At 72.1% G+C, this 49,485-nt stretch carries 50 protein-coding genes, 1 pseudogene and 1 riboswitch (1 of these 52 only partly in view); of the genes and pseudogenes, 28 read left to right on the top strand and 23 right to left on the bottom strand.

Features of this window, described 5'->3' with window-relative positions; genetic code table 11:
- Positions 1 to 141: 141 nt before the first annotated feature.
- The gene (locus tag ACIBO1_RS25990) at positions 142 to 1,701 is read right to left on the bottom strand and encodes a chitinase (protein WP_396750923.1); all 1,560 of its coding nucleotides are present in this window, start codon (positions 1,699 to 1,701) and stop codon (positions 142 to 144) included.
- 154 nt (positions 1,702 to 1,855) lie between these two features.
- Here ACIBO1_RS25990 and ACIBO1_RS25985 point away from each other — a divergent pair, with 154 nt between their 5' ends.
- Complete coding sequence (locus ACIBO1_RS25985; protein WP_396750921.1) at positions 1,856 to 2,269, top strand: type II toxin-antitoxin system Phd/YefM family antitoxin; 414 nt, start codon at positions 1,856 to 1,858, stop codon at positions 2,267 to 2,269.
- Here the strand turns inward: ACIBO1_RS25985 and smpB are convergent, their stop codons facing one another.
- Positions 2,270 to 2,785 carry an SsrA-binding protein SmpB gene (gene smpB, locus ACIBO1_RS25980; RefSeq protein WP_350694774.1) on the bottom strand — a complete coding sequence of 172 codons (516 nt, stop codon included), beginning with the start codon at positions 2,783 to 2,785 and terminating at the stop codon, positions 2,270 to 2,272.
- A 40-nt stretch (positions 2,786 to 2,825) separates the two neighbouring features.
- Positions 2,826 to 5,207, bottom strand: a complete 2,382-nt coding sequence (locus ACIBO1_RS25975; protein ID WP_396750919.1) for a hypothetical protein — start codon at positions 5,205 to 5,207, stop codon at positions 2,826 to 2,828.
- A gap of 205 nt (positions 5,208 to 5,412) precedes the next feature.
- Here ACIBO1_RS25975 and ACIBO1_RS25970 point away from each other — a divergent pair, with 205 nt between their 5' ends.
- From ACIBO1_RS25970 to ACIBO1_RS25960, 3 genes are all read left to right on the top strand, one after another.
- Positions 5,413 to 6,057 (top strand): maleylpyruvate isomerase family mycothiol-dependent enzyme, encoded by a 645-nt coding sequence (locus tag ACIBO1_RS25970; RefSeq protein ID WP_396750917.1) that lies wholly within the window; start codon positions 5,413 to 5,415, stop codon positions 6,055 to 6,057.
- Positions 6,058 to 6,351: 294 nt separating this feature from the next.
- Positions 6,352 to 6,495, top strand: coding sequence for a hypothetical protein (locus ACIBO1_RS25965; RefSeq protein ID WP_350694771.1), 144 nt, complete (start codon positions 6,352 to 6,354; stop codon positions 6,493 to 6,495).
- The gene (locus ACIBO1_RS25960) at positions 6,495 to 7,778 is read left to right on the top strand and encodes a YeiH family protein (protein ID WP_396750915.1); all 1,284 of its coding nucleotides are present in this window, start codon (positions 6,495 to 6,497) and stop codon (positions 7,776 to 7,778) included. The genes ACIBO1_RS25965 and ACIBO1_RS25960 overlap by 1 nt, the downstream gene beginning before the upstream one ends.
- 49 nt (positions 7,779 to 7,827) lie before the next feature.
- Here the strand turns inward: ACIBO1_RS25960 and ACIBO1_RS25955 are convergent, their stop codons facing one another.
- The 3 genes and pseudogenes from ACIBO1_RS25955 to ACIBO1_RS25945 all read right to left on the bottom strand — a co-directional run bounded on the left by ACIBO1_RS25955 (position 7,828) and on the right by ACIBO1_RS25945 (position 8,992).
- A complete protein-coding gene (locus tag ACIBO1_RS25955; RefSeq protein WP_396750913.1) occupies positions 7,828 to 8,403 on the bottom strand; it encodes a hypothetical protein in 576 nt (191 codons plus the stop codon).
- A 100-nt stretch (positions 8,404 to 8,503) separates the two neighbouring features.
- Positions 8,504 to 8,771 (bottom strand): annotated as a pseudogene (locus ACIBO1_RS25950) (hypothetical protein).
- Between the two features lie 2 nt (positions 8,772 to 8,773).
- The gene (locus ACIBO1_RS25945) at positions 8,774 to 8,992 is read right to left on the bottom strand and encodes a hypothetical protein (protein ID WP_396750911.1); all 219 of its coding nucleotides are present in this window, start codon (positions 8,990 to 8,992) and stop codon (positions 8,774 to 8,776) included.
- Between the two features lie 411 nt (positions 8,993 to 9,403).
- On the opposite strand from ACIBO1_RS25945, the gene ACIBO1_RS25940 reads away from it, so the two are divergent.
- Both ACIBO1_RS25940 and ACIBO1_RS25935 read left to right on the top strand, forming a co-directional pair.
- A complete protein-coding gene (locus ACIBO1_RS25940) occupies positions 9,404 to 10,258 on the top strand; it encodes a helix-turn-helix domain-containing protein (RefSeq protein ID WP_396750909.1) in 855 nt (284 codons plus the stop codon).
- A complete protein-coding gene (locus ACIBO1_RS25935; protein WP_396750907.1) occupies positions 10,255 to 10,443 on the top strand; it encodes a DUF397 domain-containing protein in 189 nt (62 codons plus the stop codon). Before ACIBO1_RS25940 ends, ACIBO1_RS25935 begins: the two co-directional genes overlap by 4 nt.
- An 18-nt stretch (positions 10,444 to 10,461) precedes the next feature.
- Here the strand turns inward: ACIBO1_RS25935 and ACIBO1_RS25930 are convergent, their stop codons facing one another.
- From ACIBO1_RS25930 to ACIBO1_RS25920, 3 genes are read right to left on the bottom strand one after another with little or no spacing between them, the layout of a single operon-like run.
- Positions 10,462 to 11,190: an ABC transporter ATP-binding protein gene (locus ACIBO1_RS25930; protein ID WP_396750905.1), complete on the bottom strand. Its 729-nt coding sequence runs from the start codon at positions 11,188 to 11,190 to the stop codon at positions 10,462 to 10,464.
- Positions 11,163 to 12,053, bottom strand: a complete 891-nt coding sequence (locus ACIBO1_RS25925) for an ABC transporter permease (RefSeq protein ID WP_396750903.1) — start codon at positions 12,051 to 12,053, stop codon at positions 11,163 to 11,165. Before ACIBO1_RS25925 ends, ACIBO1_RS25930 begins: the two co-directional genes overlap by 28 nt.
- A complete protein-coding gene (locus ACIBO1_RS25920) occupies positions 12,050 to 13,012 on the bottom strand; it encodes an aliphatic sulfonate ABC transporter substrate-binding protein (protein ID WP_396750901.1) in 963 nt (320 codons plus the stop codon). Before ACIBO1_RS25920 ends, ACIBO1_RS25925 begins: the two co-directional genes overlap by 4 nt.
- 167 nt (positions 13,013 to 13,179) lie before the next feature.
- Here ACIBO1_RS25920 and ACIBO1_RS25915 point away from each other — a divergent pair, with 167 nt between their 5' ends.
- Positions 13,180 to 14,349 (top strand): LLM class flavin-dependent oxidoreductase, encoded by a 1,170-nt coding sequence (locus tag ACIBO1_RS25915; RefSeq protein WP_396750899.1) that lies wholly within the window; start codon positions 13,180 to 13,182, stop codon positions 14,347 to 14,349.
- A 52-nt stretch (positions 14,350 to 14,401) separates the two neighbouring features.
- Here the strand turns inward: ACIBO1_RS25915 and ACIBO1_RS25910 are convergent, their stop codons facing one another.
- From ACIBO1_RS25910 to ACIBO1_RS25900, 3 genes are all read right to left on the bottom strand, one after another.
- Positions 14,402 to 14,911, bottom strand: coding sequence for an NUDIX domain-containing protein (locus ACIBO1_RS25910; protein WP_396750897.1), 510 nt, complete (start codon positions 14,909 to 14,911; stop codon positions 14,402 to 14,404).
- A 72-nt stretch (positions 14,912 to 14,983) separates the two neighbouring features.
- A complete protein-coding gene (locus tag ACIBO1_RS25905) occupies positions 14,984 to 17,029 on the bottom strand; it encodes a glycogen debranching N-terminal domain-containing protein (protein ID WP_396750895.1) in 2,046 nt (681 codons plus the stop codon).
- A gap of 1 nt (position 17,030) precedes the next feature.
- The gene (locus ACIBO1_RS25900) at positions 17,031 to 17,423 is read right to left on the bottom strand and encodes an SCP2 sterol-binding domain-containing protein (RefSeq protein ID WP_396750893.1); all 393 of its coding nucleotides are present in this window, start codon (positions 17,421 to 17,423) and stop codon (positions 17,031 to 17,033) included.
- A 417-nt stretch (positions 17,424 to 17,840) separates the two neighbouring features.
- On the opposite strand from ACIBO1_RS25900, the gene ACIBO1_RS25895 reads away from it, so the two are divergent.
- On the top strand, positions 17,841 to 18,155 hold the full coding sequence (locus ACIBO1_RS25895; RefSeq protein ID WP_396750891.1) for a TraR/DksA family transcriptional regulator: 315 nt from the start codon (positions 17,841 to 17,843) through the stop codon (positions 18,153 to 18,155).
- A 21-nt stretch (positions 18,156 to 18,176) separates the two neighbouring features.
- On the opposite strand, the gene ACIBO1_RS25890 is transcribed toward ACIBO1_RS25895, so the two are convergent.
- Positions 18,177 to 18,704 carry an ATP-binding protein gene (locus tag ACIBO1_RS25890; protein ID WP_396750889.1) on the bottom strand — a complete coding sequence of 176 codons (528 nt, stop codon included), beginning with the start codon at positions 18,702 to 18,704 and terminating at the stop codon, positions 18,177 to 18,179.
- A gap of 96 nt (positions 18,705 to 18,800) precedes the next feature.
- Here ACIBO1_RS25890 and ACIBO1_RS25885 point away from each other — a divergent pair, with 96 nt between their 5' ends.
- The gene (locus tag ACIBO1_RS25885) at positions 18,801 to 19,160 is read left to right on the top strand and encodes a VOC family protein (RefSeq protein ID WP_396750888.1); all 360 of its coding nucleotides are present in this window, start codon (positions 18,801 to 18,803) and stop codon (positions 19,158 to 19,160) included.
- Between the two features lie 32 nt (positions 19,161 to 19,192).
- Here ACIBO1_RS25885 and ACIBO1_RS25880 read toward each other — a convergent pair whose 3' ends face one another.
- Together ACIBO1_RS25880 and ACIBO1_RS25875 are read right to left on the bottom strand one after the other, a co-directional pair.
- The gene (locus tag ACIBO1_RS25880) at positions 19,193 to 20,017 is read right to left on the bottom strand and encodes an alpha/beta fold hydrolase (RefSeq protein ID WP_396750886.1); all 825 of its coding nucleotides are present in this window, start codon (positions 20,015 to 20,017) and stop codon (positions 19,193 to 19,195) included.
- Positions 20,014 to 20,889, bottom strand: a complete 876-nt coding sequence (locus ACIBO1_RS25875) for an SDR family oxidoreductase (RefSeq protein WP_396750884.1) — start codon at positions 20,887 to 20,889, stop codon at positions 20,014 to 20,016. The genes ACIBO1_RS25880 and ACIBO1_RS25875 overlap by 4 nt, the downstream gene beginning before the upstream one ends.
- Before the next feature lie 212 nt (positions 20,890 to 21,101).
- Between ACIBO1_RS25875 and glpK the strand changes: the two genes are divergently transcribed.
- The gene (gene glpK / locus ACIBO1_RS25870) at positions 21,102 to 22,619 is read left to right on the top strand and encodes a glycerol kinase GlpK (RefSeq protein ID WP_396750882.1); all 1,518 of its coding nucleotides are present in this window, start codon (positions 21,102 to 21,104) and stop codon (positions 22,617 to 22,619) included.
- A 151-nt stretch (positions 22,620 to 22,770) separates the two neighbouring features.
- The gene (locus tag ACIBO1_RS25865; protein ID WP_396750880.1) at positions 22,771 to 24,102 is read left to right on the top strand and encodes a carbohydrate-binding domain-containing protein; all 1,332 of its coding nucleotides are present in this window, start codon (positions 22,771 to 22,773) and stop codon (positions 24,100 to 24,102) included.
- A 225-nt stretch (positions 24,103 to 24,327) separates the two neighbouring features.
- On the opposite strand, the gene ACIBO1_RS25860 is transcribed toward ACIBO1_RS25865, so the two are convergent.
- Positions 24,328 to 25,227, bottom strand: a complete 900-nt coding sequence (locus ACIBO1_RS25860) for a TetR family transcriptional regulator (RefSeq protein ID WP_396750878.1) — start codon at positions 25,225 to 25,227, stop codon at positions 24,328 to 24,330.
- A 108-nt stretch (positions 25,228 to 25,335) separates the two neighbouring features.
- On the opposite strand from ACIBO1_RS25860, the gene ACIBO1_RS25855 reads away from it, so the two are divergent.
- Together ACIBO1_RS25855 and ACIBO1_RS25850 are read left to right on the top strand one after the other, a co-directional pair.
- Positions 25,336 to 26,277, top strand: a complete 942-nt coding sequence (locus ACIBO1_RS25855; RefSeq protein ID WP_396750876.1) for an ATP-binding cassette domain-containing protein — start codon at positions 25,336 to 25,338, stop codon at positions 26,275 to 26,277.
- Positions 26,274 to 27,899 carry an ABC transporter permease gene (locus ACIBO1_RS25850; protein ID WP_396750874.1) on the top strand — a complete coding sequence of 542 codons (1,626 nt, stop codon included), beginning with the start codon at positions 26,274 to 26,276 and terminating at the stop codon, positions 27,897 to 27,899. The genes ACIBO1_RS25855 and ACIBO1_RS25850 overlap by 4 nt, the downstream gene beginning before the upstream one ends.
- Positions 27,900 to 27,959: 60 nt before the next feature.
- On the opposite strand, the gene ACIBO1_RS25845 is transcribed toward ACIBO1_RS25850, so the two are convergent.
- Genes ACIBO1_RS25845 through ACIBO1_RS25835 form a run of 3 tightly spaced genes read right to left on the bottom strand, consistent with a single transcriptional unit; the run spans position 27,960 to position 30,348 of the window.
- Entirely contained in the window at positions 27,960 to 28,691 is a 732-nt protein-coding gene (locus ACIBO1_RS25845; RefSeq protein ID WP_396750872.1) for an amino acid ABC transporter ATP-binding protein, read from the bottom strand.
- Entirely contained in the window at positions 28,688 to 29,470 is a 783-nt protein-coding gene (locus tag ACIBO1_RS25840) for an amino acid ABC transporter permease (protein ID WP_396693602.1), read from the bottom strand. The genes ACIBO1_RS25845 and ACIBO1_RS25840 overlap by 4 nt, the downstream gene beginning before the upstream one ends.
- A 35-nt stretch (positions 29,471 to 29,505) precedes the next feature.
- The gene (locus ACIBO1_RS25835) at positions 29,506 to 30,348 is read right to left on the bottom strand and encodes an ABC transporter substrate-binding protein (RefSeq protein WP_396750870.1); all 843 of its coding nucleotides are present in this window, start codon (positions 30,346 to 30,348) and stop codon (positions 29,506 to 29,508) included.
- Between the two features lie 264 nt (positions 30,349 to 30,612).
- A riboswitch (SAM riboswitch) is annotated at positions 30,613 to 30,725 on the bottom strand.
- A gap of 295 nt (positions 30,726 to 31,020) precedes the next feature.
- On the opposite strand from ACIBO1_RS25835, the gene ACIBO1_RS25830 reads away from it, so the two are divergent.
- From ACIBO1_RS25830 to ACIBO1_RS25800, 7 genes are all read left to right on the top strand, one after another.
- Positions 31,021 to 31,323, top strand: a complete 303-nt coding sequence (locus ACIBO1_RS25830) for an urease subunit gamma (protein WP_350694727.1) — start codon at positions 31,021 to 31,023, stop codon at positions 31,321 to 31,323.
- Positions 31,320 to 31,685: an urease subunit beta gene (locus ACIBO1_RS25825; protein ID WP_396750867.1), complete on the top strand. Its 366-nt coding sequence runs from the start codon at positions 31,320 to 31,322 to the stop codon at positions 31,683 to 31,685. The genes ACIBO1_RS25830 and ACIBO1_RS25825 overlap by 4 nt, the downstream gene beginning before the upstream one ends.
- Positions 31,682 to 33,385 (top strand): urease subunit alpha, encoded by a 1,704-nt coding sequence (locus tag ACIBO1_RS25820; protein ID WP_396750865.1) that lies wholly within the window; start codon positions 31,682 to 31,684, stop codon positions 33,383 to 33,385. The genes ACIBO1_RS25825 and ACIBO1_RS25820 overlap by 4 nt, the downstream gene beginning before the upstream one ends.
- A complete protein-coding gene (locus ACIBO1_RS25815) occupies positions 33,385 to 34,068 on the top strand; it encodes an urease accessory protein UreF (RefSeq protein WP_396750863.1) in 684 nt (227 codons plus the stop codon). The genes ACIBO1_RS25820 and ACIBO1_RS25815 overlap by 1 nt, the downstream gene beginning before the upstream one ends.
- The gene (ureG, locus tag ACIBO1_RS25810) at positions 34,058 to 34,819 is read left to right on the top strand and encodes an urease accessory protein UreG (protein ID WP_396750861.1); all 762 of its coding nucleotides are present in this window, start codon (positions 34,058 to 34,060) and stop codon (positions 34,817 to 34,819) included. The genes ACIBO1_RS25815 and ureG overlap by 11 nt, the downstream gene beginning before the upstream one ends.
- On the top strand, positions 34,819 to 35,580 hold the full coding sequence (locus tag ACIBO1_RS25805; RefSeq protein WP_396750859.1) for an urease accessory protein UreD: 762 nt from the start codon (positions 34,819 to 34,821) through the stop codon (positions 35,578 to 35,580). The genes ureG and ACIBO1_RS25805 overlap by 1 nt, the downstream gene beginning before the upstream one ends.
- Before the next feature lie 123 nt (positions 35,581 to 35,703).
- Positions 35,704 to 36,729 carry a serine hydrolase gene (locus tag ACIBO1_RS25800; RefSeq protein ID WP_396750857.1) on the top strand — a complete coding sequence of 342 codons (1,026 nt, stop codon included), beginning with the start codon at positions 35,704 to 35,706 and terminating at the stop codon, positions 36,727 to 36,729.
- Positions 36,730 to 36,796: 67 nt separating this feature from the next.
- On the opposite strand, the gene ACIBO1_RS25795 is transcribed toward ACIBO1_RS25800, so the two are convergent.
- Entirely contained in the window at positions 36,797 to 37,246 is a 450-nt protein-coding gene (locus ACIBO1_RS25795) for a MarR family winged helix-turn-helix transcriptional regulator (RefSeq protein WP_396750855.1), read from the bottom strand.
- 97 nt (positions 37,247 to 37,343) lie between these two features.
- On the opposite strand from ACIBO1_RS25795, the gene ACIBO1_RS25790 reads away from it, so the two are divergent.
- From ACIBO1_RS25790 to urtE, 6 genes are all read left to right on the top strand, one after another.
- Entirely contained in the window at positions 37,344 to 38,471 is a 1,128-nt protein-coding gene (locus ACIBO1_RS25790) for a substrate-binding domain-containing protein (RefSeq protein ID WP_396750853.1), read from the top strand.
- A 527-nt stretch (positions 38,472 to 38,998) separates the two neighbouring features.
- Positions 38,999 to 40,243, top strand: a complete 1,245-nt coding sequence (gene urtA / locus ACIBO1_RS25785) for an urea ABC transporter substrate-binding protein (protein ID WP_396750851.1) — start codon at positions 38,999 to 39,001, stop codon at positions 40,241 to 40,243.
- 74 nt (positions 40,244 to 40,317) lie between these two features.
- On the top strand, positions 40,318 to 41,205 hold the full coding sequence (urtB, locus tag ACIBO1_RS25780; RefSeq protein WP_396750849.1) for an urea ABC transporter permease subunit UrtB: 888 nt from the start codon (positions 40,318 to 40,320) through the stop codon (positions 41,203 to 41,205).
- Entirely contained in the window at positions 41,202 to 42,368 is a 1,167-nt protein-coding gene (gene urtC / locus ACIBO1_RS25775) for an urea ABC transporter permease subunit UrtC (protein ID WP_396750847.1), read from the top strand. The genes urtB and urtC overlap by 4 nt, the downstream gene beginning before the upstream one ends.
- On the top strand, positions 42,365 to 43,138 hold the full coding sequence (urtD, locus tag ACIBO1_RS25770) for an urea ABC transporter ATP-binding protein UrtD (protein WP_396750846.1): 774 nt from the start codon (positions 42,365 to 42,367) through the stop codon (positions 43,136 to 43,138). Before urtC ends, urtD begins: the two co-directional genes overlap by 4 nt.
- Positions 43,135 to 43,830, top strand: coding sequence for an urea ABC transporter ATP-binding subunit UrtE (urtE, locus tag ACIBO1_RS25765; protein ID WP_396750845.1), 696 nt, complete (start codon positions 43,135 to 43,137; stop codon positions 43,828 to 43,830). The genes urtD and urtE overlap by 4 nt, the downstream gene beginning before the upstream one ends.
- A gap of 136 nt (positions 43,831 to 43,966) precedes the next feature.
- Here the strand turns inward: urtE and ACIBO1_RS25760 are convergent, their stop codons facing one another.
- From ACIBO1_RS25760 to ACIBO1_RS25750, 3 genes are all read right to left on the bottom strand, one after another.
- Positions 43,967 to 44,449, bottom strand: a complete 483-nt coding sequence (locus tag ACIBO1_RS25760) for a Rieske 2Fe-2S domain-containing protein (RefSeq protein ID WP_396750843.1) — start codon at positions 44,447 to 44,449, stop codon at positions 43,967 to 43,969.
- Between the two features lie 16 nt (positions 44,450 to 44,465).
- Positions 44,466 to 45,029, bottom strand: a complete 564-nt coding sequence (locus ACIBO1_RS25755; RefSeq protein WP_396750933.1) for a DUF6529 family protein — start codon at positions 45,027 to 45,029, stop codon at positions 44,466 to 44,468.
- Positions 45,030 to 45,097: 68 nt separating this feature from the next.
- Entirely contained in the window at positions 45,098 to 45,901 is an 804-nt protein-coding gene (locus tag ACIBO1_RS25750) for a hypothetical protein (RefSeq protein WP_396750841.1), read from the bottom strand.
- A gap of 262 nt (positions 45,902 to 46,163) precedes the next feature.
- Here ACIBO1_RS25750 and ACIBO1_RS25745 point away from each other — a divergent pair, with 262 nt between their 5' ends.
- Together ACIBO1_RS25745 and ACIBO1_RS25740 are read left to right on the top strand one after the other, a co-directional pair.
- Entirely contained in the window at positions 46,164 to 47,960 is a 1,797-nt protein-coding gene (locus ACIBO1_RS25745; protein ID WP_396750839.1) for an ABC transporter ATP-binding protein, read from the top strand.
- Positions 47,957 to 49,485, top strand: partial view of an ABC transporter ATP-binding protein gene (locus tag ACIBO1_RS25740; protein ID WP_396750837.1) — the 5' portion only. Its footprint extends 295 nt past the window's final position; the window shows 1,529 of its 1,824 coding nt (coding positions 1-1,529); its start codon is at positions 47,957 to 47,959; its stop codon lies off the right edge, out of view. The genes ACIBO1_RS25745 and ACIBO1_RS25740 overlap by 4 nt, the downstream gene beginning before the upstream one ends.

Below are 49,485 nucleotides of genomic sequence, written 5' to 3'. Positions count from 1 at the left end.
GCCGGGCGGCGCGGGCCGGGGCCGGGGCCCAGGGGCCCCCCCCCCGCCGCCCCCCCCCCCCGGGGGGGGGGGGCCCGCCCGGGGGGGGGGGGGGGGCCCCCCGCCCGGGGGGGGGGCCCCACCACCGTGTGTGGCCACGGGTCAGGGCAGGGCCTTGAGGAACGGGCCGTGGTTGCGGCCGAACTCCCACTGGTAGAAGCGGTCCCAGTTGATCGACCACGTCATCAGGCCGCGGAAGTTCGGGTTGGTGCCGCTGCGGGGCGTGTAACCGCCGCAGTTCTGTCCCCGGACCAGGCAGGTGACGGCCGCCTGGACGCCGGCCGGGGCGACGTAGCCGTTGCCCGCGCTGACCGACGACGGCGCGCCGAAGGCGACCTGGTCCTCCCGCAGCGCGGGGAAGACGCGGTCCGGGTTGCCGGCCACCGGGAAGCCGGCGAGCAGCATGTCGGTCATCGCGATGTGGAAGTCGGCCCCGCCCATGGTGTGGTACTGGCCGTCCAGCCCGACGATCGGGCCCGAGTTGTAGTTCTGCACGTGCAACACGGTCAGGTGGTCCCGCAGCGCGTGGATCACCGGCAGGTACGACCCGGCGCGCGCGTCCTGTCCGCCCCACGGTCCCGGCCCGTAGAACTGATGGCCGAGCTGGACGAAGAACGTCTCCGGCGCCATGGTGAGCAGGAAGCCGGACCCGTAGCGCTGCGTGAGCGTCCGGATCGCCGAGATCAGGTTGACCACGACCGGGGTGGTCGGGTTGCGGAAGTCGGTGTCGCCGGGGTTCAGGTACAGGGAGTGGCCCTCGAAGTCGATGTCGAGCCCGTCGAGGCCGTACCGGTCGACGATCGCCGACACCGAGCGGACGAAGGTGTCCCGGGCGGCGGTCGTGGTGAGCTGGACCTGCCCGTTCTGCCCGCCGATGGAGAGCAGCACCTTCTTGCCCTGCTGCTGCTTGGCCCTGATCGCGGCGGTGAACTCGGCCTCGCTCTCCACGCCCGGACACTCGCTGGCCGGGCAGAGCTGGAACCGGATGTCGCCGGAGGTGACCGTGGTGGGCTCGCCGAAGGCGAGGTTGATGACGTCCCAGTCGGCCGGTACGTCGGCCATCCGCAGGTAGCCGGAGCCGTTGGCGAAGCTGGCGTGCAGGTAGCCGATCAGAGCACGTCGGGGCAGCGCACCGGTCGGTGGCGTGGTCGGCGGTGGCGTGGTGGGTGGCACGGTGGTCGGCGGCGGGGTGCTGGGCGGTGTCGTGGTGGGCGGCGGTGTGGTGGGTGGCGTCGTGGTCGGCGGGGTGGTCGGGGTGCCGCCGCCACAGGACACGCCGTTGACCAGGCAGTCGGTGGGTGATCCGGGCCCGGTGGCCAGGAAGCCGAAGGAGGCCGAGGCGCCGGGGGCGAGGGTGCCGTTCCAGGACCGGTTGGTGAACGTGTGCCGCTGACCGACGCTGCTGACGGTGGCGTCCCAGAAGGAGCCCAGGGTGGTCCCGGCGGGCAGGGTGAAGGCGACCTGCCAGGAGGTGATCGTGCTGCTGCCGCCGTTGGTGACGATGTACCTGCCCTCCCAGCCGGTGCCCCAGTCGGCGGTCTTGACGAAGCTGGCCGTGGGACCGGCGGCCTGTGCCGGGGTGGCCGCCACCAGCGTGGTGGCGGCGACGGTGGCCAGGGCGGCGACGGCGGTGAGCAGTAGATGTCGGGTGGGGCGACGCATCCGGACCTCCCGGGGGACGAGGGCCGTCGATCGACGGATGCACAATTATTAAGATTGTTTACTGTAGATGTCCAGGGTTCGGCGGCCGTCCGGTCGACACGCTCCCTGATGGACGGTTGCCGAAAGTGTCGTACCCCGCACCCACCATGTATTCATGGCTGTCCCCGCCCTCACCCCAGGCACCGTCCCGCCGCGCTCGCTGCCGTTGCGCGAGGCGCGCACCCGACTGAGTCAGCTCGTCGCCATGGCGGAGCTGACCGACACCGTCACCGTGATCACCCGCGACGGCGATCCCCGGCCGGTCGCCGCGATCGTGCCGCCGGGCGCGGTGCGCACCGCCACCCAGGCCCGCGCCGACGCCGACCGGCTCGCCGAGGTCACCGCCGGCTGGGCCCGCCGGCTGGAGGCCCAACGGGAGCAGAGCGGCCGTCGGCACGCCGCCGAGCTGCGCGCGGTGACGACCGCGCTCGCCGAGGTCTGGGCGGAGCTGGAGCGACGCGCTCCGGCCGGCGGTGACCCGGCGCTCGACCGGCTGCGCGCGGCACACGAACACCTGCTCGCCGGCTGATCACCGACCGGTCCCGCGCCCCTCGGCGTACCGGCCGGTCCGCCCCTTCAGGCGACGGCCCATCTCCCGGGCGATCTCCCGGTCGGCGTCTCGGGCGGCCAACGCCTGCCGCTTGTCGTACGCCTTGCGGCCCTTGGCCAGCGCCAGCTCGACCTTGGCCCAGCCGCCCGAGAAGTACATCGACAGCGGCACCAACGTGATCCCGCCCTCGCGGGTCTGCGCCAGGATGCGCTCGATCTCCACCCGGCGTAGCAGCAGCTTCCGGGTCCGCCGGGGCGCATGGTTCGTCCAGGTGCCGTAGCCGTACTCCGCGATGTGCAGGCCGTACAACATGATCTCGCCGTCGAGTTCCTGGGCGAAGGCGTCGACGAGCGAGACCCGCTTCTCCCGCAGCGACTTGACCTCGGTGCCGGCCAGCACGATCCCCGCCTCGTACGTCTTGAGGATCGTGTAGTCGTGCCGGGCCTTGCGGTTCGACGCGACAACCGTCCGCTCGCTGCCACCGGAGGTGCCCACCCGGCGAAGGATAGTGCCTGGCGGCCCCGGTCGCGCAGGCTCACCCGGCTCCGTCGACCGGCCGCCGTCCGGCGGGCTTCTCCGGCGCGGTGGCGGCCGTGGCCGCGTGGCGGGCCCGCGCCCGCAGCCGGGCGGCCAGCTCGGCCACGGCCGCGCTGAACCGGGGATCGGACTCGCCCGGCCAGTGGCCGACGATCGGCGGCGGCACGCTGTCGCCCGGTGGCGGCACCACGTCCACCGGGTCCCGCAGTCGACGGTCGACGTCACCGGCCGGACCGGGCACCGTCGGCCGCCGGTCCGGCCGGTGCGGCGAGAAGACCCAGCCGCCGATCGGGTCGGTGTCCCGCCACAGGTTGGCCCACCGCCAGTTGACCCGGCGACCCACCTCGCACAGCACGTCCTCGTCGACGTAGGCCGGGAACAACCGCGCGTAGAGCCGACGCAGCGGCGACCCGTACGTCAGCAGGGCCAGCCGTCCGCACACCTGTGGCGGCAACTGGAGGATCGTGGCGGCCAGCAGCACCGCGCCGTGACTGTGCCCGGCCAGCAGCACGCCGTGCCCCTGCTCGGTGAGGTACGTGATGCGCCGACTCAGCTCCGGCACGGCGCGTTCGGCGTAGCAGGGCGGGGCGAACGGGTGCGCCGCGCGGGGCCAGAACGTGCCCAGGTCCCACAGCACGCCGACGTACCGCCGGAATCCCGCCGTGCGATAGGCGAAGATGCCACCGACCAGCAGGGCGAGCACCACCGCCGCGATCAGGAAGCTGCCCACCTGGATGCCGAACTCGGTGGCGGCGGCCGGGATCCCGGTGAGGCGCTGCACGACGGTGCCCGGTGCCAGGTCGAGCATGCCGAGCAGGCTGGTCGGCATGCCCGCGCCGACGACGCAGGCGTACACCACGGCGAGGATCTCCAGGCGTTCGGTGAACCGGGCCCGGGCGATGGTCCGTTCGACCTGGCGCAGACGGTAGCCCGCCGCCGGTGGCGCGTCGGGGTAGTCGCGCGCCACGGTGGCCCGGGCGGTGCGCCGCCGCGCGAGGCGACTGATCAGCGTGATCACGACCGCCCCCACCAGCACGGTCGCCGCCGCCACGAGGAACACGAAGATGGCCCACTTGTAGCCCAGCGGCGGCCCGATCGCCCGTTCGTTGTCGGCTGCGGCGCGCCGGTTGAGCAGGTCGGCGATCCGGTAGACGAGGTCGGCGGTGATCGCCACGGCGAGCCCGGTGGCGGCGGCCGCGATCACCGGAGCGCCCAGTCCCTGCAACGGCCCGGCGCCGAGTCCGTCGCGGCCGGGCCCGCGACGGATCTCGTCCCCGTCGAGTCCGTCGCCCGTCTCGCCGTCGTCGAGGTCGTCCGACGTCGGCACGGCGCCGCGAACCCGACGGCGCAGGGCCAGCGACACCGTGCCGAGTACGAACAGCAGCGCGGCCTGGGAGAGGATCAGGACGCCGACCATGCTGGCGTAGCCGGGCAGGCCGGTGCGCGTTTGCCAGGGTGCGGGATCGAGCGCCACCGTGACCAGCACCAACGGGGTCAGGGCACACGCCACGGTACGCAGCCCGCCGGTCAGCCGGTCCACCCGGCGGTCCGCGACCGGGGCGTCGATCAGCGGGTGGGCGCAGAGCAGCACGACGCAGCCCACCAGGACCACACCGGTGACCACGGCCAACGCGACCACGACGGCCGAGGCACCCGAGTCGATCCGGGCGACGAGCACGCTGAGGGCGAGGGTGCCGAAGCCTGCGGCCACGTGCAGCGACCGCAGCCGGCCGACCGTCGGCGCGCTGTCCCACTGGCCGACCGCGCTGAGATGGTGCGGGCCGGAGGCGGTGGTGGGGGTCTGGAAGGCGTCGAAGTTGCGCCCCGGGCGCGCCGCGAGCCGCCAGACGAGGCCGAGCGCGGCGGCGGGAATCAGCCCGAAGACCGCCAACGTCACGCCGGTCGGTCGGCCGCCGAGCCAGGACAGCCAGGGACGATCCTGGAGGCAGTACGGGTTCGGCAGGCAACGCCAGGCGAGCAGGTCGACCGACATGCCGACGGCGCCGAGCACGTACAGCATGGTCAGGGTGAGCGCGAGCAGCCGGCACACCGCCTTGAGCCCCGCGCCGGAGGTGCCCCGATGTGCCGGGCGCATCCAGATCGCGACGTTGCACAGCATGAAGGGCAGCAGGAACATCAGCGACAACGTCCGGACCAGGGTGCCCGACGGCAGGTCGCTCCACCGGTACGCCTCCAGCGTGACCCCGGCCGGCCCCCTGGTGTCCGGGTAACCGGGGCGCGGGCGGTAGAAGCCGCCGCTGCCGTCCCCGGCGACCTGGTGGCTGTGCGGGCGGTCCAGGATCTGTTCGGCGCCCGCGCCGGACACCCCGTGCACCCGCAGTTCCACGACGTCGTCCGAACTCCTCGGCCAGTCGGTCATCGGCCCCCCGGAAGATCACGCTGTCCCGGCAACCGACGGGCCGGCCGCCGGCCGGCGCGGCACGGCGTCGCCCCGTCTACCCGTCCAGGGCCCGGCCACGCCTCGGCCGTCGGTCGCCCGGTCACCTCGGCCCACCAGGTACGAGGTCGTTGCGGACCCGCCTCGCCTCCATCGCCTCGTGCCGGTCGCTCTAAGCTGCTCGGCGATGAACTCCGCAGATCCCAGCGATCCCGCTCGCATCGCCGCCCAGATCGTCGCCGCCCGTGGCGACCTGGCCGACGATCTCGCTGATCTGACCGACGCGCAGTGGGCCACCCGCTCGCTCTGCGGCTCCTGGAGCGTCGAGGAGACGCTGGCCCACCTGACCTCGGCCGCGCGCATGACTCCGTTCCGCTGGATCCGCAGCATGGCCGCAGCCGGGTTCCGCCCGGACGTGCACAACCGGCGTCGCCTGCGCGAGCAGCTCGGTGCCACGCCCGCCGACACGCTGGCGACGTTCCGGGCCGCCGTGCCCGCCACGACCGCCCCGTCGGGGCACACCGCCGCGTGGCTGGGCGAGGTCGTCGTGCACGGCCAGGACATCCGCCGCCCGCTCGGACTGCCCGGCGGGCCGACGGTCGAGGCGGCTACCACGGTCGCCGAGTTCTTCGTGTCCAGGAACTTCGCCGTCAACAGCCGCACCGTGGCGAAGGACCTGCGGTGGGAGGCGACCGACGGGCCGTTCCGCAGCGGCGACGGCCCGGTCGTTCGAGGAACGACGGAAGCGCTGGTGATGGTTCTCGCGGGCCGACGTGCCTACCTCGCGGACCTCACCGGTGACGGTGTCGAGACGGCGCGCGCCCGCCTCTAGGCGCCGCGCAGACCCGTTGCCGGTCCCGGTTGCCGCCCGAAACGTGGACAGCTCTTGTATTCCTACTTTGCCGGTAGGAATATAGTTCGGTGGTCACCGATCCTCGACTCACCTCCCGCCGGGTCGTCGACCTGATGCGGGTCGCCTCGGAGCTCTGTACCGGCTCGGGCCGCGCCTGACCGGCCCGAGCCCGACGTCGCGTCCGTACGCCGGTGTCACCCGGCGGATTCGCTCACTCCACGCGTCCGTACGCCCTCGGCGTCGCCGTGCCCTCACACCCCCGGAGGAACCCCCATGAGTGCCCCCGAACCACCGCCCACCCCCACCACGCCGGAGAGCCGGTTCGCCATCAACGAGGACTGGGCCGCCACCCTGCTCGGCCTGGCCCTGCTCGGGCTGGTCCTGATCGGCGTCATCCCCGCCGGGCTGGTGCCCTGATGACCACCGACGCCAGCCGACCCGCGACCGGCACCGCCGCACCCGCCGAGTCGGCCTCCACCGCCCCGGCCGACCCCGGGACCACCACCGGCTCGACGGCCACCACGGACGGCTCCGCAGCGGGCGCGACCGGTGCGCCCGTACACACCGAATCGGCACCCGCCGGACCGGCGGCCCTGCCGCCCGCCGCGACACCGCCGCCCGGCGGCTCCTTCTGGGCCTGGACCGCCGTCGGCCTGCTGGTCGTCCTCGTCCTCGCCGTCCTGACCCGCTATCTGGAACAGAACGTGCCCACGTGGGCCGAGGGCACGGCGGTCGAGGACGTCGCGGGGGCGATCGAATACCCGGTGTACGCCATCCTGCTGGGCCTGCTCGGCAACGTGGCGGTGACGCTGACCGAGCTGCGGGACCGCATCGCCGCCGCGTTCCGCACCGAGTTCTTCATCAAGACCGGTCTGGTGCTGCTCGGTGCGTCGATCAATCTCGCGGTCATCGCCAGCGCCGCCGGTCCCGCCATCGCCCAGGCGTTGCTGCTGATCAGTGGCGTGTTCCTGTTCACCTGGTGGCTCGCCGGGCGGCTCGGTCTGGACGACAAGCTGCGCGCTCTGCTCGCCTCCGCCGTCTCCATCTGCGGAGTCAGCGCCGCCATCGCCGCCGCCGGTGCGGTCCGCGCCCGTCGGGAACAACTGGCGTACACGGCCAGCCTGGTGATCGTCTTCGCGTTGCCGTCGATCTTCCTGCTGCCCTGGCTGGCCGACGTGCTCGGGTTGGAGTCGGCGGTGGCCGGCGCCTGGATCGGCGGCAACATCGACACCACCGCCGCGGTCACCGCCGCCGGTGCGCTGGCCGGTGACGAGGCGTTGCAGATCGCCAGCATCGTCAAGGTCACCCAGAACGCGCTGATGGGCGTGGTCGCGGTGGCGCTGACCGCGTACTTCGCGCTGCACGTCGAGCGCCGGGCCGGCGCGGCCCGTCCGGGGCTCGGCGAGCTGTGGCGCCGGTTCCCGAAGTTCGTCCTGGGCTTCGTCGCCGCGTCGGTGATCGCCACCTGGTACCTCGACGCCGCCGGTGCGGACGGCAAGGCCACCATCGCGATCGTCAACGACCTGCGGACCTGGTTCTTCATCCTGGCCTTCGTCAGCATCGGCTTGGAAGTGCGGGTGGCGGCGCTGCGGCAGGCCGGGTGGCGACCGGTGGCGGTCTTCGGCGCCGCCACCGTGTTCAACCTGGTCCTCGCCCTGGGACTCGCCTCGGTGCTGTTCGCCGGCTTTTCGACGAGCTGAGGCGCGATCGGCCGGGAACCGGTCCTCCCCCCGGTTCCCGGCCGTCGGTCTAGGCAGGCCCGGTGGCCGACAGGTAGGCGTGGCCGCGAGCGGAAAGCTCATACCCGGAGGGCAGGCTGCGGGTCAGGGCATGTGCTTTGAGGGTTCGGAGGCGTCGTTTCAGGGAGTCCTTGTCGATCGACAGCTCGTCGGCGAGCCGCGCGGCGGTGATGCCCGGATGGCGGCCGATCCGGTCCAGCGCGGCGCGGGCCCACGGTGTTCGGGCGTCGAGCCGGTCCAGCACGGCGTCGAGGTCGGCGATGTCGGATGGCGAGAGCACCGGGTTCTCGGCGAGCGCGGTGCGGGGATCGGGCCCGGCCCACGACAGGGTGATCCGCCAGAGTGAATCGGCTTCGCCACCGCGCAGGGTCGAGAGCAGAGCGTCCCGTGTGGCGTAGCCGGCGTCCCGCGCGGCGGTCGTGTCGAGCTGTTCGGCCTCGACGCGGTCGACGGCCTCGACGCGTACGATTCCGGCCACCGTGTGGAACGTCGAGCCGGGTCGCACCCGTGGCCGGATCCAGCGCCGGTAGGCGACCGTGACCTGACCGGCGGCGACGCCGTGCGCGATCTCGTGGGTGAGTATCACCGGCGACCTTCGACGAACTGGGGCAGAGGTCGCTTCCGGGGCCGAGCCTGACGCAGCGCCAGAGTCGAACCCCGATGGCCCGGCACGAGTCCCCACCCGCTCATGTCCACACCGTACCGGGCATCCTCCTTCTTCCCGGTCCTTGAATCGGCAGGCGCGTCGGTGCGGTACGCAGCCCGGCCGTCTGCACGAAGACCGCCCGCCGGGTGACGGCTTCTCCCCGCTTGTTCACCTGATATCCCTCCAACCAGATCCACCCGTCGTACGGTCCAGGTCAACACCCGGATCACGCGGAACAGGATCGGCCGACGAAACTGCACGCTGGCCTGCGGCCCGATCAGGAGCAGGTCACCGGCGCGCGGCGCGATGGTCACGGCAACCACCCGAGGAACCGCCGATGCAGCAGCCCGGCCGGAGCCCACCCCATGTCCTGACTGGCCGCCACCAGGCACGCACCCAGGTAGAGCGCCAACGACATCGGAGCCTGGTCGTACTCGGCCCGCAATTCCTGGCGACGTGTCCGGCAGGGCCAGGGTGCACCACATCCCGCACAGGTCCAGATCGGCACCACCGGCCCGTGCGCTGTCATGACGCCTCTCCCGGCCAGTGGCCCCGATTGATCGGCACCCGGTACCGCACTCGACACGGCAGATCCCGGCCGCACCGACACGTCACCCGCCTCAGCATGTGGTTCCACCTCGGCCGGTGTCGACGCGCGAACGTGAGAGCCGCAGCGAGCAGGAACTCGTTGTAGGTCATCTGCCGGACCATCTGCCCCTCCTCCGACGAGGGGCGTGGCGGCCGGGCCACGTCCGGTCATCCGACCACCACACCCGGGCACATCGTTTACTGCGCCCGACCTTCTGTGCAATATTTCATTTCGAATGAAACGCATGAGAAGATCTCAATCAGTTGGACTGCATTGCGGAGCGTGTCCGGCAGGTGTTACATATCGAGCGCAGGTATCGCCCGGTATGTAGTCAAGGGAGAGGAGTGGTCAGTGACTGCTGACACCGGTTCAACAGTCCCGAGACGGCAACTCGGGCGGCACCTGCGGCGCCTTCGCGAGGAGGCGCGCATGACAATCAAAGCGGCAGCAGACGCCCTTGAATGGTCAACTCCGAAGATCTGGCGTATCGAATCCGGTGCCACGTCGATGCGATCGCTAGACGCGGAGGCGATGTGCAGAGTGTACGGAGCGTCACCGGAAATTACCGAGGCGCTGATGGGGCTCGCCAAGGAGACGAAGGGGCGAGGTTGGTGGCATTCCTACGGTGATGCCATACCGGAGTGGTTTGAGCTGTACGTAGGACTGGAAGCGGCTGCTGCTCGTCTAAGGAAATACGAGGCGCAGTTGATCCCTGGTCTACTCCAGACGAAGGCTTACGCCACCAACGTCTATCAGGTCGCACGGCCCGACATGGCCACCGAGGAGATCAATCGAAGCGTCGCGTTGCGACTCGGCCGACAGGCGCTGTTGACCCGCACCGCACCCCGCGCGCCGCAGGTCGACATCCTGCTTGACGAGGCTGCCCTCCGGCGGGGCGTGGACGCTGAACAACTTGGACATCTGGTGACGGTCAGCCGCCAGCCCAACGTGACCCTTCGGGTGCTGCCGTTCGGCGCTGATCTGTACCGCGCCAACCTGACTAACGGTGCCTTCACGATCCTCGACTTCGAGCACGGCAGTGAGCCATCCATCATCTACTCGGACGGTCTCACGGGTGCGCTGTACCTCGAGAAGCCTGCAGAGGTCGAGGCGTACGAAGCTGTGTGGTCCACCACCGAGAACAAGGCCCTCAGTGAGGCGCAGTCTCGCAAGCTCATCGCATCTATCGCGGAGGAGAAGACATGATCCCCCTCAACTGGAAGAAGAGCACGTGGAGCAACGCGGGCGGAGACTGCATCGAGATGGCCACGCCGCCGGAGGCCGTGCTGGTGCGGGACAGCAAGGACCGGCAGGGGCCGGTGCTGTCGTTCAGCACCGGCCAGTGGGCCGGCTTCGTCCGGGGCGTCAAGGGCGGCAGACTCACCGCCTGAGCGGCGAAACTCGTGTCCTCAGGTGGGTACGCCGAGTCGTTCGAGCAGGCGGCGGCGTAGTGCGCCGAAGGCCGGGTCGTCGGGAGTCCGGGTCGGGCCGAGGGGTACGTCCAGTTCCTCGGCGATGACGCCGGACTCCAGCAGGAGCAGTCGGTCGGCGAGCAGTAGTGCCTCCTCGACGTCGTGGGTGACCAGCAGCGCGGCGAAGCCGTGTTCGGTGCGTAGCCGACGCAGCAGCGCCTGCATCCGGAGCCGGGTGAGCGCGTCGAGCGCGCCGAACGGTTCGTCGAGCAGCAGCACGTCGGGTTCGCGTACCAAGGCTCGGGCGACTGCGACCCGCTGTGCCTGGCCGCCGGAGAGTTCGGCGGGCCAGGCGCGGTGCCGGTCGGCGAGACCGACCTCGGCCAGCGCCCGGTCGACGCGGCCTGCCACGTCCGGGCCGGAGAGCCCGAGCGCGACGTTGTCGGCGACCCGTTTCCAGGGCAGCAGGCGGTGCTCCTGGAAGACGACTGCGGCGGTGCCATGCAGGACGGTCTCGCCGGTGGCCTCCTCGTCGAGGCCGGCGAGTACGCGCAGCAGGGTGCTCTTGCCGGAGCCGCTGCCGCCGAGCAGGGCGACGACCTCGCCGGGCGCGATGCTCAGCGAGGTGCCGGCCAGCACGGTGGTGGTGCCGAAGGCACGGCGTACGCCGGTCGCGGTCAGCACCGGCGTCCCGGCGGTCAGGTTGCCCGAAGTCCGCGTCGCCATGACAGCGTCCTCCTTTCCAGGGTGCGGATGGCCACGTCGGAGAGCAGCCCGAGCAGGGCGTAGACGAGCAGGCCGAGGACCACCACGTCGGTCTGGCTGAACTCGCGGGCCTCCATCATCAGGAAGCCGATGCCGGTCTGCGCGTTGACCTGTTCCCCGACCACCAGGCTGAGCCAGGCGGCGCCGATGGCCAGCCGTAGCCCCAGGAACAGGGCGGGCAGCGCGCCGGGCAGCACCACGTGCCGCAGCCGGGCGAGCGATCCCAGTCCGCAGGTACGGGCCGCCTCGACCAGTCGTTCGTCGATGTCCCGGATGCCGGCGTAGGTGTTGAAGTAGAGCGGGAAGAACGCGCCGAGGGCGACCAGACTGATCTTCAGCGACTCACCGATGCCGACCCAGATGATCAGCAGCGGTACCAGTCCGAGGTGCGGCAGCATCCGGGCCATCTGCACCGGTGGGTCGATCAGGTCGTCACCGAGGCGCAGCAGCCCGGCGACGGCGCCGAGGAGCAGGGCGAGCCCGCCGCCGATGAGCAGCCCGGCACCGGCCCGGCTGAGTGAGTCGAGCAGGTGGGTCAGCAGGGTGCCGTCGCTGGCCAGACGCCAACCGGTGGCCAGCACGGTGCTCGGTGCGGGCAACTTCTCCGGGGCGAGCAGTCCGGTCCGGGCGGCCAGTTCCCAGCCGGCCACCAGCAGCACCGGACTGGCCAGCCGCCACCAGGCGATCCCCGAGATCTTGGTACGTCGACGCCCCTCGCGGGGCTGCCCCTCGCGGGGCCGTGGCGTACCGAGATCTGCCGCGCCCGACGCGGGCGGGGCGCCCGACGTGGGTGGGGAGGTGTGCGGGGCGGTCGAACTTGTCACTGGTACACCTCGTTGAAGCGGTCGTCGATCCGGGACCGGATGTCGACCGGGCCGGGGATGAGTTCCAGCGTGGCGAAGCCGTCCGCGATGGCCTGCAACTCGTCGCCGACGGCGGGGGTGACCGGGGCCAGGGAGCGGGCGCTGCGGTCCAGGGCCCGGCTGGTGACGTCCTCGGCGATCTTCAGCTCGGGGGCGAGTACTGCGGCGCGTTCGGCGGGGTTGGCGATGCCCCAGTCGGTGACCGTCCGGTAGGTACGCAGGAACGACTCGATCTGCGGGGACTTGTCCGCCAGCGCGTCCGGGTGGGCCAGCACGTACTCGCGGTTGCTGGCCAGGCCGGTGGCGTCGGCCAGGATCCGGACCCCGGGGCGCTCGGCGAGGGCGAAGTACGGGTCCCAGATCACCCAGGCGTCGACCTGCCCGTTGTCGAAGGCGGGCCGCCCCTCGGCGGGCTTGAGGTACTTGACGTTGATGTCCTGCAACGTCAGGTTGTTCGCCTCCAACAACCGCACCAGCAGCCAGTGCACGTTGGAGCCCTTGTTCAGGGCGACCGTGCGTCCCTTCAGGTCGGCGAAGGTGCGGATCCCGGAGTCCTCCTTGACCAGCACCGCCTCGCCCTGCGGGATCGGCTCGGACGTCCCGATGACGGAGAACGGGATCTTGCCGGCGGCGGCGAAGATCGGGGGTGCCTCACCGGTCTGTCCGATGTCGATCGATCCGGCCTTGAGCGCCTCGGTCAGCGCCGGGCCGCTCTCGAACAGCGACCACTCGGCGTCCGTGGCCTCGCCGCGCGCCTTGACCAGGCTCAGGCCGCCGAACCGCTGGTAGCCGATGCGCAGTCGGGGAGTGTCGTCGTCACCGCTGGCCGACCCGCCGCACGCGGTGAGGCCGACCGCGGCGACCAGGGCGAGCGCCGTGAGCAGCGCGGTGCGGGCACGACGTGGGGAAGGGGTACGCATGAGGTCTCCTGGACACAGCGAAGGGGGATCGCCGGACATCGACACGAGTCCGTGACGGCAGCAGCCTACTAAACCGATAGGTTTTATCGGTAGTCTGTCCGCATGGTCGTCTCATCTCTCAGGAGTGGACGGCCGGACCCACCCCTGCGCGCCCGAAGGATCGAGTCATGTCGTTGACGTTCCACTGGTTCCTGCCCACGTACGGCGACAGCCGGGACATCGTCGGCGGCGGGCACGGCATGTCGGCGGGAAGGGCCGGCGGCTCCCGTCCGCCCACCATCGGCTACCTCGGCCAGATCGCCCGCACGGCGGAGCAACTCGGCTTCGTCGGCGCGCTCACCCCGACCGGGGCCTGGTGCGAGGACGCCTGGCTGACCACCGCCATGCTCACCGAGGTCACCGAGCGGCTGAAGTTCCTGGTCGCCTTCCGGCCCGGCCTGCTCTCGCCGACTCTCGCCGCGCAGATGGGCGCCACCTTCCAGCGCCTCTCCGAGGGACGGCTGCTGGTCAACGTGGTCACCGGCGGCGAGTCGCACGAGCAGCGGGCGTACGGCGACTTCCTGGACAAGGACGCCCGGTACGCGCGTACCGACGAGTTCCTGCACGTGGTGCGGGCGCTCTGGCGCGGTGAGACGGTCGACCACGCCGGTGCTCACGTACGCGTCGAGCAGGCCCGCCTGGCCCGGCTGCCCGAGCCGGCCCCGCCGGTCTACTTCGGCGGCTCGTCGGCGGCGGCCGGCCCGGTCGCCGCCCGGCACAGCGACGTCTATCTGACCTGGGGCGAGCCGCCGGCGCAGGTCGCCGCCAAGCTGGACTGGATCCGCAAGCTGGCCGCCGAGGCCGGCCGGACCGTCCGGTTCGGCATCCGGCTGCACGTCATCTCGCGGGACACCAGCGACGAGGCGTGGGCGCAGGCCCGCCGGCTGCTCGACGGCATCGCCGACGCCGACATCGCCGCCGCCCAGGAGGGGCTGCGCCGCAGCGAGTCCGAGGGGCAGCGCCGGATGCTCGACCTGCACGGCGGCTCCCGGGACGGCCTGGAGATCTCGCCCAACCTCTGGGCCGGCGTCGGGCTGGTCCGGGGCGGCGCGGGTACCGCCCTGGTGGGCAGTCACACCGAGGTCGCCGACCGGATCGCCGAGTACCACGCGCTCGGCCTGGACGAGTTCGTGCTCTCCGGGCACCCGCACGTGGAGGAGGCCTACTGGTTCGGCGAGGGGGTGCTGCCGATCCTGCGCGCACGGGGGCTGTGGCACCACCCGGCGGGCGCGCCGACGGTGTCGCAACCCGCCGGCATCCCGTTCGCCACCCCGCCGGTGCCGACCGCTCGGCGCTGATCCGCGCGGTGCTGACCTGCCCGGCGCTGACCCCGCGCGGCGGTGGGTGGCGTCAGCGCCGGTCGGCGAAGAAGTCGGCCAGGACCCGGGTGTGGGTGGAGAACGCCAGCTCGGTCGGCTCGGTCAGCACCCGCCATTCGGTGGCCTCCGCCGTCGGCGTCGAAGGGGGAAGCTCCTCGGCCCGGCGGGGCGGCAACTCACCGAAGATCATCATGGTGCCGCCGGCCGGGGCGCTGTGCACCGCGACCAGTCGGGCGTCGGCCGCGTCCGCGCGCAGCCAGGTCTCCTCCCACAACTCCCGGACCAACGCCTCGCGCCAGTCCTCGCCGTACTCGACGAAGCCGCCGGGCAGCGCGAGCAGGCCGCGCGCCGGCTCGATGTCCCGCCGCACGACGACCAGGCCGAGGCCGTCGGCGGTCCGCACCGGCAGCAACGCCACGGCCACTGGCAGCGGGTTGCGCCAGACCGTCTGACCGCAGGCCGCGCAGACCCGGGGCCACCCGGCGTCCGCCGGATAGGCGGCACCACAGTACGAGCAGTGCGAGTACGGCAGGCCGGTCATGTCGCTGCACGTTACCCGCCGGAGGGCCGCGTACCTGCCCCGCCGCCGATCCCCGCCGAGGAGCCCGACGGCTCAGGGCGCGCCCGTGCGGGCGTTGCCGATCGCGTCCTTGTGACCCCAGCGACCCGGGATGTCGAGCAGCTCGATCCGGCCGAACCGCTCCGGGATCGCCGGATGGACCACCAGGTGCTCGCCGTACGGTTCCAGGCCGAGCAGGGTACGCAGCAGCAGGAAGATCGCGCCGGTGGCGGAGGCCTGCGGGCTGTTCGCCGCCGGGTACGGCACCGGGAACCGGGTCAGCGCCCGGTCGTAGCCGGCGAACGACTCCGGTACCCGCCCGGCGAAGTGCTGCGCCGCGTCGATGATGCTCTCCGCGATGACACCCGCCTCGGCCAGGAAGCCGTACCGGCGCAGCCCCATCGCGATCAACGAGTTGTCGAACGGCCACACGGTGCCGACGTGGTAGCCGAGCGGGTTGTAGCTGACCTGTTCGGTGGCGAGCGTGCGTACGCCCCAGCCGGAGAAGAGGCGGGGCCCGAGCAGGTGGTCGGCGACGGCGGCGGCCTTGTCGTCGTCGGCGATGCCGCTCCACAGCAGGTGCCCCATGTTCGACGCCAACGCGTCCACCCGGTCGCCGTCGGGGCCCAGCGCCAGCGCGAAGTACCCGCCGTCGTCGATCCAGAAGTCCCGGTTGAACCGCTGCTTGAGCTCCGCCGCCTGCTGCTCCAGGCGGTCGGCGTACGCCGGGTCGTCCCAGAACTCGCGGGCCAGCCGGGCACCACGCCGTTTCGCGTCGTACGCGTACCCCTGCAACTCGCAGGTGGCGCGGGGCAGCCCGGGCAGCCGGCCGTCGCGGTAGCAGATCGCCTCCGGGGAGTCCTTCCAACAGTGGTTCTTCGCCCCGCTGCGGTCGTTGCGCGGCTGGTACCAGATGTACCCGTCGCCGCGTACGTCGCCGTACTCGTCGATCCAGCGCAACGCGGCCCGGGCGGCGTCCTCCAGCTCGCGGACCAGCGCACCGTCACCGGTCCAGCGTTCGTACTCGTCGAGCAGGACGAGGAAGAGCGGCGTGACGTCCGCCCCGCCGAAGTACGGCGACTGCGGGCGTTCCTCGAAGGCCGCCATCTCGCCGTACCGGAACTCGTTGAGGATCTTCCCGGGCTCCTCGTCCCGGAAGTCGTCGAGCACCGTGCCCTGGTTCAGGGCGAGCAGGCGCAGCGTGGTGGTGGCCAGGCGGGGCACGAAGGGCAGCGTCTGGAAGCAGGTGAAGATGCTGTCGCGGCCGATGATCGTCGCCGACCAGGGCAGTCCGGCCGCCGGCATGGACTCGCGCGGCGCGGCCAGCGGCGTGTAGCGCAGACCGGCCAGGTCCACCAGACCACGCCGGTAGGTGGCGGCCATCGGTTCCCAGTCGCAGGTGAGCTGGGGTGCGTCGGCCAGCCACTCGCTCAGGTCGTGGCGCAGCCGCGCCCCCTTCTGGTGCCCGTGGTGGCCGAGCCGGGTCCGGATGTCCTCGCCGTTCGGGCTGGGGGCCAGGCCGGTCACCTGGAGTCTCGTGCTCCACTTGCCCTGCCTCTCGACCCGGATCCGGAAGGTCAGCCCGCGCTCGTCGACCTCGGCGGGTTCGCTGGACGAGACGTCGGTGAGGCGATGGAACTTCTCCCGCCGGTAACCCAGCCGCAGGCAGCCGTCGGACACCTCGCGGTAGCCGCGCACCGCCGAGGCGCGCGGCCAGACCACGTTGTAGATCGGGGCGAAGTCGCTGTCCACCTCGACGCGCAGGACGTGGTCGACCGCCTCGCCGGTGTGGTTGAGCACGGTCAACTGCTCGACGAACCCGCAGCCCGAGATCCACCGGTCCCGGATCACCGACACCTTGGCGTCCACGTAGTGGGTCGGATGGCCGGGCACCAGGAAGAACCTGATCTCGTAGTAGCTGGGGTCGTGCACGGCCAGCGGGTTGAGCTGCTCCCCGTCCAGGCTCAGCCGCCAGGTGGACAGGAACCGGGTGTCGAAGGCGAAGAAGCCGCTGGGGTTGCTGAGGCTGAACGCCATGTCGCCGTTGTCCTCGCTGAGCGCGAAGACGTTGCCGTCGAGGATGCGGACCAGCTTCTTCACGTCAGGTCCGCTCCGGGGCCGAGGCCGGGGCTCCGCCACCGGCTACCTCCCGGGGGTGGCGGGCGCCCGGTGGCGGAGCGAAGATCCGCTCCAGCATGATCACGAAACGGAACTCGCCGTCCGCGGTGAAGTCGTTGCGCAGCCAGGCGGGTAGCGGCTTGACCTCGCCGTGCGCCATCCGCAGGAACAGCGCCTCGTCGGTGCCGATCACGGTGTCGGCGGGGGCCGCGTCGCCCCGGGAGACCGTCACCCGCCCGTGGTCGATGGTGACCAGCCAGTGGTCGACGTGGTCGGGGTACCGCAGGTCGAAGCGGACCGTGCCGCAGACCTGGCGCAGCATGCGACCGCCGTTGCGGGCGAGCCCGTCGAAGAAGTGGTGCACCGCCTCGGACATCCCACCACCTCCTGCGGACCGGCGGCAGCGGACGGCGACCGCCCCAGGGCGCGGCGGACGTGCCGGTCAAGCTGCGGTATCTATCACTTTAGCGGCTTTGGTCCGCATACGGGCGGGTCTGCTGCGGCGACCGCCGGGATTTGCCATTGGATTCCCGTGCCGCCCCGCCTATGGTGGTCCGATGCATCCCGCCGCACCGCTGGACCGCGCCGCCGTCGCCACGGCGGTGTCGCAGGCGGCTGCGCTGGGGCGGTGTGCCGCGACCCGGCCGGCGTGGGTGTCCGCGCGGGCCGGACACGGCCAGCCGCGTCCCACCGGTCGGGGCCCCCCGGCATTCCGTCGCACACACACGACGGCCAGGGGCGAAGCGGACAGCTTCGGCCCTTTTCTATTTTCCGAGAAGGGACAAGAGAGCAGATGAGTACGAATATGTACGATCAGCAGTGGCGCAGCGAACTCCAGGCGACGTTGACCCACGAGTTCGAGGCGCAGACGGCCCGGCTGACTGAGCTGACGGCCGACACCGGCGACCCGTCGGAGGCGCACACCAACGCCGCGCTGATCGCCGCCACCCGGCAGAGCCTGGAGCAGATCACCGGTGCCCTGCGCCGTCTCGCTGGCGGCAGCTACGGCAGCTGCGAGAAGTGCGGCACCACGATCCCTCGGGAGCGCCTCGAGATCCTGCCGCACGCCCGGTTCTGCGTGCCCTGTCAGCAGAAGCACAACGGCTGACGCGGGTATCGGCTGTCGCGCCTACCGGCGCGGCAGCCCCTCGTCGCCGCCACGCCGGTCGGGGGGCAACCCGCCGGGAGACAGTCCCGGCAGCGCGGCCGGCGGGTCGATCAGGCTGGCGGTGACGGTGGCGGTCATGCCGTCGGGGCGGCGGGTGAGGGTCAGCGCCCCGGTGAGCTGATGGGCCAGCCAGAGGCCGCGTCCACCGGCGGTGGTGCTGGGTGGCAGGTGCACCGTCAGGTCGGCGTCGGGTTGGTCCCCGTGGTCGGAGACCTCGCAGACGAGCAGGTCGGCGCGGCGGATCAGGTCCAGACGCCCCTGGCCGCCGCCGTGCAGCACGGCGTTGGTGACCAGTTCGTGTACGGCCAGGACGAGATCCTCGGCCAGATCGCCGGTGAGACCGGCGGCGGCGATCTGCGCGGCGAGCAGATGCCGCAACGGTGTCACCGTCTGTGCGGTAAACGCCTCGGACAGTAGGCAGATCTCCTCGCCGACCCCCGACATCGGGCCGCCGGTGCCGCCGGCGTCCGGTTGGGCGAGGTTGCTCATGCAGGCAGATTACGTCGTCCACCGACATCTGCGACCCTTGCCGAACAGCAAGCATCGCCCTTCGAGTGCTGCTCGGGCTCTGGTTAGCATGATCGAGTGCCGCAGCTCGCCGCGATCGTCATCCATTGCCGTGATCCGTACCTGATGGCCCCGTTCTGGAGCCAGGTCACCGGTCTGCCGGTGGCGCCCGAGGATCGGGTCAAAATCGCCGAACGCACTCTCGGGCCCACCGAGTCGGTGCTGCTGAGCGACCCGGCCGGGACCGGACCGAACATCTGGATCGCCCCCGCCGGGGACCTGCCGCCGGTCGGCCGGATCCACCTGGACCTGGCCGCCGAGGACGAGGAACTGGCGGCGGTGGTGGCCGCTGGGGCCACCGTGCGGCGTACGCTGCCGCGCTGGACCGTGCTCAGCGACCCGGAGGGCAACGAGTTCTGCCTGTTCCGCAGGCACTGAACGGGTAACGACGGCGGTGAGCCGGGGGCCGATCAGCCTGCTGTGGCCGGGCGGTCCGCCGGGCGGGGCAGCGCGCCGGTGGTCTCCAGGATCAGCGTGGCGACCGCCTCGGGATCGTCGCTCATCGGCACGTGCCCGCATCCGGACAGGGTCTGCACACGGGCACCCGGCAGGTCGGCGCGGGCCCGCTCGGCCTGGTGGACGCCGAAGATGCGATCTCGGTCACCCCAGCCGATGGTGACCGGTGTCGCGCACGCGCCCAGTGCGGCGCAGTCGACCCGGTAGCCCCGGGCGGCGCGGGCGACGGTGCCGAAACCGGAGCATCGGCGCAGGGCGAGGGCGTCGGCCAGGGCCCGCTCGGCGTCCAGCGCCGCCGGACGGGCCACCAGCGGGCCGAAGCACCACGCGCGCAGCCCCGGCGATCGCAGCGCGGCCCGGATCAGCGGCGTGGGCAGGTGGCTGGTGACCCGCATCCAGCTCAGGGCGCGCAGCGCCCGGCGGCGTTCGGCGTCGGTGAAGAACCCGGCGGGGGAGAGCGCGGTGACCGAAGCGGCCAGTCCGGAGGCGGCCAGCTCCAGGCCGATCGCCCCGCCGAGGCTGTAGCCGGCCACGTGCGGCCGGTCCAGCCCCCAGTCGGCGAGTACCGGCCGGAGCGTCGCGACGATGGCCGCCATGTCGGTGGGCATCCCGGTCGGCGGCACCGGTGACTCGCCGAAGCCGGGCAGGTCGATCGCGATCACGTCGTGATGCGCGGCGAGCCGGTCGAAGACCGGGTCCCACGCCTGGTGCCGGTGCCCGATGCCGTGCACGAGCAGCAGCGGCTGCCCGGTCCCGGCCCGCCGGAAACGCAGCGTCACGAGCCGCCCCCCTCCACCGAGGTACGCCCGAAGGAGCGACCGAGCAGACGCACCTCGTCCTCCATCTGCGCGACCATGGTCGTACCGCCGAAGCGGCTGATCACCGCGTCGGCCAGCCGGCTCTGCGCGATCGGTCGCAACGCCTGGACCAGGCCGATCGAGCGCGGCACGTACACCTTGCGGAGGCGGCGCTCGATGCCGCGCAGCAGCTCCTCGGCGCACCGTTCGACGCCGACGACGGTGTTCAGCGGCCAGGGCAGCCTGCGTTGGGCCTGCCGGAACGAGGCCAGGTCGTCGCGCAGGTCCCGGACCAGATCGGTGTCGATCCAGATCGGATGCGCGGTGCCCACGGTGAGGCCGTGCCGGCGGTTCTCCAGGCGCAGGACGTTGCCGAACTGCTCCGCCCCCGCCTTCGACGCGCAGTACGCGGCCATCCCGGGCATCGCGCCGAAGGCCGCCGCCGAGGAGACGATCAGCACGTGACCCCGGGCGGCGAGCACCTGCGGCAGGGCGGCGCTGACGGTACGCACCACGCCGGTGAGGTTGACCTCGATGGTGCGTGCGAGCGCGTCGACCGGCCCGAGCGCGACCGTCCCCAGGTTCGCGATGCCGGCGTTGGCCACCACCACGTCGATGCCGCCGTACCGCTCGACGGTCGAGGTGACGGCGTCGTCCAGCGCGGACTGATCGGTCACGTCCGCCTCGTACCAGTGCCCGTCCAGCTCGGCGGCGAGCTGCCGCAGCAGCGCAGGCTCCAGGCCGACCAGCGCGACGCGGGCGCCTCGGGCGGCGGCGCCCCGGGCCAGCGCGGCGCCGATGCCCCGGGCCGCTCCGGTGATCAGGATCGTCCGGTCGCGAAGGTCGTACCGCATCGGCGTGCTCCCTGTCCCGGTCGGCGCCGCCGGTGGTGGTGGCGCGGTGGGCGACGGGACGGAACCAGACCGTACCGCGACCGTCGGGCGGCAGCTCGTCGGAGGCACCGACCGGGCGTCGGCGGCCCGTCCCGGCGTCGTCCTGCTGCGGACATCGGGGCGGACATCGGGAAGGATCGGCCCGACGACCACGACGAGAAGGAGACCCCCGCATGGCTGACTTCGTCGGCGCCGTGGACCAGGGCACCACCAGCACCCGCTTCATGATCTTCGACCACGGCGGCCACGAGATCGGTCGTCACCAGCTCGAACACCAGCAGATCCTGCCGCGCGCCGGGTGGGTGGAGCACAACCCGCTGGAGATCTGGGAGCGGACCCGGACCGTCGTGCGTACGGCCCTGAACACGCACGGCATCGCCGCCTCCGATCTCGCGGCGCTGGGCGTCACCAACCAGCGGGAGACGACGGTGGTGTGGAACCCGCGCACCGGTCAGCCGTACTACAACGCCATCGTCTGGCAGGACACCCGTACCGACCGGATCGCCACGGCGCTGGAGCGCGACGGCCGGGGCGACGTGATCCGCCGCCGGGCCGGCCTACCCCCGGCGACCTACTTCTCCGCCGGCAAGATCCAGTGGATCCTGGAGAACGTCGACGGTGTACGGGCCGCAGCCGGTCGCGGCGAGGCGGTCTTCGGCACCACCGACACCTGGCTGCTCTGGCACCTCACCGGCGGCCCGGACGGCGGGGTGCACGTCACCGACGTCACCAACGCCAGCCGGACCATGCTTATGGACCTGGAGACGCTGGACTGGGACGACGAGCTGCTGTCGTTCTTCGACATCCCCCGGTCCATGCTGCCGGCCATCCGTCCCTCGTCCGACCCGGACGCCTACGGCAGCACCCGGCCCGACGGACCCTTCGGCGGGGCGGTCCGGATCACCGGCGACCTGGGGGACCAGCAGGCGGCCACCGTCGGGCAGGTCTGCTTCGCGCCCGGCGAGGCGAAGAACACCTACGGCACGGGCAACTTCATGCTGCTCAACACCGGTACGGAGCTGGTCCGGTCGAAGGCGGGCCTGCTCACCACCGTGTGCTACCAGTTCGCCGGAGCGGACCCGGTCTATGCGTTGGAGGGGTCGATCGCGGTCACCGGCTCGGCCGTGCAGTGGCTGCGCGACCAGCTCAAGATCATCAACAGCGCGGCGCAGAGTGAGGACCTGGCCCGCCAGGTCTCCGACAACGGCGGGGTGTACTTCGTACCCGCCTTCTCCGGACTGTTCGCCCCGTACTGGCGGTCCGACGCGCGCGGGGCCATCGTCGGGCTGTCCCGCTACAACACCGACGCCCACATCGCGCGGGCCACCCTGGAGGCCATCTGCTACCAGAGCCGGGACGTGGCCGAGGCGATGGCCCAGGACTCGGGCGTGGCCCTGGAGTGCCTCAAGGTCGACGGCGGGGTCACCGTCAACGACCTGTGCATGCAGTTGCAGGCGGACATCCTCGGGGTGCCGGTGAGTCGGCCGGTGGTCGCCGAGACCACCGCCCTCGGCGCCGCGTACGCCGCCGGTCTGGCGGTCGGCTTCTGGCGGGACACTGACGAGCTGCGGGCGAACTGGAACGAGAGCCGTCGCTGGCAGCCGACCTGGTCGCCGCAGGAGCGGGCGACCGGCTACGCCGGCTGGCAGAAGGCGGTACGCCGCACCCTCGACTGGGTCGACGTGGACTGACCGGGACGCCGATGCGAGCGCCGGCGTTTCGATCACGTTTCGTTTGCGCGCCATTACTGCGTGTTGGTGTCGCGTTCCCGGGATGTCCGGTCGGTCTGCCTTAGCATCCCGATGTCCGGCAGGTGCCGGTGTGGGACAGGGAGGGGCAAACATGCGGATCACGCGGGCCATCGTGGCGATCGTGGTCGTGTTGTCGGCCGGCGTGCTCGCGGGCACGGCGAACGCGGCGGAGCCGTCACCGTTCACCGTGGTCAACGGGTCGATCAACCCGGCGACCGGCACGCCCGTGCCGGCGTCGGGCACCCACGCCACGCTGTGGCGCAACAGCAGTCACGCCACCACCGTGTTGCAGGGCTCCGGCCAACTGGTGATCGGTGTGATCGGCGACGAGTGCGACGGCTGGCCGGTCGTCCGGGTGAGCGTCGGCGGCCAGCCGGTCGGCGAGGTGACCGTCGCGAGCGCCACCGACTACGGCAGCTACCTCGTCGGCGCGCCGCTGGCGGACGGGCGGCACTCCGTCCGCATCGAGTTGGTCAACGACCGCTTCACCGCCACCTGCGACCGCAACGTGCACGTGGCGTACGCCCGGACGGAGGCGGCCGGGCCGGTCGACACCACGTTCGGCTTCGCGGTGGTGCCGGACACCCAGGAGGAGGTGCTGGTCGCGGGCGACACCCGGATGCGGCAGCGCATCGACTGGCTGGTGGCCCAGCGCGCCGCCCTGGACCTGCGCTTCGTCACGCACTCCGGGGACGTGGTCAACTACGACACCCCCGACCACGTGCAGTACGCCCGGGCCAGTGCCGCCCTGCGTCCGCTGGAGGCGGCCGGCCTGCCGTACACGCTGGCGGTGGGCAACCACGACACCCAGGTCTTCGGTCCCGACGGCGCGCTGCGCAGCCCGGCCGGGCCGTTGCTGCGCGACACCACGACCTTCAACCGGTACTTCACCGTCGACCGCTTCGGGGTCGCCGGGGGGCGGTTCGAACCGGGCAAGGTGGACAACGTCTTCGCCACCTACCGCGCCGGTGGGGTGCAGTGGCTGGTGTTGACCCTGGAACTGTGGCCCCGGCGGGCGGCGGTCGCCTGGGCGCAGCAGGTCGTCGCGGCGCACCCCCGGCACAACGTGATCGTGGTGACCCACCACTTCCTGGAGAGCGACGCCACCATCGGCCAGAGCGCCGGCTTCGGGTCGACGAGCCCGCAGTACGTCTTCGACAACCTGATCCGGCGGTACGCCAACATCCGGTTCGTCTTCTCCGGACACACCGGCACCGCGGCGTCGCGGGTGGACACCGGGCTGCACGGCAACCGGATCCACTCGTTCCTGCAGACGTTCCACTCGCCCCGGACCAACCCGGTCCGACTCGTGGAGATCGACACCGCCACGAACTCGCTGCGTACCTGGATCTACGCCCCGTACACCGACGAGAACTTCCCAGCCCACACCCGCACCTACCCCAACCTCAACCTGCTCCGCTAACCCCACCCCCCCACCCGACCCCCACACCCCCCCACACCGCCCCGCCCGGTCCCGCCCGGCCCCGTCCGCCGCGGTTGATCAAGAAGTTTTGGTCGCCCTGGGCGCGCGAATCGCGTCCAAACTTCTTGATCAACGCCGGTGGCGGGGCGCGGGAGGGGAAGCGCGGGAGGGGGAGCGCGGGAGGCGGAGCGGCGGGGGTGGGTTGGGTTTTGCGACGTCTCGCAATTAGCTCAAAACCGTCTCACTATCGTTGTCGGATTCGAGATGGCGGTAGACGGTGGCTCGGGACACCCCGAACTCGGCGGCGATCTCGTCGGCCGAGTGGGTGCCCGCCAGGTGCATCCGGCGGGCTGCCGACACCTGGTCCGGGCTCATCGAACGCGGGCGTCCCGGGCGTCGTCGGCCGGCGCGTGAACGCGGGTCGACGGTGGCCGGGGCGCTGGTGGCCGGGGTGTTGGTGGCGGCTCCGGTGCTGGGGGTGGCTCCGGTGCTGGGGGTGGCCTCGGCGTTTGGGGTGGCTCCGGCGGGGTCGGTGACGGTCGGCGGGGCGTCCGGCGACGCGGTCTGCGACGTGGCGGGTGGGGGGTCTGTGAGCAGGCGGCGGACGCCGTCGAGCATGTCTTCGCGCAGCGCCTGTGCGGGTACCTCGGCGAGGAAGAGCACCGGGTCGCCGCACATCGCGAGCGCCTGCACCGCCCGGACGCGTTCCCGTACGCCCGGGTTCGGCCCGGCCACGATCTCGTTGGCGCGCATGGCGATCTGCATCAGGCTCTGGTAGTCGGTGCCCTGGCCGACCAGCGCCAGGTCGTGATAGAGCATGCCCAGCGAGTGCCGGTGGGCCAGCATGACGTCCACCCAGCCCTCCAGCAGCGCCCAGCGGCCCTGCCCCGCCGGTAGCGCCTCGGCCCGGTCGAGCAGCTCCTCCAGGTCCCGCACGAACGGCGCGGCGAGATCGCTGAGCAGGTGTGCCTTGCTGGGGAAGTGATAGAGGATCGCCGCCTTGGTCAGTCGCAGGCGTTCGGCGATCTGGCGCAGCGAGGTGCGTTGGTAGCCCTGCTCGGTGAACATTTGCAGGGCCGTACGCAGGATCCGGCTGCGCGTGTCGTCGACTTCCTCCCAGGTCATGGCGTTCAGCCTAGCCCCTCCTGACCGTCGGACGGGGACCTGCGCGAAACCACTTACCGTCGGTCAGTACAGTGGGGTGGTCGGCACACCGAGCGACAGGAGGCACCCATGTCCGTGATCTCGATCGAGAACCTCGTCAAGACCTTCGGCGGAGTACGTGCCCTCGACGGGCTCGACCTGACGGTGGAACCGGGGGAGGTGCACGGCTTCCTGGGACCCAACGGCGCGGGCAAGTCCACCACCATCCGGATCGTGCTCGGCCTATTGCGCCGCGACTCCGGGCAGGTACGCGTCCTCGACGGCGACCCGTGGCGGGACGCGGTCGCGCTGCACCGGCGGTTGGCGTACGTACCCGGTGACGTCAACCTCTGGCCCAACCTCACCGGCGGTGAGGCGATCGACCTCTTCGGCGCGTTGCGCGGCGGTCTCGACGAACGCCGCCGCGACGAGCTGCTGCGACGCTTCGAGCTGGACCCGACGAAGAAGTGCCGCACCTATTCCAAGGGCAACCGGCAGAAGGTCGCCATCGTCGCCGCCTTCGCCTCCGGCGTGGAGCTGTACGTCCTGGACGAACCCACGTCCGGTCTGGACCCGCTGATGGAGGCGGTGTTCCAGGAGGAGGTCCGCACGCTCACCCAGGCCGGTGCGAGCGTGCTGCTCTCCAGCCACGTGCTCGCCGAGGTGGAGGCGCTCTGCGACCGGGTCAGCATCATCCGGGACGGGCGCACCGTGGAGTCCGGCAGCCTCGCCGAGCTGCGCCACCTGGCGCGTACCACGGTGACCGTCGAGACCGTACGGCCACTGACCGGGCTGGAGGAGCTGCCCGGCGTACACGAGGTCCGGCCGGTCGAAGGCCGGGTCAAGCTGGAGGTGGAGCCGGCGCATCTGGACAGTCTCCTCGGTCACCTGGTCCGCTTCGAGGTCCGTGCCCTGACCAGCACGCCGCCCACGCTGGAGGAGCTGTTCCTGCGGCACTACGGCGACAGCGCCGACGTCGAGCGGCCGGGGACGGACAACGAGCGGCAGACCACCGCCGGAGGTGCCCGATGAGCGCCTTCACCGGCACCGGGCGACTCGCCCGCCTCGCGCTGCGTCGGGACCGGACCCGCCTGGCCGTCTGGATCCTCGGCACCCCGCTGATCGGCTACGGCCTGGCCGAGAGCGTCGCCGGCCTCTATCCGGACGAGCAGACCCGCCTCGGGTACGCCGAGACCGCGCTGTCCAGTGTGGTCGCCCGCGCCTTCAACGGCCCGATCGCCAGCGCCGACCTCGGCGCGGTGGTGGTCGCCGAGACGTACCTCACCCTCACCCTGCTCGCCGCGCTGCTGAGCACCTTCGCCGTGGTCCGGCACACCCGGCAGAACGAGGAGACCGGGCGCGCCGAACTGCTCGGCGCCAACGTCGTCGGCCGGTACGCCCTGCTGACCGCCGCCCTGCTGGTGGTGGTCGGCGCGAACCTGGCCTCCGCCGCGCTGCTCGTCCTGGCCTTCGTCGGCGCCGGGCTCCCGGTCGTCGGCTCGGTGGCCGCCGCTGCGGCGATCGGCGGGGTCGGTGTCGCCTTCACCGGCGTCGCGGCCGTCACCGCGCAGGTCTCGGTCAGCTCCCGCAGCGCGAACGCGCTCGCCGCGGCCACCGTGGGCGTCGCGTTCCTGCTGCGCGCCGCCGGTGACGTGCTCGGCGAGCGCGGCGGCGACGGCACTCGGCTGGACAGCGCCTGGCCGACCTGGCTCTCGCCGCTCGGCTGGGGCACCCAGGTACGCGCCTTCGGCACCGAACGATGGTGGGTCCTCGCGCTGCCGCTGGTCCTGCTGGTGGCCGGGGTCGCGCTGGCGTACCTGCTGGCCGAACGCCGGGACCTCGGTGCCGGGCTGCTGGCCGCGCGGCGTGGACCGGCCCGAGCGGGCTCGGGGCTGCTCGGGCCGGTCGGCCTGACCTGGCGGTTGCAGCGGGGCGCACTGGCCGGCTGGACCGTGGCCGTGGTGGTGCTCGGCCTCTCCATGGGGGTGGCCGGTCACGAGGTGGACGCGATGATCGCCGAGAACCCGGCGGCGGCCGAGGCGATCGCCCAGCTCGGCGGTGGGGCGGAACTGGTCGACGCGTACCTGGCCGCGATCCTCGGTCTGTACGCGCTGACCATCGGCGCGTACGTCGTGCAGGCCCTGCTGCGGACGCGCAACGACGAGTCCGACGGCATCCTGGAGGCGTTGCTGGCGACGGCGGTGAGCCGGACCCGGTGGCTCGGTACGCAGGTGTGCGGCGCGGTGCTCGGCGCGGTGTGGCTGGTGCTGCTGGCCGGCCTCACCACCGGGCTCGGGTACGGCCTGGCGGCCGGCGACGCGGTCGGCTGGACGGTCGAGCTGGGCGGCGCGGCGCTGCTGCGGTTGCCCGCCCTGCTGGTGCTCGTCGGGGTGGTGACCGCCCTGTTCGGCGCGGTGCCGCGCTGGTCGGTGGCGCTGAGCTGGACGGTGCTGATCGCCTTCCTGCTGCTCGGGCAGTTGGGCGCGGTGCTGGAGTTGCCGCAGGCGGCGCTGAACCTGTCGCCCTTCACCCACGTGCCCTCGGTGCCCGCCGCCGACCTCACGGTGCTGCCCCTGGTGGTGCTCACCGCCGTGGCGGCCGTGCTGCTGGCCGTCGGACTGGGCGCGTTCCGGCGGCGCGACACGCCGACCTGAGTGTAAGGAGGGGACCCCTGCTAACGCCTCGTGCATAGCAGGGGTCCCCTCCTTACACCTCTACAACACCTGCGACAGGAACCGGCGCAGACGCGGATGCTCGGCCGACTCGAAGATCGAGGCCGGCTCGCCGGCTTCCAGCACCACACCGGCGTCCATGAACGCGACGGTGTCGGCGACCTCGCGCGCGAAGCCCATCTCGTGGGTCACCACCACCATGGTCATGCCCTGCGACGAGAGGTCCGCCATCAACGTCAGCACGCCCTTGACCAGCTCCGGGTCCAGCGCCGAGGTGGCCTCGTCGAAGAGCATCACCTGCGGCTGCATGGCCAGCGCCCGGGCGATGGCCACCCGCTGCTGCTGCCCGCCGGACAGGTGCGCCGGCCGGGCGTCGGCCTTCGCCGCCAGCCCCACCCGGTCCAGGTGGGTACGCGCCACCGCCACCGCCTCGTCCTCGCCGAGCTTGCGGATGCGCCGCAACGCGACGGTGATGTTGCGCAGCACGCTCATGTGCGGGAACAGGTTGAACTGCTGGAACACCATGCCGACCCGTTGCCGCAGGGCGTCCGGGTCGTCGCGCAGCACGCTGCGGCCGTCCAGCAGCACGTCACCCTTGTCCGGTTCGAGCAGCCGGTTGACGGTCCGCAGCAGCGTCGACTTGCCGGAGCCGGACGGGCCGATCACGCAGGCGGTCGCGCCGCGTGCGACGTCCAGGTCCACCCCGCGCAGCACCTGGTGACGGCCGAAGGCCAGGTGTACGTCGCGCAGGCTCAGGCTGACCGAGGTGCTCATCGTTGGTTGCCTCCGGCGGCGCCGGGCAGCGCCAGGTCGAGGTCGTCGGGGTCGTCACCGGCCGGTCCGGTCGCCGGGCGGCCGTGCCGCAGCCGCCGGTCGATCCAGTTGACGACGTGCGTCAGCGGCACGGTCAGGGTCAGATAGAAGAGCCCGGCGAGCAGCAGCGCCGACTGGTTGCCGGTGTTGGCCGCGTAGTCCTGCCCGATCCGGAACAGCTCCCGCTGGCTGGCCAGCAGACCGAGGAAGTAGACCAGGCTGGAGTCCTTGATCAGCGCGATGAGCTGGTTCACCCAGGCCGGCAGGACCCGTCGGACACCCTGCGGGATCACCACCACCCGCATCGCCTCCCACCAGGAGAAACCCAGCGCGCGGGCGGCCTCCACCTGGGTGGCCTCCACCGACTGGATGCCGGAGCGGAAGATCTCCCCGATGTACGCCGCCGCGATCAGCGACAACGCCAGGATCCCCAGCGGGTACGGGTTCGGTCCCCACACCTGCATGCCCAACGGTGCCAGACCGACCCCGATCAGCAGGATCGTCGCCGCCGCCGGCAGGCCACGGAACACGTCGGTGTAGACCCGGGCCGGCCACCGCAACCAGCGGGTACGCGAGATGCCCGCGACGGCCAGCACGATGCCCATGGCCGAGCCGAGCAGGGCGGCGGTGACCGCCAGGATCAGCGTGTTCGGCAACCCGACGGTGATCATCTCGGGCAGCGCCTCGCGCATCGACTCCCAGTCGAAGAACGTCTCCCACAGGGTGCGCAACGGATCCACGGTCGACCTCCGCCCTACTCGCTCGTCGTCCTACCTCAGGAGGCGGCCGGCGCCGACACGTCGCCGCTGCCCGGGGTGAAGTCGGCCGGGATCGGCCGGCCCGGGTAGTACTGCTCCTGCAGGCGGGTCCAGGTGCCGTCGGCGATCACCTCGTCCAGGGCCCGGTTCAGCGCCTCGCGCAGCGTGTCGTTGCCCTTGGCCACCGCGTACGCGGTGGGTGCCGGGCTGAGCTCCTTCGCCGCGACCTTGATCCTGCCGCCGCTGTCGGCGGCGGTCTTCTCACCGATCTCGGCCGGGGCGATCCAGGCGTCCGCGGTGCCCGCCTTGAGCTGGTTGATCGCGCCGTTGTAGTCCGGCACCCGCACCGGGTCGAGGCCACGCCCGGTCGCGTAGTCGTCCTGGACGGTGCCCTGCACGACCACCACCCGCTTGCCGGACAACTCGTCGAAGCTCGCCAGCGTCGAACCGGCGGGCACGTCGAGCCCGAAGTAGCCGAAGTCGTAGCCGTTGCCGAAGTCGACCGTCTTCTTCCGCGCCTCGGTGATCGTGATCGAGGAGCTGCCGACGTCGAACTTGCGGTTGTTGACCTGGGCCAGCAGCCCGGAGAAGTCGGTGCCGACGAACTCCACCCGCAGCCCGAGCTTGTCGGCGGCGGCGACCAGCAGGTCGTTGTCGAACCCGGTGAACTCGCCGTCCTTGAGATAGACGTTCGGCGGCGCGTCGGTGAGCGTGCCGGCCCGCAGCACCCCCGGCTGGAGCAGGTTGTACGGGTTGTCGGCGGGGTCACCGTCCGAGCCGCAGGCGGTGAGGGCGGTGGCGGCGAGCACGGCGGTGACGCCGACGGCGGCGGCCCGGGTCAGGGCAGGAAGGAAGCGCACAGGTGTCTCCTGATCGAGCGGCGGCGGGCACGCACGTGCCACGCCGACGGTCCGCCGTGGGACGGACCGCGAAGGATGGGAATGGGAACGAGGTGGTCGTCCGACCGGGTGGGGTCGGCGGCCGGGTAGCGACGCGGTCAGCTACACGCGGCGCTGCACACCCGCATCATGTCGACGTGTCGACGCCGGGTCAGGTCCCGGCAGGCAACCGGTCGATCGGGGTACGCCATGGCTCTCCTCGAGGTCGTGATGACCTGGGACACCAGGCCACGCTTGCACCGGAGGTCGCTCCGATGCCTGGTCCTCACCCGGGGCACCCCTGCGCGGACGAGGGTTGCCGGCCAGCGAGCCGGGGCTTGACGCTGGCGCTCTTGACCTGTCGTCGAGGCTAGCAGCCGGTGACGGGGCAGCGTCCACCCGTTATGACGACCCTCACGCGGGGTGTTGCCCGCCGCCCGCGTGATCCCTTACGGTCTGCTCAGCGGTGGGCGGTGCGGTCCGCATCCGACCCGACACCGCCGGTGGTCCGTCACGCGGACCTGGGGAGGTGGAAACCCCGGGCCCCGCGCACGTGGCGGTCGGGACCGGCGGGCGAACCCCGACCGGCGGTCGGCGCGTCGAGGCGCCGGGCCGACGGTGTCCGGGGGCGCGGACACCCACCGGGAGCACCCCGTGTATCTCACCCCCCACGAGCAGGACCGCCTGCTCGTCCACGTGGCGGCGGACGTCGCCCGGCGTCGCCGCGAGCGCGGCCTGCGCCTCAACTATCCGGAAGCCGTCGCGGTGCTCACCGCCTTCCTGCTCGAAGGCGCCCGCGACGGGGCGACCGTGGTCGACCTGATGGCCTCCGGCCGCACCGTCCTGACCCGGGACGACGTGCAGGACGGCATCCCCGAGTTGCTGAGGGAGGTGCAGGTGGAGGCGACGTTCCCGGACGGCACCAAGCTGGTGACGGTGCACCACCCGATCCCGTGATCCCCGGGGAGATCCTGCCGGCGGCCCGGCCGGTGGAGATCAACGCCGGGCGTCCGGTGACCACGCTGCTCGTGGTGAACACCGGCGACCGGCCGGTGCAGGTCGGGTCGCACTACCACTTCGCCGAGGCCAACCCGGCCCTGGACTTCGACCGGGCCGCCGCCTGGGGACAGCGTCTCGCCGTACCGGCCGGGACGTCCGTGCGTTTCGAACCGGGCGTGAGTCGCACCGTGGACCTGGTGCCGCTGCGCGGCGCGCGGATCGTGCCCGGCCTGCGCGGCGAGTCCGCCGGCCCGCTGGACCCGGCCCCGACGACGGCGGTGCCCGGTGGCGGCGCGCAGCGGAGCGGAGCGGCGGCATGAGCCTGGTGGAGCGGGAGCGCTACGTCGCGCTCTACGGGCCGAGCACCGGCGACCGGATCCGGTTGGCCGACACGAACCTGCTGATCGAGGTCGAGCACGACCACTGTGCCGGCGGCGACGAGGCGGTCTTCGGCGGCGGCAAGGTGATCCGCGAGTCGATGGGCCAGTCCCGGGCCACCCGGGCCGAGGGCGCCCTGGACACGGTCGTCACCGGCGCGGTGGTCCTCGACCACTGGGGTGTGGTCAAGGCCGACGTGGGGATACGCGACGGGCGGATCGTCGCGCTGGGCCGGGCGGGCAACCCGGACACCATGGACGGTGTGCACCCGGATCTGGTGATCGGTCCGGCGACCGAGGTGATCGCCGGCAACGGCCGGATCCTCACCGCCGGGGCGGTCGACACCCACGTGCACTTCATCTGCCCGCAGATCGTCACCGAGGCGCTGGCCGGCGGGGTCACCACCCTGGTCGGTGGCGGCACCGGACCGGCCGAGGGGACCCGGGCCACCACCGTCACGCCGAACGCCTGGCACCTGGCCCGGATGCACGAGGCCCTGGACGCGTTCCCGGTCAACGTGCTGCTGCTCGGCAAGGGCAACACGGTCTCCGCCGAGGCGCTCTGGGAGCAGTTGCGGGCCGGTGCCGGTGGGTTCAAGCTGCACGAGGACTGGGGCACCACCCCGGCGGCGATCGACGCCTGCCTGCGGGTCGCGGACGCCTCCGGCGTGCAGGTGTCCATCCACACCGATACTCTCAACGAGGCCGGGTTCGTCGCGGACACCCTGCGGGCGATCGGCGGCCGGGCGATCCACTCCTATCACACGGAGGGAGCCGGGGGCGGGCACGCGCCGGACATCATCACCGTCGCCGGGGAACCGAACGTGCTGCCCTCGTCGACCAACCCGACCCGCCCGTACACCCGCAACACGCTGGCTGAACACCTCGACATGCTGATGGTCTGCCACCACCTGAACCCGGCGGTGCCGGAGGACCTGGCGTTCGCGGAGAGTCGGATCCGACCGTCCACGATGGCCGCCGAGGACCTGCTGCACGACCTGGGCGCGATCTCCATCATCGGCTCGGACTCGCAGGCGATGGGCCGGGTCGGCGAGGTCGTGCTGCGGACCTGGCAGAGCGCGCACGTGATGAAGGCGCGGGTCGGGGCGCTCGCCGGTGACGGTGCCGCCGACAACCACCGGGCCCGGCGCTACGTGGCGAAGTACACCATCTGCGCGGCCATGGCCAACGGGCTCGACCACGAGATCGGCTCGGTCGAGCCGGGCAAGCTCGCCGATCTGGTGCTGTGGGAGCCGGCGTTCTTCGGCGTCCGGCCGCACCTGGTCATCAAGGGCGGGTTCATCGCGTACGCCCAGATGGGGGACGCGAACGCCTCCATCCCGACGCCGCAGCCGATGCTGCCCCGACCCATGTTCGGCGCGTACGGCGTCGCGGCCGCCGCCACCAGCCTGGCGTTCGTGGCACCCGCCGCGCTCGACGCCGGACTGCGCCTGGACGTGCGTCGCCGGGTGGTGCCGGTCGCCGACGTGCGCTCCCGCGGCAAGACCGACCTGCCGGAAAACGGTGCGCTGCCGCGCATCGAGGTGGACCCGGACACCTTCACCGTCCGCATCGACGGCGAGGTGGTCGACCCCGACCCGGTGACCGAGTTGCCGATGGCCCAGCGTTACTTCCTGTTCTGATGACCGCGCCGACCATGCTGTTGCTGCTCGCCGACGGGCGGTTCCCGGCCGGGGCGCACGCCCACTCGTCGGGCCTGGAGGCGGCCGTCGCGGCCGGGCGGGTGACCGACCTGGCCACGCTGGGGGAGTACCTGCGCGGACGACTGGCCACGGCCGGGCTGGTCGCGGCGGCGTTCGCGGCGGCGTCCCGGCGGGCGGCCCGGTCGGCCGGACGCCGGGACCTGCTGGCGCGGCTCGACGCCGAACTGGACGCCCGGACCGCGTCGCCGGCCCAGCGGGCGGTGTCCCGTCGCCAGGGCCGGGCACTGCTCCGGGCCGGGCGGGAGATCTGGCCCGGCGACATCTTCGACGACCTGCCCGCCGTGCCGCCCGGCCCGCACCAGCCGCTGGTGCTGGGGCTGGTCGGTGCCGCCGCCGGTCTGGACCCGGCGCAGGTCGCCACGGTCGCCGCCCACGCGACGGTGACCGGTTCGGCAAGCGCCGCCGTACGTCTGCTCGGCCTCGACCCCTACCGGGTGCAGGCCCTGCTGGTGCGGCTCGCGGTCGCCTGCGACGCCACCGCGGCGCGGGCGGCGCGGGCCGCCGAGGAACCACCGGAGCGGCTGCCGGCCGCCGCCGCTCCGCTCGCCGACATCCATGCCGAAGTTCACGCCACCTGGGAGGTGCGTCTCTTTGCGTCCTGAGACCGACCACGACGAGTCCGTTCCGCACACCCACCCCGAGCCCGGAGTCGACCCGCACGCCCCGCTGCCCACCGCGTCGCGGGCGCTGCGGGTCGGCATCGGCGGCCCGGTCGGCTCCGGCAAGACGGCGCTGGTCGCCGCGCTGTGCCGGGCCTTCGCCGACGAGCTGCGGCTGGCGGTGGTCACCAACGACATCTACACCACGGAGGACGCCGACTTCCTCAAGCGGGCCGGGGTGCTCGACCCGGACCGGATCCGGGCCGTGGAGACCGGCTGCTGCCCGCACACCGCCATCCGCGACGACATCGGCGCCAACCTGGACGCGGTCGACGAACTGGCCGAGGCGCTGGGCCCGTTGGACCTGGTGCTGGTGGAGAGCGGTGGGGACAACCTGACCGCGACCTTCAGCCGAGGTCTGGTCGACCGGCAGATCTTCGTGGTCGACGTGGCCGGCGGGGACAAGGTGCCGCGTAAGGGCGGCCCGGGCGTGACCGCCGCCGACCTGCTGGTGATCAACAAGACGGACCTGGCACCGATGGTCGGGGCCGACCTGTCGGTGATGGACCGTGACGCGCGAGCCCGCCGGGGCGACCTGCCCACGGTGTTCCAGTCCATCACCGAGGATCCGCTCGCCACCCGGGTCGCCGAGTGGATCCGGCACGAGCTGGCCCACCATCGGGCCGCGACGGCTTCTCCCGTCGGGCCCGAGCGCACCAGACCGGTCGCCGCGGTGCCCGCCGGGCAGGCCTGATGCGCGCCACCGCCCGGCTGGTGGCCCGCGCCGACCGGCACGGCCGCACCGTGCTGGCCGAGCTGCGGGGGGAGAGCCCGCTGCTGCTGCGGCAGGTGCCGGCATCGGGCGGTGGCGTCACGGTGTACGTCGTCGGCGGTGCGGCCGGTCCGCTCGCCGGCGACGACCTGCGGCTGGAGGTCGAGGTGGGCCCCGGTGCGGTGGTCGACGTCCGCACCGTGGCAGCCTCGATCGCCCTGCCCGGCCGCCCCGGCGCGGTCTCCCGGATGCGGGTCCGGGCGACCGTCGCCGCCGACGCCACGCTGCACTGGCTGCCGGAGCAACTGGTCGCGGCGGCGGGCTGCGCGCACGTGGCCGACGCCCAGGTGGACGTCGCCGAGGGCGGCACCCTGCACTGGCGCGACGAACTGATCTGCGGCCGACACCGGGAGGCACCCGGCAACGCCGAGGTCGTCACCCGGGTCGACCTCGGCGGTCGGCCGCTGCTGCGACAGTCGCTGGCGGTCGGGCCGGACGCACCCGGCTGGGCCGGACCGGCGGTGCTCGGCGGCGCTCCCGCCACCGGCTCACTGCTCCTGGTCGACCCGACCGCACCGGCCGAGCCTGCGGCGGTACGGGGCACGGTCGCCCGGCTACCGCTGGCCGGCGGTCCGGCCACCCTGTGGACCGCCACCGCCCCGGACGCGCACACCCTGCGCACGTACCTCACCCCAACGGCGACGGCGTTCCCGACCGACGACCGGATCGCCCGAGTCGGGTGAGGCCATCCCGACGACCGTTCCGCTCCACTCTGGAGTGAGGTCCAGCGGAAGATGGGTGGGTATGGCAGGGTGTGTCCGGTGCCGGCGATCCCGCCGGTGGCACGCCGGACCAGAGGAGTGGCAATGGCCGAGCAGATGAGTCGTCGGGCCGCGATCGGGATCGGAGCCGCTGCGGCGGCCCTGGTGGCGACACCGGCCGGTGCCGCCGCCGCACCGAGTACGCTGGCTGCCGGGGACGCATCCGGCCCCGGTGGAGCGCAGGCGCTGATCCGGCGTACCTATCGCCAGCAGAAGGCGCGGGCGGGCGGCGTGTGGCACTCGCACGTGGCGATGGTGGACGGCTCCGGCGCACTGCGGACCGTGGTGGCCGACGACGCCGACCGGGTCACGCACGGCTACAGCGTGCAGAAGCTAGCCGTCGCGGTGGCGGTGATGGACAAGATCGACCGAGGCGAGCTGGCGCTCGGCCAGCGCCTCGACCTGACCGGCGACATCATCCTCGGCGGCAGCGGCATCTATTTCCTGCACACCGTGTGGGGCGACGAGATCACCGTGGCGAACTTCCTCACCGCGATGCTGCTGGTCTCCGACAACACGTCGGTGCGGATGTGCGGGCGGGTGGTGCCGGCGCTGGAGATCAACGAGATCCTCGCCGCCAAGGGCTTCAGGCACACGCGGGTCGAGCCGGTGGCCAACCCGAACCGCTTCTTCCTCGGCGTGACCACTCCGCGCGAGACCCACGACCTGCTCTGGCGGCTGGCCGACAAGACCCTGCTGTCGGCCCGGTCGTGCGACTTCCTGCTGGGCATCCTGCGCTGGGTGAACGGCTACCACGACGGGATCCGTCGCGACATGTCGTCGGCGGAACGCAGCCGGGTGGCCACCAAGTACGGCGCGGACTACGACACGCTGGGCGCGGCCCGGCACGAGGCCGGGATCATGTTCGACGCGACCGGCGCGCCGACGCTGACCTACGCCTTCTTCGCCGACTCCCTCGGCGACCTGGACAACTACGGCGGCACCCACCCGGCGGTACGCGCCCACGCGACCCTGGGCCGGGTGATGTTCGACGCCGTCGGGCCGGTCACCAACGGCGCGGCACGGGCCCGCCACTCCGTCAACCGGTTCCGCCCGGTCAACGGCGGCTGACCTGACGTCACCCGGCAGCGTGGCCGACCCGCGACGGTGACCGCCCGCCCGCCGGCCGGTGGCGGCGTCAGACCCGGGTGGGGGCCGGGCGGCGGTCCGGTTCCAGTCGTCCGATCAGGTCGTCGAGGTGCCCGGCCAGGTCCGCGTCGCCCGACGCGCTGAGCCCGGACAGGTCGGCGTGGATCTGCGCGGCGATCCGTTCGTGCTCGCGTCGCCCCCGGTCGGTCAGGTACGCCCGGATGCGCCGCCGGTCGAACGGATCGACCCGCCGGAACACCAGGTTGCGGTCCACGAGCTGGTCGACCAGCTTGGTCAGGGTGCCCGGTGGCAGGGACGCCTCGGCGGCGACCTCGCTCATCGGGTGCCCTCGACCGTCGGCGAGCAGGCAGAGCACCCGCCACGCCTCGATGGTGAGCGACTCGACGGCGAGCACCGTGCCGACCCGGCGGGCGAGCAGCCGCTCGGCGCGGGTGAGCAGGGGTAGCAGGTCGGCTGCGGAGCCGGGAAGGTCTGACATGGCACTCCCGCCTGGCGGTTGCCGGGTCATCGTACCGAGACGTCCCGTCTGCTGGGGAGGTCTGGTCATCATCCTCGGCTGCGGCCACGATGTGTTCATGTCCGCGCCGGCACCGGGGTACGGGCGTCCGCAGGCGGGGGAGAGGCTCGCCGCCGGGGCGTCTTGGCTCACCGTCGACCGGGGCGTGGTCAGCATCGCGCTGGTGTATCCGATGCGTGGCCCGGCCGGCATGTTCGGCCCGAGCTGTGAGCAGTGCGCCCAGCTCGCGGTGGAGGAGGTCAACCAGCGCGGCGGGGTGCTCGGACGCGAGCTGCGGCTGGTGCCGGTCGACGGCGGCGCGCCACCGGCCGAGGTCGCCGCCGAGGTGGAGGCGCTGGTGTCGACCGGTGCCGTGCAGGGCGTGACCGGCTGGCACATCTCCTCGGTACGACAGGCGGTCGCACCGCGCATCGCGCACCGGGTGCCGTACGTCTACACCGCCCTGTACGAGGGCGGGGAGCGTACCGAGGGGGTCTTCCTGACCAGCGAGACGCCGGACGCGCAACTGTGGCCGGCGATGCGAGTGCTCGCCGCCGACCTCGGAATCCGGCGGTGGTTCGTGGTCGGCAACGACTACGTCTGGCCCCGCCGGACCACCCGCGCCGCCTACCGGTACGCGCTGCGCAGCGGCGGCCGGGTGGTCGGGCACCACTTCCTGCCGTTGGAGTCGCACGACTACGTCGAGGTGCTGCGGCGCATCGAGCGCAGCGACGCCGACGCGGTGCTGATGCTGCTGGTCGGTGCCGACGCGGTCCGGTTCAACCGGGCCTTCGCACGGTCCCGGTTGGACCAGCGCTGCCTGCGGTTGAGCACGTTGATGGACGAGAACATGCTGCTGGCCAGCGGCGCGACGAACACGCGGGGCCTGTTCAGCACGGCCGGCTTCTTCGCCGGGCTGGTCACGCCGGAGAATCTCGACTTCCACGGCCAGTTCGCCCGCCGCTTCGGGTTGGAGGCGCCGCCGCTGGGCAGCCTCGGTGAGTCCTGTTACGAGGGCGTGATGCTGCTGTCCGCCCTCATCGCCAAGGCCGGCACGCTAGACGTGCGGGCGGTGGAGGCGTCCGCCGACGTGGTGTCGTACGACGGGCCGCGTGGTGAACTGCGGCTGCGGCGTCGGCACGTACGCCAGCGCATCTATCTGGCCGAGGCCGACGGCCTGGACTTCACCGTCCTCGCCGAGCTCTGAAGCGGTCGGCGGCCGGCACCCGCGGGCCGAGGGCCGAGCGAACGGCGCGGTCGAGCGAACGGCGGGGGTCGATCGGCGGCGTGACCCGACCGTGCCTTGACAGGATCGCGCACCGGCCACATAAGATACTTCCTGCGTGAAGTATCCGGCCTGCGGGCGGGATACGACCACCCACCCGACGGTGATCGGAAATTGCCGCCGTCGCGGTCCATATTCGTGTGCCGGTGCCATTCCGCCGATTCTCGCGGCGGGGCTCCGGCATTTTCTGCATCCGCGCCTGCGATCGGCAGTAGCCAGCGGAAACAGTCTATTGAGGATCGGGAAACATTCGCGCAACGAAGCGGATCGAAGCTTTCCCTGCCCGATATCCGAATCGGTGCCCGGACCGGCGTCCACCCGCCGTGCCGGGCAGCGCGACATGTTCCGACGGACCGCACCGCACACGCAGAATCCGCACTTCTCGACCCGGGACCGACGCTCGTTCCCGGGCACTGACTCCACGCCCAGGCGCGAAGCAGGGAGCATTGATGACACTGATCCGGGGCCGCCGCATCCTGGCGGGTGCCATGACCCTGGTCGCCGCAGCCGCACTGGCCGCGTGCGGCAGCAAGACCACCGATGGGAACACCTCTGCCGGCGTCAGCGCCGACGTCTCCGGCGACACCGTCAAGGTGGGCCTGCTCAACTCCCTCTCCGGCACCATGGCCATCAGCGAGGTGACCGTCCGCGACGCGATCACGCTGGCGATCGAGGAGATCAACGGCGCCGGTGGCGTGCTCGGCAAGAAGATCCAGCCGGTCGGCGAGGACGGCGCCTCGGACTGGCCGACGTTCGCCGAGAAGGCCGAGAAACTGATCCGTGAGGACCGCGTCGCCGCCGTCTTCGGATGCTGGACCTCGGCCAGTCGCAAGGCCGTCAAGCCGGTCTTCGAGAAGAACAAGGCGCTGCTGTTCTATCCCGTGCAGTACGAGGGACTGGAACAGTCGCCGTACATCTTCTACACCGGCGCGACCACGAACCAGCAGATTGTTCCCGGCCTGGAGTATCTCAAGGCGCAGGGTGCCAAGTCGCTCTATCTGGTCGGGTCCGACTACGTCTTCCCGCGCACCGCGAACAAAATCATCAAGGCGTACGCGCAGGCCAACGGAATGACCGTGCTGGGCGAGGACTACGCCCCGCTCGGGTCCACCGAGTTCGGCACGATCACCAACAAGGTGAAGTCCGCCGGGGCGGACGCGGTCTTCAACACCCTCAACGGCGACAGCAACGTGGCGTTCTTCAAGGAGTACAAGTCCGCCGGGCTGACCGCCGCCGCCATGCCGGTGGTCTCGGTATCCATCGCCGAGGAGGAGGTCAAGAGCATCGGCACGCAGTACCTGGAGGGCCAGCTCACCGCCTGGAACTACTACCAGACCACGCCGGGCGCGGCGAACGAGAAGTTCGTGGCCGCGTACAAGGCCCGCTTCGGCGCGGACAAGCCGACCAGCGACCCGATGGAGGCCGCGTACGTCTCGGTCTATCTGTGGAAGGCGATGGTGGAGAAGGCCGGCACGTTCGACGTGGAGAAGGTCCGGGAGGCCTCCGACGGCATCACCTTCGAGGCGCCGGAGGGTCTGGTCACCGTGGACGGTGCGACCCAGCACATCGCCAAGACGGCCCGGGTCGGCAAGGTCGGCGCGGACGGGCTGATCGCCGAGGTCTGGAACTCCGGTCAGCCGATCACGCCGGACCCGTACCTCAAGAGCTACCCCTGGGCCGGCGGCCTGAGCTGACCGACGCCCCGGTCCCACGGCCCGGGCGGGACCCGTCCCGCCCGGGCCCCCACCCGCAGTTCGGAGTACCCACCGTGACAGTTCTCATCGGTCAACTCTTCACCGGCGTCAGCATCGGCGCGGTGCTGCTGCTGATCGCGCTGGGCCTGGCGCTCACCTTCGGCCAGATGGGCGTGATCAACATGGCGCACGGCGAGTTCATCATGGCCGGCGCCTACACCACCTACGTCCTGCAACAGGTCATCACCGCAGCCGGGTGGTCGCTGCTGGTGGCGCTGCCGGTCGCCTTCGTGGTGGCCGGCGCGATGGGCGTCCTGCTGGAGATCCTGCTGATCCGCCGCCTCTACGCCCGGCCGCTGGACACGCTGCTGGTCACCTGGGGTGTCTCGCTGATCCTGCAACAGCTCGCCCGGGACGTCTTCGGCAGCCCCAACGTGCAGACCCGGGCCCCGGAACTGCTCACCGGCAACATCGCGCTGCCGGGCGGGATCACCGTCGCCAACAACCGGCTGTTCATCCTGGCCCTGGCCGGTGGCGCGGTGGTCGCGCTGACGCTCGCGTTGCGCTTCACCCCGCTGGGCCGCCGGATCCGCGCCGTGGTGCAGAACCGCGACCTGGCGGCCGTCTCCGGCATCGCCACCGCCCGGGTGGACCGGATGACCTTCTTCATCGGGTCCGGCCTGGCCGGCATCGCCGGAGTCGCGCTGACGCTGCTCGGTCCGATCGGCCCCACCATGGGCACCAACCTGATCATCGACGCCTTCCTGGTCGTCGTGGTCGGCGGCATCGGCCAGCTCAAGGGCACCGTGATCGTCGCCTTCGCGCTGGGCGTGCTCCAAGCCTCCGGCGAATACCTGACCACCCTCAGCGTCGCCAAGGTGATGGTGTTCGTCGCCATCGTCGCGTTCCTCCAGTGGCGACCCCAGGGCCTGTTCACGCTGCGTACCAGGAGTTTGGCATGACGACCGTCGCCAGAGATCCCGTCACCGCCGACGCACCCGTGCCCTCGCCGGCCACCCCCGCCGCCGGCCCGTCCCGGCACCGGTTCCGGGCCGCCGCCGGGTTCGCGTTCGGCGCGGCCCTGCTGTTCGCCGTCGCCCCGCTGCTGCTCTCCGACTTCCGGCTGTCCCTGCTGGCCAAGTACCTCTGCGTGGCGATGGTCGCGGTCGGCATCGGCCTGGCCTGGGGACGCGGCGGCATGCTCGCCCTCGGCCAGGGCGTCTTCTTCGGTCTCGGCGGCTACGCGATGGCCATGCACCTCAAGCTCGCCGACGCGGGTCCGGGCGCCATGCCCGACTTCATGATGCTGTACGGGCAACTCGACGAGTTGCCACTGTGGTGGCGACCGTTCGCCAGCCCGTGGTTCGCCCTGCCCGCCACGGTGCTGCTGCCGATGGCGGTCGCCTTCGTCCTCGGGTCGCTGGTGTTCCGCCGCCGGGTCCGGGGCGCCTACTTCGCCATCCTCAGCCAGGCCCTCGCCGCCGCCATGGTGATCCTGCTGATCGGCCAGCAGGGCACCACCGGCGGCACGAACGGCCTCACCGACATCCAGGGCTTCTTCGGCTACGACCTGGACGACCCGGTCAACCAGCGGATGGTCTACTTCATCATCGCCGGCACCCTGTTGGCGCTGCTGGCCCTGACCCGGCACCTGATGCAGAGCCGCTACGGCGAACTGCTCGTCGCGGTCCGCGACGGTGAGGAACGGGTCCGCTTCCTCGGCTACGACCCGGCCACCGTCAAGCTGGTCGCGTACGTGGTGGCGGCGGGGATGGCCGGGCTGGCCGGGGCGCTGTTCGTCCCCGCGGTCGGCATCATCTCGCCGGCGCTGATCGGGATCGTGCCGTCCATCGAGTTCGTCATCGGTGTCGCCATCGGCGGTCGGGCCACGCTGCTCGGGCCGGTCCTCGGCGCGGTCGCGGTGGCGTGGGCCCGGACCGCCCTGTCGGAGCGGTTCCCGGGCACCTGGACGTACCTGCAGGGTCTGTTGTTCGTGGTGGTGGTGGCCTTCCTGCCCGGCGGCCTGGCGTCGCTGGTCGGCCTGGTCCGCCGCCGCGACGACGGCGACGAACGCCCCGGCCGGTTCGGCCGGCTGCGGCGGCGGAAGGCGGAGGCGACCTCGTGACCGGGCAACTGCACGGGCTCACCGTGCGCGACCTGCGGGTCAGTTTCGACGGCTTCACCGCCGTGGACGGCGTCAGCCTGGACGTCGCACCCGGGGACATCCGGTTCCTCATCGGACCGAACGGCGCCGGCAAGACCACCCTGGTCGACGCCGTCACCGGGCTGGTCCGGGCCGGCGGCTCGGTCCGCTTCGGCGACCGGGAACTGCTCGGGCGGCCGGTGCACCGGATCAGTCGCCTCGGCGTGGGACGCACGTTCCAGACCTCGACGGTGTTCGAGGAGCTGACCGTGGTGCAGAACCTCGACATCGCGGCCGGTGCGCGGCGGAACTGGGCGACGCTGCTGCGCCGCCGGCACGGGGTGCCCGACGAGGTGGCCGAGGCGCTCGACGTGATCGGCCTGGCCGACCGGGCCGAGCAGCTCGCCGGCACCCTCGCGCACGGGCAGAAGCAGTGGCTGGAGATCGGCATGCTGCTCGTCCAGGACGCCCGGCTGCTGCTGCTCGACGAACCGGTGGCCGGGATGAGCCACGAGGAACGCGACGCCACCGGTCGCCTGTTGGAGAAGGTCGGCCGGGACCGCACGGTGGTGGTGATCGAGCACGACATGGACTTCCTGCGCCGCTTCGCGCGGACGGTCACCGTGCTGCACGCCGGTCGGGTGCTCAGCGAGGGCACCGTGGCGCAGGTGCAGGCCGACCCGCGTGTGCAGGAGGTCTACCTCGGTCACCCGGTCGACGCCGGGGCGGCCCCGACGGCTACGGAGGCATGATGCTCAGTCTGCGCGGCGTGCACGCCGGTTACGGCCGCAGCCGGGTGCTGCACGGCGTCGACGTCGAGGTGCCCGACGACGGGGTGGCGGCGGTCCTCGGGCACAACGGCGCGGGCAAGTCCACCCTGCTGCGGGTCGCCGCCGGTCTGCTGCGTCCCCGCGCCGGTCGGGTCGAGCTGGACGGGGTGGACATCACCCGGCTGGCCCCGCACGAGCGGGTCGCCCGGGGCATCGCGTACGTGCCGCAGGGCCAGCAGTGCTTCCCGCACCTGACGGCGGCGGAGAACCTGCGGCTGGTCGCCGACGGTCGGCGTGACGGCGCGGCGGCCACGGCCGAGGTGCTGGACCTGTTCCCCGCGCTGCGACCGTTGCTGCGCCGTCGGGCGGGACTGCTCTCCGGCGGTCAGCGCCAGCAGTTGGCCATCGCGCGGGCCCTGATCACCCGGCCCCGGCTGTTGATGCTCGACGAGCCGACCGAGGGCATCCAGCCGTCGGTGGTGACCGAGATCCAGGAGCGGATCGTGGCGCTGATCGCGCAGCGTGGGTTCAGCGTGCTCCTGGTCGAGCAGCACCTCGGGTTCGCGCTGCGGGTGGCCGACCGCTACCACGTGCTGGAGTCGGGGCGGGTCACCTCGGCCGGCGCGGGCGGGGCCACGGCCGAGTCGACCGTACGGCAGGCGCTCGCGGTCTGAGTCCGCCGCAGGCTCCGGGACCCCTGCCCCACCCGCCCCCGGGTGGGGCAGGGGCCGTCCGGAGTCGCGACGCCACTCCGGACGGCCCCGCGCGGCCCGGGCCTGGAGTGGGCCGCGTCCTGGGTGTTCGCGCCGCCTAGGCCAGCCGGATGGCGTCCCCGTCGACGGAGACGTTCGCGGCGGGCAGCGGGGACCCCGCCGGTCCGCTGCGTACCGAACCGTCGGCGATGTCGAACACGCTGTTGTGGCAGGCGCAGACGATGGTGCCGTTGGTGACCGAGGTGACCGTGCAGCCCTGGTGGGTGCAGGTCGACGAGTACGCCTTGATGGTCCCCGGCGTCGGCTGGGTGATCACCACCCCGGCGTCGCCGTAGATCTGTCCACCACCCACCGGGATGTCGGCCAGGGTGGCCAGGGCCGGCGGGCCGCCACCGGCGTCCGGCGCGCCCGACGCGGACGGGTCGGCACTGGGGTTTCCGGCGGGCGGCGGCGGTGGCGGGGGCGCCGAGGTCGGCTGGCCGTACGTGGCGCATCCGGTCAGCGCGGCCACGCCCACCGCACCGGTGCCGGCCAGCACGGCCCGTCGCGACCGGCAGCAGCCGGCCTGCTCGTGGTTCATCCGAGGTGCCTTTCCGTCAGAGCTGGAAACCGAACGTGGTGAAGTACCAGACCGACGAGGTCAGGAAGACACCGATCAGGGCGACGAACACGACTCCACCGACCACCGGCAGCACCCACCCGGCGAGACCACGTTTGGGCAGGGTCAGCATCTTGGTGGCGAACACGCCGAAGAAGAAGCAGCCCAGCAGGGAGTGCATCAGCACCCGGGTGTCGAAGTCGGCGAAACCGAGCGCGTACAGGCAGTGCACCGCGACCGGCACGGTGAGCAGGAAGGCGATCCGTCCCGACCAGCGGTGCACGGCACCGGCCCAGGGCGGGGAGAACCCGCCGAGCCGGCCCCACATGGACAGCGCCGAGAGCAGTTGGACGACGGCGAAGAACGCCGCGCCCGTGCCCAGCCACACCTTCACCGTCAGCGGTGACGAGAACCCCGCCACGTTGACCGCGATGCCGGTCGGGGTGTGGGTGCGGCCGTACACCCCCAACGCCACCGCGACCCCCGCCCCGACCAGCAGCGGGACCACCATCGAGGGACGCGGCGCCGGAGCGCTCGGCGGCGGGCCGTCGAAGTCGCGCATCACCTCCATGGACGGATCCCGGGGGCGGCGGGGCACGGTTCGCACGCTGCCGTGGCGGTGCTGGGACATCACCGTGCTCCGGGGACGACCGGCGCGGCGGTGATGGTGACTCCGTTGACCTTGGTGGTGAAGAAGGCCGGGTCCAGCGGTGGTGCCGGGATGGGCTTGCCGTTCCAGGTGACGATCCCGATCTGGGTACCGTCCGGCAGCATGATCCAGCCACCGTCGATGCCGGCCGCACGGATGTCCTCGGTCGCCCGGTAGATCGCCGGGGCGGTGCCGGAGCCGGACTTGACCACCGGGCTGTCGTCGGTCTTCTGCTCGGGCCGGGCGGTGAACTTCCACCGGCGTACGCCGACGATCATCTCGCCGCTGGCCACGTCGCCCCGGATCACGCCGGAGAGCTTGGCGTCCTTGCCGGTCAGCTCGATCTTGCCGTCGCGGACCGTGCCGGACAGCCAGACCTCCATCTCCCGACCGTCGCAGACGTACGCCTCCGCCTTGCCGTTCTTGACGGTGATCGCGATGGTGGCGCCGTTCTCCAGCTCGCCGATCCAGTTCTGCTCCACCGAGTTGACCTCGGTGCCGGCGGACGACGGGTCCCGGTCGGCCGGTGGCGAGGTCACGCCCGGCCGCGCGCCGTCCGGGGCGTCCGGGTCCACCTCCGGCTCGGCGGGGTCGTCCACCTCGTCCTCGACGTCGGCCTCGACGTCGTCCTCGATCCCGGTCGACGGTGCCGGCGCGGCGACCGGTGGTCCGTTCCCGGCGGCGGGCTGGGTTCCCGGCGGGGATGCCTGCGCACTCATCGTGAACAGCACGGCGGCCGTCACCGCCCCCGAGAGGAGGGTGAGCAACGGGGTCATGCGCTTCATGGGCCACTCCCTTCGCCCAAGACGTACGGCCGACGGCGGTGTATCGGTTCAATCGGCGCGGGAGAACCTTTGCCGGACGGCCCGGGACGGTGTCCGAGGTGGTCCGTTCGGACAGGTGTCGATCACCCTGAGCGGTCGGTCGGCCCACCGTCGGCGACATTTGCGCGCGGGGAGCCTGTCTCCCGACATCGATAACGACTACCATTACACCGCTCGGGAGGTCCTCAAGGGACCGACGACCGCCGACGAGACGGGGTGGGCGATGGCCGCCGGGACCGACACGGACGCCGGTGGTGGCGGCCGCGAACTGCTCCGATCACTGGTACGCGCACAACGAGGCCGACTCACCTCGGCCGTGCTGCTCGCCGTCGCGGCGGTGGCGTTCCAGCTCGTGCCCTATCTGATGGCCTACCGGGTCGCGGTCGAGCTGGTCACCGAGGCGGATCCCGACGGCGGTTCCCTGATCCGGTACGCCGTCGTCGCACTGGTCGCCATCGCAGCCGGCACCGCGCTGATGGGCGGGGCCCTGGCGATCAGCCACGTCTGCGCGTACTGGCTGCTGCACCGGCTGCGCCAGCGCATCGCCGAACGCGTCTCGGTGCTGCCGCTGGGCGAGGTGACCCGGCGCGGCAGCGGCGGGGTCGGCAAGCTCGCCATGGAGGACGTCGAACGCATCGAGGTCTTCGTCGCGCACATGCTGCCCGACGCGGTCGCCGCGTTGACCGTGGTCGCGGCCACCACCGTCTGGCTCTTCGTCATCGACTGGCGGCTGGCGCTGGCGGCGGTGGCGGTCGTCCCGCTGGCCATGCTGGCGATGCGGCACGCCACCCGGGGCTCCGGCGCGTGGGTGGCGCAGTGGCACGGCGCCGGAATGGCGATGAACCAGACGGTCACCGAGTTCCTGCACGGCATCAAGGCCGTCAAGGTGTTCAACCGGCAGACCGACACCGTGGCCCGGGCCACCGACGCGGTCCGCCGGTACGTCGACTCGGAGACCCGCTGGGGACTGGCCTTCCTGCCCGGCGGGGCCGCGTACTTCACGATCATGGCGGCCAACGTGGCCGTCGTCGTACCGGTGGGGCTCTGGCTCTATCGCGACGGCGCGGTCGACGTGCCCACCCTGCTGCTGTTCCTGCTGCTCGCCCTCGGCTACACCGCGCCGCTGACCAAGCTCACCGGCTACAGCTCGCAGTTGCGCCAGGTGCGGTTCGGCGCCGACGAGATCGCCGCCCTGCTGAACAGCCCGGCGTTGCCGGACACCGGTCGCCGGGTGCCGCTCGGCCCGGCCTCGGTCGAGCTGGCGGACGTCTCGTTCGGCTACACCCCCGACCGACGCGCCCTCGACGGGGTGAGCATCCACGCCGAGGCGGGCCGGGTCACCGCCGTCGTCGGTCCCAGCGGCTCGGGCAAGAGCACCGTCGCCCGGCTGGTATCCCGGTTCTTCGACGTGGACGCCGGCAGCGTCCGGGTCGGCGGTGTCGACGTCCGGGAGATGGCCGTCGACCAGCTGATGGACACGGTCGCGGTGGTGTTCCAGGACCCGTTCCTGTTCCACGACACGGTCCGGGCCAACCTGACCCTGGGCCGCCCCGACCTGGACGACGAGACCGTGTACCGGGCCGCCCGTGCGGCGCGCTGCCACGACTTCATCCTCTCCCTGCCTCAGGGCTACGACACCGTCGTCGGCGAGCGGGGCGCCACCCTCTCCGGTGGCGAGCGGCAACGCATCTCGATCGCCCGTGCCCTGCTCAAGGACGCGCCGGTGGTGGTGCTGGACGAGGCGACCGCCTCCACCGACCCGGAGAACGAGATCGCCATCCAGCAGGCGGTGGCGAACCTGGCCACCGGGCGCACCCTGCTGGTCATCGCGCACCGGCTCAGCACCATCCGGGACGCCGACCGGATCGTGGTGCTGACCGACGGCCGGGCGGTCGAGACCGGCCGCCACGACGACCTGGTGGCCGCGGACGGCACGTACGCGCGGCTCTGGGCCGACGCCACCACCAGCGCCCGATGGAGTCTCGGCGCCAGCGACGAGCGGAGCGGAGCGCGCGGATGAGCATCCTGACCTCACCCCTCGGCGGTCAGCAGGACGCCCCGCCGGTCAGCACGGTGGCCGGACGCACCGTGGCGCTGATCCGCCGTCTCTGGGAGCTGTCCGATCCCCGGCTGCGTCGTCAGCAACTGTGGGGGATCGCCGCCCGGATGGCGGCGGCGGTCTGCATCGCGGTGCCGATCTGGCTGCTCGTCGTGGTCCTGCAACGACTCCGCGAGGCCAACCTCGGCGGACCGCCGATCAGCCAACGTGAGGTGCTCCTGTGGAGCGCCGCCGTGGTGGCGGCGACCGTCGGCCAGTTCGGCTTCGACCTGCTCGCCCAGCGGCAGAGCTGGGTGGCCTCCTTCGAACTCCTCGGCGAGCTGCGCCTGCGGGCGCTGGAACACCTGCGCCGGCTCCCGCTCGGCTACCACACCAAACGGCAGACCGGTGACCTCACCGCCCTGGTCACGCATCACCTCAGCGAGCTGGAGCCGGTGGTCTTCGGCGCCGTACCCACCATCATCGGCGCGGCCCTGCTGCCGCTGGTGATCGCGGTGGGCCTGCTGGTCGAGGACTGGCGGATGGGCCTGGCCGCGCTGGCCACCATCCCGCTGGCGATGCTGGTCTACGCCTGGTCGCAGCGGACCTTCGCCCGGCTCGCGGCGGAACGCGCCCAGGCCAGCGGCCAGGCCGCGGCCCGTTTCCAGGAGTACGTCTCGGGCATCGCGGTGGCCCGCGCACACGGCGCCACGGGTGAGCGCTCCAGTCGCCTCGCGCAGGCCCTGGTCCGGCACCGGGAGGCGAGCATCGGGCTGGTGAACAAGCTGGTCGTCCCGCTGGTGCTCTTCCTGACCGTGATCGAGCTGGGGCTGCCGGTGGTGCTCCTGGCCGGGGCCTTCCTGCTGATCGGCGGCGACCTGGCGCCGGCCACCTTTCTGGTGTTCGCGGTGCTGTCGCTGCGCATCCACGGGCCGCTGCGGGCGATGGGCGAGCAGACCGAGAGCCTGCGGGTCGGCGAGGCGGCCGTGGACCGGCTCGGCGCGCTGCTGGCCGAACCGGTGCCGGCGGAGGTCCGGGCCGGACCGGCGCCGCAGGGCCACGACGTCGAGTTCGACCGCGTCTCCTACACCTATCCGGGTGCGTCCCGCCCGGCGCTGCGGTCGGTCAGCTTCGAGGCCACCAGCGGCACGGTGACCGCGCTGGTCGGCAGCAGCGGCGCCGGCAAGACCACCTGCCTGCACCTGCTGGCCCAGTTCTTCGCGCCGGACTCCGGGACGATCCGGATCGGCGGGGTCGACATCCGGGAGTTGGACAGCCGGACCCTCTTCGACGCGGTGACCGTGGTCTTCCAGGACAGCTACCTGTTCAGCGAGTCGGTGCGGGACAACATCCGCTTCGGTCGGCCGGAGGCCGACGACGACGAGGTGGACCGCGCGGCGGCGCAGGCCCGGGTGGACGAGATCGTGGCCCGGCTGCCGCAGGGCGCGGACACCCTGGTCGGTGAGGGCGGGGCGACGCTCTCCGGTGGGGAGCGGCAGCGGTTGTC

Origin of the sequence: Micromonospora sp. NPDC049903, assembly GCF_044460945.1 — a bacterium.
In the GTDB taxonomy this organism is placed as follows: Bacteria; Actinomycetota; Actinomycetes; order Mycobacteriales; family Micromonosporaceae; genus Micromonospora.
The sequence above is the reverse complement of the archived record's forward strand: the minus strand, read 5'-3'. Positions and strand labels throughout refer to the sequence as shown.

Bases quoted from the DNA above. Each gene is read 5' to 3' on its own strand.
- ACIBO1_RS25990 (WP_396750923.1), bottom strand. From the start codon at position 1,701: ATGCGTCGCCCCACCCGACATCTACTGCTCACCGCCGTCGCCGCCCTG.
- ACIBO1_RS25985 (WP_396750921.1), top strand. From the start codon at position 1,856: ATGGCTGTCCCCGCCCTCACCCCAGGCACCGTCCCGCCGCGCTCGCTG.
- ACIBO1_RS25975 (WP_396750919.1), bottom strand. From the start codon at position 5,207: ATGACCGACTGGCCGAGGAGTTCGGACGACGTCGTGGAACTGCGGGTG.
- ACIBO1_RS25970 (WP_396750917.1), top strand. From the start codon at position 5,413: ATGAACTCCGCAGATCCCAGCGATCCCGCTCGCATCGCCGCCCAGATC.
- ACIBO1_RS25965 (WP_350694771.1), top strand. From the start codon at position 6,352: ATGAGTGCCCCCGAACCACCGCCCACCCCCACCACGCCGGAGAGCCGG.
- ACIBO1_RS25960 (WP_396750915.1), top strand. From the start codon at position 6,495: ATGACCACCGACGCCAGCCGACCCGCGACCGGCACCGCCGCACCCGCC.
- ACIBO1_RS25945 (WP_396750911.1), bottom strand. From the start codon at position 8,992: ATGACAGCGCACGGGCCGGTGGTGCCGATCTGGACCTGTGCGGGATGT.
- ACIBO1_RS25935 (WP_396750907.1), top strand. From the start codon at position 10,255: ATGATCCCCCTCAACTGGAAGAAGAGCACGTGGAGCAACGCGGGCGGA.
- ACIBO1_RS25930 (WP_396750905.1), bottom strand. From the start codon at position 11,190: ATGGCGACGCGGACTTCGGGCAACCTGACCGCCGGGACGCCGGTGCTG.
- ACIBO1_RS25920 (WP_396750901.1), bottom strand. From the start codon at position 13,012: ATGCGTACCCCTTCCCCACGTCGTGCCCGCACCGCGCTGCTCACGGCG.
- ACIBO1_RS25915 (WP_396750899.1), top strand. From the start codon at position 13,180: ATGTCGTTGACGTTCCACTGGTTCCTGCCCACGTACGGCGACAGCCGG.
- ACIBO1_RS25910 (WP_396750897.1), bottom strand. From the start codon at position 14,911: ATGACCGGCCTGCCGTACTCGCACTGCTCGTACTGTGGTGCCGCCTAT.
- ACIBO1_RS25900 (WP_396750893.1), bottom strand. From the start codon at position 17,423: ATGTCCGAGGCGGTGCACCACTTCTTCGACGGGCTCGCCCGCAACGGC.
- ACIBO1_RS25895 (WP_396750891.1), top strand. From the start codon at position 17,841: ATGAGTACGAATATGTACGATCAGCAGTGGCGCAGCGAACTCCAGGCG.
- ACIBO1_RS25890 (WP_396750889.1), bottom strand. From the start codon at position 18,704: ATGAGCAACCTCGCCCAACCGGACGCCGGCGGCACCGGCGGCCCGATG.
- ACIBO1_RS25875 (WP_396750884.1), bottom strand. From the start codon at position 20,889: ATGCGGTACGACCTTCGCGACCGGACGATCCTGATCACCGGAGCGGCC.
- glpK (WP_396750882.1), top strand. From the start codon at position 21,102: ATGGCTGACTTCGTCGGCGCCGTGGACCAGGGCACCACCAGCACCCGC.
- ACIBO1_RS25865 (WP_396750880.1), top strand. From the start codon at position 22,771: ATGCGGATCACGCGGGCCATCGTGGCGATCGTGGTCGTGTTGTCGGCC.
- ACIBO1_RS25860 (WP_396750878.1), bottom strand. From the start codon at position 25,227: ATGACCTGGGAGGAAGTCGACGACACGCGCAGCCGGATCCTGCGTACG.
- ACIBO1_RS25855 (WP_396750876.1), top strand. From the start codon at position 25,336: ATGTCCGTGATCTCGATCGAGAACCTCGTCAAGACCTTCGGCGGAGTA.
- ACIBO1_RS25850 (WP_396750874.1), top strand. From the start codon at position 26,274: ATGAGCGCCTTCACCGGCACCGGGCGACTCGCCCGCCTCGCGCTGCGT.
- ACIBO1_RS25845 (WP_396750872.1), bottom strand. From the start codon at position 28,691: ATGAGCACCTCGGTCAGCCTGAGCCTGCGCGACGTACACCTGGCCTTC.
- ACIBO1_RS25820 (WP_396750865.1), top strand. From the start codon at position 31,682: ATGAGCCTGGTGGAGCGGGAGCGCTACGTCGCGCTCTACGGGCCGAGC.
- ACIBO1_RS25815 (WP_396750863.1), top strand. From the start codon at position 33,385: ATGACCGCGCCGACCATGCTGTTGCTGCTCGCCGACGGGCGGTTCCCG.
- ACIBO1_RS25805 (WP_396750859.1), top strand. From the start codon at position 34,819: ATGCGCGCCACCGCCCGGCTGGTGGCCCGCGCCGACCGGCACGGCCGC.
- ACIBO1_RS25800 (WP_396750857.1), top strand. From the start codon at position 35,704: ATGGCCGAGCAGATGAGTCGTCGGGCCGCGATCGGGATCGGAGCCGCT.
- ACIBO1_RS25795 (WP_396750855.1), bottom strand. From the start codon at position 37,246: ATGTCAGACCTTCCCGGCTCCGCAGCCGACCTGCTACCCCTGCTCACC.
- ACIBO1_RS25790 (WP_396750853.1), top strand. From the start codon at position 37,344: ATGTCCGCGCCGGCACCGGGGTACGGGCGTCCGCAGGCGGGGGAGAGG.
- urtA (WP_396750851.1), top strand. From the start codon at position 38,999: ATGACACTGATCCGGGGCCGCCGCATCCTGGCGGGTGCCATGACCCTG.
- urtC (WP_396750847.1), top strand. From the start codon at position 41,202: ATGACGACCGTCGCCAGAGATCCCGTCACCGCCGACGCACCCGTGCCC.
- urtE (WP_396750845.1), top strand. From the start codon at position 43,135: ATGATGCTCAGTCTGCGCGGCGTGCACGCCGGTTACGGCCGCAGCCGG.
- ACIBO1_RS25760 (WP_396750843.1), bottom strand. From the start codon at position 44,449: ATGAACCACGAGCAGGCCGGCTGCTGCCGGTCGCGACGGGCCGTGCTG.
- ACIBO1_RS25755 (WP_396750933.1), bottom strand. From the start codon at position 45,029: ATGCGCGACTTCGACGGCCCGCCGCCGAGCGCTCCGGCGCCGCGTCCC.
- ACIBO1_RS25750 (WP_396750841.1), bottom strand. From the start codon at position 45,901: ATGAAGCGCATGACCCCGTTGCTCACCCTCCTCTCGGGGGCGGTGACG.
- ACIBO1_RS25745 (WP_396750839.1), top strand. From the start codon at position 46,164: ATGGCCGCCGGGACCGACACGGACGCCGGTGGTGGCGGCCGCGAACTG.